The sequence below is a fragment of the Delftia tsuruhatensis genome, assembly GCF_903815225.1.
Lineage (GTDB): Bacteria > Pseudomonadota > Gammaproteobacteria > Burkholderiales > Burkholderiaceae_C > Comamonas > Comamonas tsuruhatensis_A.
This window is the reverse complement of sequence record NZ_LR813084.1, coordinates 2869849-2926941: the sequence shown is the minus strand read 5'-3', so window position 1 is coordinate 2926941 and position 57093 is coordinate 2869849. Positions and strand designations below refer to the sequence as shown.

General features: G+C 65.2%; 47 protein-coding genes and 4 tRNA genes (2 of these 51 cut by a window edge). 14 read left to right on the top strand and 37 right to left on the bottom strand.

The annotated features are described in order from the left end of the window. On the bottom strand, nt 1-195 hold the 5' end (the start) of the coding sequence (locus L1Z78_RS13290; RefSeq protein ID WP_234641947.1) for a DUF3440 domain-containing protein. The gene continues 1032 nt to the left of window position 1, outside the view; the window shows 195 of its 1227 coding nt (coding positions 1-195); the start codon lies at nt 193-195; the stop codon falls past the left edge of the window. A gap of 277 nt (nt 196-472) precedes the next feature. Here L1Z78_RS13290 and L1Z78_RS13285 point away from each other — a divergent pair, with 277 nt between their 5' ends. Next, nucleotides 473-1465, top strand: a complete 993-nt coding sequence (locus tag L1Z78_RS13285) for a Bug family tripartite tricarboxylate transporter substrate binding protein (protein WP_234641946.1) — start codon at nt 473-475, stop codon at nt 1463-1465. Between the two features lie 90 nt (nt 1466-1555). Here the strand turns inward: L1Z78_RS13285 and L1Z78_RS13280 are convergent, their stop codons facing one another. The 8 genes from L1Z78_RS13280 to tssJ form a co-directional block, all read right to left on the bottom strand. Beyond that, nucleotides 1556-2659, bottom strand: a complete 1104-nt coding sequence (locus L1Z78_RS13280) for an MBL fold metallo-hydrolase (protein WP_234641945.1) — start codon at nt 2657-2659, stop codon at nt 1556-1558. A gap of 124 nt (nt 2660-2783) precedes the next feature. Then, on the bottom strand, nt 2784-3290 hold the full coding sequence (locus tag L1Z78_RS13275) for a TssQ family T6SS-associated lipoprotein (RefSeq protein ID WP_234641944.1): 507 nt from the start codon (nt 3288-3290) through the stop codon (nt 2784-2786). 151 nt (nt 3291-3441) lie between these two features. Then, entirely contained in the window at nt 3442-5523 is a 2082-nt protein-coding gene (locus L1Z78_RS13270) for a serine/threonine-protein kinase (RefSeq protein WP_234641943.1), read from the bottom strand. Between the two features lie 40 nt (nt 5524-5563). Then, on the bottom strand, nt 5564-6328 hold the full coding sequence (tagF, locus tag L1Z78_RS13265; protein ID WP_234641942.1) for a type VI secretion system-associated protein TagF: 765 nt from the start codon (nt 6326-6328) through the stop codon (nt 5564-5566). 18 nt (nt 6329-6346) lie between these two features. Then, on the bottom strand, nt 6347-9955 hold the full coding sequence (gene tssM, locus L1Z78_RS13260) for a type VI secretion system membrane subunit TssM (protein ID WP_234641941.1): 3609 nt from the start codon (nt 9953-9955) through the stop codon (nt 6347-6349). Further along, entirely contained in the window at nt 9952-11238 is a 1287-nt protein-coding gene (locus L1Z78_RS13255) for a DotU family type VI secretion system protein (protein WP_234641940.1), read from the bottom strand. Before L1Z78_RS13255 ends, tssM begins: the two co-directional genes overlap by 4 nt. Nucleotides 11239-11278: 40 nt before the next feature. After that, complete coding sequence (tssK, locus tag L1Z78_RS13250) at nt 11279-12607, bottom strand: type VI secretion system baseplate subunit TssK (protein ID WP_267967008.1); 1329 nt, start codon at nt 12605-12607, stop codon at nt 11279-11281. Nucleotides 12608-12625: 18 nt separating this feature from the next. After that, nucleotides 12626-13198: a type VI secretion system lipoprotein TssJ gene (tssJ, locus tag L1Z78_RS13245; RefSeq protein WP_234641938.1), complete on the bottom strand. Its 573-nt coding sequence runs from the start codon at nt 13196-13198 to the stop codon at nt 12626-12628. On the opposite strand from tssJ, the gene L1Z78_RS13240 reads away from it, so the two are divergent. Beyond that, entirely contained in the window at nt 13128-13685 is a 558-nt protein-coding gene (locus L1Z78_RS13240) for a hypothetical protein (RefSeq protein WP_234642313.1), read from the top strand. The genes tssJ and L1Z78_RS13240 overlap by 71 nt on opposite strands. Before the next feature lie 213 nt (nt 13686-13898). On the opposite strand, the gene lpdA is transcribed toward L1Z78_RS13240, so the two are convergent. The 3 genes from lpdA to aceE are packed head-to-tail and all read right to left on the bottom strand — an operon-like array spanning nt 13899 to nt 20175. Next, nucleotides 13899-15737 carry a dihydrolipoyl dehydrogenase gene (gene lpdA, locus L1Z78_RS13235; RefSeq protein WP_234641937.1) on the bottom strand — a complete coding sequence of 613 codons (1839 nt, stop codon included), beginning with the start codon at nt 15735-15737 and terminating at the stop codon, nt 13899-13901. A 15-nt stretch (nt 15738-15752) separates the two neighbouring features. After that, nucleotides 15753-17438 carry a dihydrolipoyllysine-residue acetyltransferase gene (gene aceF / locus L1Z78_RS13230; protein WP_234641936.1) on the bottom strand — a complete coding sequence of 562 codons (1686 nt, stop codon included), beginning with the start codon at nt 17436-17438 and terminating at the stop codon, nt 15753-15755. A gap of 19 nt (nt 17439-17457) precedes the next feature. Then, nucleotides 17458-20175, bottom strand: a complete 2718-nt coding sequence (gene aceE / locus L1Z78_RS13225; protein ID WP_234641935.1) for a pyruvate dehydrogenase (acetyl-transferring), homodimeric type — start codon at nt 20173-20175, stop codon at nt 17458-17460. Between the two features lie 310 nt (nt 20176-20485). Between aceE and L1Z78_RS13220 the strand changes: the two genes are divergently transcribed. From L1Z78_RS13220 to L1Z78_RS13195, 6 genes are all read left to right on the top strand, one after another. Beyond that, on the top strand, nt 20486-23059 hold the full coding sequence (locus L1Z78_RS13220) for a PAS domain-containing sensor histidine kinase (RefSeq protein WP_234641934.1): 2574 nt from the start codon (nt 20486-20488) through the stop codon (nt 23057-23059). Beyond that, a complete protein-coding gene (locus tag L1Z78_RS13215) occupies nt 23056-23706 on the top strand; it encodes a response regulator transcription factor (RefSeq protein ID WP_012205807.1) in 651 nt (216 codons plus the stop codon). Before L1Z78_RS13220 ends, L1Z78_RS13215 begins: the two co-directional genes overlap by 4 nt. A gap of 87 nt (nt 23707-23793) precedes the next feature. After that, a complete protein-coding gene (folD, locus tag L1Z78_RS13210; RefSeq protein WP_234641933.1) occupies nt 23794-24648 on the top strand; it encodes a bifunctional methylenetetrahydrofolate dehydrogenase/methenyltetrahydrofolate cyclohydrolase FolD in 855 nt (284 codons plus the stop codon). Between the two features lie 76 nt (nt 24649-24724). After that, nucleotides 24725-26773, top strand: a complete 2049-nt coding sequence (locus L1Z78_RS13205; protein WP_234641932.1) for a M3 family metallopeptidase — start codon at nt 24725-24727, stop codon at nt 26771-26773. Between the two features lie 193 nt (nt 26774-26966). Continuing rightward, nucleotides 26967-27692, top strand: a complete 726-nt coding sequence (locus L1Z78_RS13200) for a glutaredoxin domain-containing protein (RefSeq protein ID WP_326491978.1) — start codon at nt 26967-26969, stop codon at nt 27690-27692. Beyond that, nucleotides 27689-28063: a hypothetical protein gene (locus L1Z78_RS13195; RefSeq protein WP_234641931.1), complete on the top strand. Its 375-nt coding sequence runs from the start codon at nt 27689-27691 to the stop codon at nt 28061-28063. Before L1Z78_RS13200 ends, L1Z78_RS13195 begins: the two co-directional genes overlap by 4 nt. A 47-nt stretch (nt 28064-28110) precedes the next feature. On the opposite strand, the gene rpiA is transcribed toward L1Z78_RS13195, so the two are convergent. Beyond that, a complete protein-coding gene (rpiA, locus tag L1Z78_RS13190) occupies nt 28111-28803 on the bottom strand; it encodes a ribose-5-phosphate isomerase RpiA (protein ID WP_234641930.1) in 693 nt (230 codons plus the stop codon). A gap of 34 nt (nt 28804-28837) precedes the next feature. Between rpiA and L1Z78_RS13185 the strand changes: the two genes are divergently transcribed. Further along, entirely contained in the window at nt 28838-29884 is a 1047-nt protein-coding gene (locus tag L1Z78_RS13185; RefSeq protein ID WP_234641929.1) for a quinone-dependent dihydroorotate dehydrogenase, read from the top strand. Nucleotides 29885-29956: 72 nt separating this feature from the next. On the opposite strand, the gene L1Z78_RS13180 is transcribed toward L1Z78_RS13185, so the two are convergent. The 17 genes from L1Z78_RS13180 to uvrB form a co-directional block, all read right to left on the bottom strand. Further along, entirely contained in the window at nt 29957-30331 is a 375-nt protein-coding gene (locus tag L1Z78_RS13180; RefSeq protein ID WP_234641928.1) for a hypothetical protein, read from the bottom strand. 2 nt (nt 30332-30333) lie between these two features. Continuing rightward, nucleotides 30334-30735: a phage holin family protein gene (locus tag L1Z78_RS13175; RefSeq protein WP_234641927.1), complete on the bottom strand. Its 402-nt coding sequence runs from the start codon at nt 30733-30735 to the stop codon at nt 30334-30336. A 25-nt stretch (nt 30736-30760) separates the two neighbouring features. Continuing rightward, nucleotides 30761-31072, bottom strand: coding sequence for a DUF883 domain-containing protein (locus L1Z78_RS13170; RefSeq protein ID WP_234641926.1), 312 nt, complete (start codon nt 31070-31072; stop codon nt 30761-30763). A 184-nt stretch (nt 31073-31256) separates the two neighbouring features. Then, nucleotides 31257-32357 (bottom strand): NAD(P)/FAD-dependent oxidoreductase, encoded by a 1101-nt coding sequence (locus L1Z78_RS13165; protein ID WP_234641925.1) that lies wholly within the window; start codon nt 32355-32357, stop codon nt 31257-31259. Between the two features lie 162 nt (nt 32358-32519). Then, nucleotides 32520-32594 (bottom strand) — tRNA-Val (locus tag L1Z78_RS13160). 36 nt (nt 32595-32630) lie between these two features. Further along, a tRNA-Val gene (locus L1Z78_RS13155) sits at nt 32631-32705 on the bottom strand. Nucleotides 32706-32741: 36 nt separating this feature from the next. Next, nucleotides 32742-32816: transfer RNA gene (locus tag L1Z78_RS13150), tRNA-Val, on the bottom strand. A gap of 37 nt (nt 32817-32853) precedes the next feature. After that, nucleotides 32854-32928, bottom strand: a tRNA-Val gene (locus L1Z78_RS13145). A 33-nt stretch (nt 32929-32961) separates the two neighbouring features. Beyond that, nucleotides 32962-33687, bottom strand: a complete 726-nt coding sequence (gene dnaQ / locus L1Z78_RS13140; RefSeq protein WP_234641924.1) for a DNA polymerase III subunit epsilon — start codon at nt 33685-33687, stop codon at nt 32962-32964. Between the two features lie 10 nt (nt 33688-33697). Further along, the gene (gene fdx, locus L1Z78_RS13135) at nt 33698-34036 is read right to left on the bottom strand and encodes an ISC system 2Fe-2S type ferredoxin (RefSeq protein ID WP_013802212.1); all 339 of its coding nucleotides are present in this window, start codon (nt 34034-34036) and stop codon (nt 33698-33700) included. 25 nt (nt 34037-34061) lie between these two features. Next, nucleotides 34062-35930: a Fe-S protein assembly chaperone HscA gene (gene hscA, locus L1Z78_RS13130; protein ID WP_234641923.1), complete on the bottom strand. Its 1869-nt coding sequence runs from the start codon at nt 35928-35930 to the stop codon at nt 34062-34064. 83 nt (nt 35931-36013) lie between these two features. Then, on the bottom strand, nt 36014-36532 hold the full coding sequence (gene hscB, locus L1Z78_RS13125) for a Fe-S protein assembly co-chaperone HscB (protein WP_234641922.1): 519 nt from the start codon (nt 36530-36532) through the stop codon (nt 36014-36016). A 119-nt stretch (nt 36533-36651) separates the two neighbouring features. Continuing rightward, entirely contained in the window at nt 36652-36975 is a 324-nt protein-coding gene (gene iscA, locus L1Z78_RS13120; protein ID WP_234641921.1) for an iron-sulfur cluster assembly protein IscA, read from the bottom strand. Nucleotide 36976: 1 nt separating this feature from the next. Continuing rightward, nucleotides 36977-37375, bottom strand: a complete 399-nt coding sequence (gene iscU / locus L1Z78_RS13115) for a Fe-S cluster assembly scaffold IscU (RefSeq protein WP_234641920.1) — start codon at nt 37373-37375, stop codon at nt 36977-36979. Between the two features lie 36 nt (nt 37376-37411). Beyond that, a complete protein-coding gene (locus L1Z78_RS13110) occupies nt 37412-38632 on the bottom strand; it encodes an IscS subfamily cysteine desulfurase (protein ID WP_234641919.1) in 1221 nt (406 codons plus the stop codon). A 132-nt stretch (nt 38633-38764) separates the two neighbouring features. Then, nucleotides 38765-39301, bottom strand: coding sequence for a Fe-S cluster assembly transcriptional regulator IscR (gene iscR, locus L1Z78_RS13105; protein WP_012205825.1), 537 nt, complete (start codon nt 39299-39301; stop codon nt 38765-38767). Between the two features lie 222 nt (nt 39302-39523). After that, entirely contained in the window at nt 39524-41611 is a 2088-nt protein-coding gene (uvrB, locus tag L1Z78_RS13100; RefSeq protein WP_234641918.1) for an excinuclease ABC subunit UvrB, read from the bottom strand. A gap of 128 nt (nt 41612-41739) precedes the next feature. On the opposite strand from uvrB, the gene L1Z78_RS13095 reads away from it, so the two are divergent. The 3 genes from L1Z78_RS13095 (at nt 41740) to L1Z78_RS13085 (ending at nt 46848) form a co-directional block, all read left to right on the top strand. Further along, nucleotides 41740-42936 carry an amino acid aminotransferase gene (locus L1Z78_RS13095; protein WP_234641917.1) on the top strand — a complete coding sequence of 399 codons (1197 nt, stop codon included), beginning with the start codon at nt 41740-41742 and terminating at the stop codon, nt 42934-42936. Nucleotides 42937-43122: 186 nt separating this feature from the next. After that, nucleotides 43123-44067 carry a CoA transferase gene (locus L1Z78_RS13090; RefSeq protein WP_234641916.1) on the top strand — a complete coding sequence of 315 codons (945 nt, stop codon included), beginning with the start codon at nt 43123-43125 and terminating at the stop codon, nt 44065-44067. Nucleotides 44068-44388: 321 nt separating this feature from the next. Then, nucleotides 44389-46848, top strand: coding sequence for an EAL domain-containing protein (locus L1Z78_RS13085; RefSeq protein WP_234641915.1), 2460 nt, complete (start codon nt 44389-44391; stop codon nt 46846-46848). Nucleotides 46849-46866: 18 nt separating this feature from the next. On the opposite strand, the gene L1Z78_RS13080 is transcribed toward L1Z78_RS13085, so the two are convergent. From L1Z78_RS13080 to L1Z78_RS13060, 5 genes are all read right to left on the bottom strand, one after another. After that, entirely contained in the window at nt 46867-49359 is a 2493-nt protein-coding gene (locus tag L1Z78_RS13080) for a YgiQ family radical SAM protein (RefSeq protein ID WP_234641914.1), read from the bottom strand. A 112-nt stretch (nt 49360-49471) separates the two neighbouring features. Beyond that, a complete protein-coding gene (locus L1Z78_RS13075; protein ID WP_234641913.1) occupies nt 49472-49684 on the bottom strand; it encodes a DUF2783 domain-containing protein in 213 nt (70 codons plus the stop codon). Further along, a complete protein-coding gene (locus tag L1Z78_RS13070) occupies nt 49681-51417 on the bottom strand; it encodes an FAD-dependent oxidoreductase (RefSeq protein WP_234641912.1) in 1737 nt (578 codons plus the stop codon). The genes L1Z78_RS13075 and L1Z78_RS13070 overlap by 4 nt, the downstream gene beginning before the upstream one ends. An 89-nt stretch (nt 51418-51506) precedes the next feature. Continuing rightward, nucleotides 51507-52382: a helix-turn-helix transcriptional regulator gene (locus L1Z78_RS13065; RefSeq protein WP_234641911.1), complete on the bottom strand. Its 876-nt coding sequence runs from the start codon at nt 52380-52382 to the stop codon at nt 51507-51509. Between the two features lie 181 nt (nt 52383-52563). Next, nucleotides 52564-52734, bottom strand: a complete 171-nt coding sequence (locus L1Z78_RS13060) for a hypothetical protein (protein ID WP_234641910.1) — start codon at nt 52732-52734, stop codon at nt 52564-52566. 194 nt (nt 52735-52928) lie between these two features. On the opposite strand from L1Z78_RS13060, the gene L1Z78_RS13055 reads away from it, so the two are divergent. After that, entirely contained in the window at nt 52929-53540 is a 612-nt protein-coding gene (locus tag L1Z78_RS13055; RefSeq protein WP_234641909.1) for an IMPACT family protein, read from the top strand. Between the two features lie 93 nt (nt 53541-53633). Here the strand turns inward: L1Z78_RS13055 and L1Z78_RS13050 are convergent, their stop codons facing one another. Beyond that, entirely contained in the window at nt 53634-55211 is a 1578-nt protein-coding gene (locus L1Z78_RS13050) for an EAL domain-containing protein (RefSeq protein ID WP_234641908.1), read from the bottom strand. On the opposite strand from L1Z78_RS13050, the gene L1Z78_RS13045 reads away from it, so the two are divergent. Further along, a complete protein-coding gene (locus L1Z78_RS13045) occupies nt 55174-56598 on the top strand; it encodes a dihydrolipoyl dehydrogenase (RefSeq protein WP_234641907.1) in 1425 nt (474 codons plus the stop codon). The genes L1Z78_RS13050 and L1Z78_RS13045 overlap by 38 nt on opposite strands. 31 nt (nt 56599-56629) lie before the next feature. Here L1Z78_RS13045 and L1Z78_RS13040 read toward each other — a convergent pair whose 3' ends face one another. Further along, nucleotides 56630-57093: the end of an ABC transporter ATP-binding protein/permease gene (locus L1Z78_RS13040; RefSeq protein ID WP_234641906.1), read on the bottom strand. 1342 nt of this gene lie beyond the right edge of the window; 464 of the gene's 1806 nt are visible here — the last part of the coding sequence; its start codon lies off the right edge, out of view — the gene reads right to left on this strand; its stop codon occupies nt 56630-56632.

Sequence of the window (57093 nt, the reverse complement as noted above, 5' to 3'; positions counted from 1 at the left end):
CAGGTCGATGAACAGCGCATGCACCGGCCCTCGCCCCAATTCAGCGGCCACCTCCAATGCCAGATGCAGCAGCACCGTGCTGTCCTTGCCTCCGGAAAACGCCACGCAGACCTGGTCGAAGTGCGCAAACACCAGCCGGATGCGGGCCCTGGCGGCCTCCAGCACCGACCTGTCGGAATACAGTTTTTTCGTCACGGCTTCATTTCATGCCGACGCCCACACCACCGTCCCGCACAGTCCACGGGATCCCGCGGGACCGTCTTTGCGCCGCATCATAGGCCGCACAAACGAGAACCATTCTCAGAAAATTCTGATAATGCGACCGCCGTCGCCCCAGGTCATTCACGCATCGAATGAAGTCCTGACAAAACATTGATTGACGTCAATGTCACCACCCCACAGCATGGGGCCGCCTGAAAAGCGCCTGCCACCGTCATGGCGCACGGCCAGAACATCGACAAGGAGACGACCCATGCCATACCCTCTTTCGCGCAAGCGATTCCTGTGCACCGCCGCATTGATCGGCGCCGCACTGGCCCCCCTGCCCCAGGCCTGGGCACAGGCCTATCCCACGCGACCCGTCAGGCTGGTCGTCCCCTTCGCTCCCGGGGGCAATACCGACGTGCTGGCCCGCATGGTGGCCCAAGGCCTGTCGGAATCGCTGGGCCAGCCCGTGGTGGTGGAGAACATCTCGGGGGCCAATGGCTCCATCGGCGCCAGCCGCGTGGCCTCGGCCGCCAATGACGGCTATACGCTGCTCTTCGGCACGGCAGGTACACAGGCCATCAACCAGAGTCTCTACAAGAACCTCAGCGAGAAGAACCTGGGCGACTTCGAATACATCGCCCTAGTGACCATGATCCCCAATGTGCTGGTCATCAACGAGGCGCGCACGCCCGTGAAGTCGGTCAGGGAACTGGTGGCGCATGCCGGCGCGCAGAAGACGGGCATGAGCTATGGCTCGCCGGGCAGCGGCTCCACGGTCCACCTGTCGGGCGAACTGTTCAAGACCGCCACCCGGCTGGACATGGTCCACGTGCCCTACAAGGGCAGCGCACCGGCCCTGACCGACCTGCTGGGCGGCCAGATCGACTTCATCTTCGAGAACGTCACGCCGGCCCTGCCCTTCGTGCAATCGGGCAAGCTCAAGGCCCTGGCCGTGACCTCGGAGCAGCGCCTTGCAGCCCTGCCCGACGTGCCGACCATGAAGGAAAGCGGCTACCCCGGCTTCGTGACGGGGACCTGGAACGGCGTGCTCGCACCCAAGGGCACACCGGCGGCCATCGTCAAGCGCGTGGAAGAGGCCACGCTCAAGATTGCGGGCAGCGCCGACTTCAAGACCAAGGTGACCGCGCTGGGCGGCGAAGTCCGGCCGCTGGATGCCAAGGCCTTCCGCGAATTCACGCGCACCGAATACCAGCGCTGGAATGGCATCGTGCTGGCAGCGAAACTGGAGAAGCAGTAGTCGCCCTGCACAGGCGGCAGCATCTCCGGCATGTCGATGTCCCCATGAAAAACCGGCAGGGCTGGCCCTGCCGGTCATGGTGCGCAGGCCTTACTTGCCCGCGGCCTTGGCCGTGCCCGGCTGGCGGGCCGATGCGTCGGACAGTGCCTGCGAATAGTCCAGCGGCAGCCAGCGGTAGGCCTTGCCGTTGGTCAGGACGCGCCCGATGCCGGGGAACGGCAGGTGGGCACCAGCCACCCAGGTGCCCGAACGCGCGGCGTCCTGCATGACCTTGGCGCGCGTGGCACGCGCCTGTTTCTGGTTGACATCGAATTCCAGCGCCACGGCCGGGTCCGCGAACTGCACGGTGTGGCTGTGGATCACATCGCCCCACAGCAGCAGCGTCTCGCCACCGGACTTCACGACAAAGCCGCTGTGGCCGGGCGTATGTCCGTTCAACGCCATGGCGCTGAAGCCGTCGAGCAGTTGATCGCCTGCCACGAAGGTGTGGAAGCGGTTGGACTGCTGATAAGGCGCCACGGCCTTGCGGGCCCCCGCGAAATAAGGTTGCATGGCTTCGGGGGCGGCCTTGGCGCCGGCCTCGGACAGCCAGAAATCCGCCTCTGCCTTGGCCACATGCACGGCCGCGCGGGGGAACGCTGCTTCACCCTGGTGCAGCAGGCCTCCTGCATGGTCGGGATGCAGATGGGTCAGCAGCACGGCCGTCACCTCCTCGGCGCCATAGCCCGCCGCAGCCAGGCTTTCCAGCAGCAGGCCGGTGTCGGCACCCATGGTGTCCGCGGCCCCCGTGTCCACCAGCACCACGTTCTTGCCATCGTCCAGCAGGAAGGCGTTGACCGCCGTCTGCACGCCCTGCTCCGACGGCTGGCGGCCCTGGCGCAGCAACTGGGCAATGGTCCCCGCCGGGCGCCCCTTGAGCAGCTGGCTGTCGATCTGCACCCTGCCGTCGTACAGCGCGGTCACGGTGTACTGGCCCAGCTTCATGCGCATGAAGCCCGGCGCCTGGTCGGTCTTGCTGACAGGCGCTTCGGCCGGCGCGGCCGCCTTGCCTTCAACACGGCCAGCCGTGGGCGTGCCGGAGCCGCCGGCCTGATCGCCAGCGCCGGGGCCCGTGCTGGCGCAGCCGGCAAGGAAGGCGGCCAGCAATACGGTGGCCGTGGAGGCGCGGATCGCGCCTTGGATTTTCTGGGACATTGGAATGCTCCTCATCGAGGAATGGGATGGAAAGTCTTTGGAAAGCGAGAGACACGCTCCGAGCCCATGCACGGCATGGCCTGGCACTGCGGCCACCATGTCGTGATGGAGGGCCTGTAACAGGCTATTTGGCGGGGCGTGCCTTGGTCTTGGCCTGCTGGAAGGCAGGGCCCCAGATAGGATGGCCACGTTCGGCTGCACTCAATACGAAGTCCGGCGACACCGCCAGAAGCCTCGTGAAAGTGCTCCTGCACGCTTCGAGATTGTTGCTGACGCAATAACTGAAGGCCAGATACTTCAATGCCCTGACTTTCAGCTCAGGCCATGCCCGGTCGAAGACCGGCTCCCTGAATATGCGGATGGCATTCGCATATTGCCCTTCGTTGTATTGCTCCAGCCCTGCGGAGAACCTGCGTTCCACCTCGGTCAGCCCCTGATCCGCCGGAGTTTCCTCGTTCACCCTCTCCGCACGCAACTCTATCGGAGGCGGGCTGGGCGGCTCCTTGCTCCTGTCCTCCGCCACGGCCTCTGCAGGCGTCGGCGCAGGTTCCGGCGAAGTGGCGCAGCCTCCAAGCGCCCCGACAACGATGGCACCCAGGCCGAGCACGTACAGATGTTTGAGTTTTTGCATTTTCTACCCTCTGATTCGCATGATTGGGGAAGCAATATCAATATGGCTTGCGCGAGAGGGAACAAAACGGCATATGCCATGGGGCGCAGCACGTTCTCGCACTCTTCTTGCGCAAGTCCTGATCAACTGTCATTGAGGTGGCCATACTAGCCTAGCGTGCATCGAACCGATGACTGATGGATACATTCTTTTTGTCGCCAATCGTGACTTCCCGATCATATTTGGAGAATTCATCATTCTCGACAACGACATGGTGCACTCCACTCGGCAGCCATACCCTGGTCAGCGGAGGAGAAACACCCAGGTCCTTGCCGTCGACAATCACGCGGCCCCAGGGCCTGATGGAGAGCTGCAGGAATGCGCCCGGCCCCTGGCCTTCTACCGATTTGGTCCGGGTGTCCTTGGGGGCCCCTGCGGACTCCTGGGCCGCGGGCTGCACGGTCGCATCCGGCGAATGGGCCGCACCGCCAGGTACCAAGGCGGGATTGGCACTGGCGACACCGGATTCCTGCAAGGCCTTCTTCTCCGCCCTGGCCTTTTCTTCCTGCTTGGCTTTTTCCTCGGCCCTGGCTTTTTCCTCGGCCTTGAGCCGCTCGTCCTCCAAGGCCCGGACCCGGGCTTCGGCCAAGGAGGCATCGGGCACCGCTGCGCCCCCCGGATCCGGCATCGCGGGTGGGGGCTCCTGGAGGACAGGTGCCTCGGGCATGGGTACGGGAGCCGGTGCGGCCGCGACCGCCGGCGGCACGGGCGACTGGGTGCCGGCCGGTGGCGCGGCCGGCGCGCGGTCGCCAGCCCCCATGGCCACCCAGGCCATGGCCGCTCCCAGGGCCAGCACGGTCAGGCCGCCCACCCCATAGACCCAGGCCTGCACGCCCCGGCCGGACGGGTTCGCGCCAGTGGCGGGCTGTGCCGGCGCCGGAGGCTGGGCCGGTGGAGGAACAGTCAGGACAGGGGCAGGCGAAGGCGAAGGCGCAGTTTGGGCAAAGCTCGGCTGCTGCGCGGAAACATTCGGCAATGGCGTGGCTGAAGGCTCTGCCGGTACCACCATCGGCCCGGTACCGGGCAGGGCCTGCGCCGACAGATCGGCGGTTTCCGCCACGGTGGGCAGGTCTTCGAGCAGCGAGAGACTCGCCTGCGGAGGCCGGGGCGCCAGCGGAGCAGCTCCCTCCCGGGCTGGGGCTACGGCCTCGGGCACCACTGTGTCGGGCACCGCGATGCCAGGTGCCGGTGCGTCGGGCGCCGGTGCGTCGGGCGCCGGTGCGTCGGGCACGGGTGCAGGCTGGCTGGGGGCCGGCTGGACCGGCGCCCGCGCTTCGGTTTCGGCCTTTCCATGGAGTTCGGCCACCAGGGCGGCGACGGAGGCAGGCCGTGCATCGGGGAACACCGCCAGGGCATGATCCACCGCCTGCGCGAAGGTCGGCGAGATCGCCAGCTCCGACATGGAGGACAGCTGCCTGAGCGGGTCCTTGACCAGCCTTGCCACGGAGGCCACGGGAGGTTTGCCCGTCAGGGCGAAATAAAGTACCGCGCCTACACCGTAGATATCGGTCCATGGTCCCTGGCGCATGGACTCGTCGTCCGCATACTGTTCGATGGGGGCGAAGCCAGGCTTGAGGATCACGGTCAGGGCCTGGGTCATGTCACCGATCACCTGCCTTGCCGCACCGAAGTCCAGCAGCATGGGCGCCCCCGAATCCAGCATCAGGATGTTGTCCGGCGACAGGTCGCGGTGGTAGCAGTTGCGCGAATGCAGCAGGCTCAACGCATCCAGCACGGGCGCCATGGTCTGCATCAGCCAGGATTCGTCCATGAGCAGCAGGGGCTCGTCCTGCCGCAGTTGCCGCAGGGTACGGCCCTTGCAGTACTGCATGACCATATAGGCCGTGCCATTCTGTTCCCAGAATCGGTGGATGCGGATCAGGGCCGGATGCTCGAACTGCGCCAGTATCCTCGCCTCGTTCAGAAAGCTGTTCAGGCCTGTCTTGAAAGTGCCCTCGTATTTGGGAAACCGCGGCTGCACCACACCTTCCGCATTGCGGTAGGCGATCGCCCCGGGCAGATACTCCTTGATGGCCACCGTGCGGCGCAGCGAATGATCGTGCGCGAGATAGACGATGGAGAAGCCGCCCTCGCCAATCACCTCCAGGATCTCGAACTCGCCCAGCCGCGTCTGCAGAGGAAGGCTCATGGGCGCGGGTGCGGCAGCCGCGTTCTCTTCAGGTTGTTGCACCATCTTCGTTTTTGCTCCACTTTGGGTTCCGCAGGTTCATCACTCAACCGTTTGCCCGGCCGAAAAGCCAGGTCATGAGGGGGCCGTCCAGTCCGGACTCATAGGAAAACGCCTTCAGCGGCGCGCCCGCGGCGCCATTGGTCCACCAGAGACTGGGGCAGTCCGGCCTTTGCACGATGCTGGCGACATCGGGCCAGGGATAGGACGAGGAGCGCGACATGGGCCGGGTATGCAGCTCGGAATCTCCGCCTTCGGCAGCCCATCCCGTGCCCAGCACATCCAGGATGTCCGAGGCCTGGCCGGGCTGCAGCGCTCGCAGGGTTTCCAGCGACAGCTCAGAACGCCAGGCCGAGAACACGGAGCGGATGGCGCTATCCATGGCATCGCGCGGCCAGACCCTTTGCAGGCCGGCATGCATTTGCGCCCCCAGCTGGCTCATGAGCAAGGGCAACTCCAGCAGCACGGCCGTGGCCTGCATGAGCACTTTCTCCGGAAAGGCATAGACAGCCACCAGGGGATAGCGCCGCCCCACCCGGTCACGGCTGGGTGCGATGCAGCCGACCACGATGGATCCCTTCACGATGTAGCGGGCCGGAATGAGGAAATTCCAGACCGCTCCCCGGTCGAGGCAATGGTTCCAGGCATCGCCGTGCAGCGAGCGCCCCTGGTACATGCCCACCTGCAGCCACTCCTCCAGCCGGACCCTCAGATCGCTGCGCGGCGTACTCCACAGAAAATCGCCGTTGCTGGGGAGCTTGCCTCCCCAGGCGAGTTCCACATCAAGGCTTTGGACAACTGGCTGGCTCATGCAGGGAAGGAACGAAGGTCAGAATTGGCTCGGGCAGCTGAACGTCTGCAACTGGGTCAGGCGAAACGGGTTCTGCACGCTGCCGGCGGTCACCTCGAACACGACGCGCTTGCCATTGACGTTGGCGGTGGCCGTGAAGGACTCGGGCCGGCTGCCGGCAGCGATCGTGAGTTTGTCGAAGAAGCGGTGCAGGGCCCAGGGACCGTCCGCGCTCAGCGCGCTTTGCCCACCGCCCTGCTCGCTCACCTGCAGCGATACCTGCTGGCGACCACGAGGGCCGGGCCAGGCGATGGACTGGTTGATCTGCGGTCCATGGGCGTAGCGCACCACGGTCCCATCCACGTCCAGCGCCATGCTGGCGATGGAGGCATCCATTTCGATGATCTTGATGTCCAGGCGCAGCTTGGGCATGGCGTCGCCCGCGGCAAAGAACACGCTGCGGATCGCGCTGGCCTTCTGGAAGGCGGTCAAGGAGCCATCGCCGCCGGAGCTGCTGCCGTCGATGTTCTTCTTGAAGGTCCATGTGGCCGTATCCACGATGGAGGCCAGGTTCTTGTTGAAGAAATCATCCATCAGCCCGCCCGCCGCGAAAAGCCGGGCGAAATCCTGCGGCGTGACGTCGCTGCTGGCGGCCCGATTGAGCGGATAGCGCCCCGCCACGGCCTTGCGGCAGAACTCGCCCACCGCCGTGTTCAGGCTTGCTCCGATCTGGCTACGCACCAGGCTGGTGGTCTGCTGGCTGCTGGTGGCCGCGATGGAGCCGATCATCTGGCCCAGTGGCGCCGGCAGGCGTGAAGCCTCGGTCTTCAGGCGGATGGCGGCATCCGGCGGAGGCGGCGTGGCCCCGGAGCGCACGGCGGCATCGGCCGCCACCAGCGTGCCGTAGTACTCGTCCAGCGTCTTCATGATGGCGTCTATGGGCATGGATCCCGGGTTTTGTGCTCCCGGCACTCCCACGAGGCGGCGCAGCGGCTCGAAATAGTCGTCGACGATGCGCTCCAGCTTCTGCTCGCCCGCGCCATGGGCCGCCGCCACCGGACCGATCACGCGCTCGATGTCGTCCCGGGTGTTCTTGATGTTCTGCCGGACCTTGTCCACCACGGTCTGCTGGCCCTTGTCGGCCTGCCGCAGCAAGGTCGTTTCCTTGACCACGCCCCGCAGGAACAGCGGCAGCGGCGAATCGGGGGCGGACAGAACGCTAAGCCGCTGGATGGACGCCTGCAGCGAGCCGCTGGGAATCAGTTGCATGTCCTGGATGTACTGGGCCCACACCTGCTGGTATTCGCGCAGGTACAGCATGCGGACCTCGCGCACCAGCTTGCCCTGTGCTGCATCGCCCAGCTGGGTCTTGATGCTCTGCGCGGGCAGACCCAGTACCCAGCCTTCGTCATCACTGATTTCCGTGACCACGCCGCCTACGGCCTTGTCGAAGAGATCCCAGTACCCCTGGTACGTGAACAGGCCTGGCACCCCGCGGTTCAGAGGCTGGCCGCTCTTGCGCGTGAACACGTTGGCGGCCTGCGGCCCCGACACATCCAGCAGATTGAACTCCCGCAGTTCATTGCGCTGCAGGCGGCTGCGCAGCCTGTAGTAGGCGCGCTGCGCCGTCGACAGCGTTGCCAGCTTGGTGCGCACCTGGGCCACCAGCGCGTCGTTGGCCGGATAGGGAGAGCTCACAACCCGGTCCGGAGAAAGCAGCGCCGCCAGATGCCGATCGATGCGCTCGAAGGTCCGGGTATCACCATCGGGCAGCAGGAAGCGCTTGAAGTCGGCCCCCACCCATTGCCGCAGGAAGTCCGCCGAATAGCGGTCTGCCTGTTGCAGCATGAGGTAGGCCTTCAAGCCCTCATACAGGTATTCGAGGTTCTCCACAGGGGGATTCCTCAGTTGCGCCTCCAGGCGCTTGGCCACCAGGGGCAGCAGGCCGTTTTGCAGCATCCGGTCGTAGGCGAGGTCCGCGGCCACGCCCACCTTCTCCCCCTGGTAGAGACCGTACTGGTAGGAAAGCGGGGGGGCGTTGCGCACGAAATCCGGCGTGTCGCCGACCTGCTCCACCCGGGTCAGCAGCCCCAGCAGGTCCGCCAGGTCATCGGCATTGCTGTTGTACTTGCCCGCCAGCTGCGACACGGCGCTGACGTTCTCCCCCACCTGGTCCAGATACTCCGTGTTGTGCCGGTAGCTCACGGTCCACACGCCGATGGCGGAGGCCAGCAGCAGGACCGACAGGGCGTACCCCAGGTAGGTCATTGCCCTGGTGCGCCGTTCCCACCGGAGATTGCGCCCGGCCAGATGGGCCTCCGTGAAGATCAGCTTGACCAGAAGATCATGCAGGAAGTAACTCTTGCCCCCGCCTTGCGGGCGCGTGACGGGGACCTTGCCGGCGGTATCGAAACGGCGGCGCAGCCCGCCCAGGATCCGGTCGAACACCGTACCTTCCTGCGTGCCGCTGCAAAAATACACGCCCCTGAGCAACGCCTGCCTGGCAATGCGCGAATCCGCGAATATGAACTCCACGGCCTTTCCGACACGCTCGCGCAGGCCGGAGAACTGCTGGGGAAATCCGTAGATGTAATTGCGCCGGCGCAGCTCCATCTCCTGCGCCAGATGCGCATCCTGCACGCTGTAGAGCGACTTCTCCAGGACCTGCCACTCCTGCTCGAAGGCCGCCAGCGTGGGCCGGTTGTTCTGGGCCTTCTCCGAATAGGGGAAGGTGAAGCCCCACACCTGGTTGCGCAACTCCTTGCCATAGGCGCCGAAGAACTCGTTGAAGCCGGCCAGCAGGTCGACCTTCGTGACCCACAGGTAGACGGGCAACTCGATGGCGAACGCCTGTTGCAGCTCCTGGAGGCGCTCGCGCAGCGCGTTGAAGTGCGCGATCAGATCGGGCTCCTTGAAGGTCAGCAGGTCCGAGGCACTGAGCGTCAGGATGATCCCGTTGACCGGCTGGCGCGGACGGTACTTCTTGAGCAGACCCAGGAAACCGCTCCACTCCGATTTGTCGACCTCCGTGTTGCTGTCCTGGGTGGCGTAGCGCCCCGCCGTATCGATGATCACCGCCTGGTCCGTGAACCACCAGTCGCAATTGCGCGTTCCCCCCACGCCCTGGAGCGCCGCCTTGCCGAACTGCCCGGCAAGCGGGAAGTCCAGGCCTGCGTTGATGAGTGCGGTCGTCTTGCCCGAGCCCGGGGCACCCACGATCACATACCAGGGCAGCTCATAGATGAAGCGCCGCCCCCAGGAACCCCGCCCCGATGCGCCGTCCACCCGCACGGACTTGAGCGTCTTGGCGGCTTCGGCAAAGCGCTGCTGAAGCGCCACGACCTCTTCGCTGGGCCCGTCCTTTCCGGTGGATCCGGCGGACTCCTTCATGCGGCTCATGTGTTCGAACAGGCGGCCGCTGATCTTCATCCGCCGCCAAAAGGACACCAGCAGCGTCAGCACATAGGCGGCAAGGATCAGCCCGATCACCCACCAGCGGACCCGCTCGGACTCCAGGGGGCGCAGCTCCGCGAATGCGAACAGGGGGCCGGCAAACCAGACGAAGAGCATGAGCGCGATGACACCCACGAGCACCCAGAAGGCCCGGCTCACAAAGAACCCGAAGAAACGTCGCAACCAGTTCATCATTTTCTATCCGAGCCAACCGGCACTGCGAACAGCACCACCTCCACACGGCGGTTGCGTGCCCGCCCCTCAGCCGAGCCATTGTCCGCAACCGGGCTTGCATCCCCCAGGCCCTGGGCCCGGACCCGGGCCGCAGCCACGCCACGGCTGCGCAGGATGGCAGCGACATGGTCTGCGCGGTCCTGGGACAGCTCGAAGTTCGAGGGGTAGCGCGCGGTGCGGATGGGAACGTTGTCGGTGTAGCCGCTGACCACCACATCGCCCTGCTGGGACGCAAGGGCATCGGCCACCCGTGCCAGCACGGGCAGGTAGGGTCCCAGAACCGTCGAGGCGCCGGAGGCGAAGAGCCCATCGCCCCTGAGCACGATGATGCTGCGGTCGGCCTCGTCCCGGACGGTGACCAGGCCTTCGCGGATCTCCGGTTCGAGAAAACCGCTCAACCTGATCGGTCCCGCCCGGGGAGCAGAGACGACAGGGGCATTCATCTGCAAGGCACTGATCCTGGCGAACACCGCATCCGAGCGGCCGGCCAGCGAGAACGAAAACCACAGATAGCAGACCACGCCCAGAAGACCCGCGACGCAGGCGACGACCCATACCGGAAGCAGGCGCCATCCCGAATGGCCGGCACCAGCGGCCCCCTTCCAATGTGGCGACAGACTGTCATCGGAGCCCACGCCCAGATCACGCAGGATGGACCACAGGCGCTGGCGCAGCGTCTCCAGTTGCGCACGGCCGTTGTCGGCCACGCGAAAGCGCCCTTCCAGGCCCAGCGAAATGCAGTAGTACATCAATTCCAGCAGGTCGCGGTACTGCTGGGGGTTCTGCGCGAGCTTGGACAGCAGCTGGAAGAACTTCTCGCCGCCCCAGGTCTCGTTGTGGAACGTCACGAGCAGGCTGTGGCGCGACCAGATGCCGGACCCGCCCCAGGGCGTGATGGCGGCGGACTCGTCGAGCAGGGTGCACAGGCAGTAGCGTGCGCCGATGATGGTTTCGGGAGCGATATTCAGCTCCCGTGCCCTGCGCTCGAACCCATGGATCTTGTCCACGAGGAAGTCGCGCAGCCCGGTGATATCCGCCAGCTGAGGCGTGCTGCGGATCTGCGGCACCAGGTTGAGCACGGGATTGGCGGCGATCACCAGCGGATTGGAGCCGCTGACCACATCCGGAGAGTCCAGCCAGGTGATCTCCTCCGCGCCATTGACGCCCTCCTCCGGGCCTGCGCCCTGCGGCCGCACGCCGGCAGGCCCCTCGCCCTCTGCAACTTGTTCTATTGGTCTGGACACGGCTGTGAGTATTTCAAAAGACTAGGAGAGTCGACGGGCCTCAGGGCTTGATGGCCCAGAATTCCAGGCGCAACCCGGGGAAATCCCCCGCCACATGCATTGCAACGCCGCTGGAGCGCTGCAATTGATCCCACAACTCGTTGGTGGTGTCGAGCTGGAAGTAGTTGTAGTTTGCGTGATAGGGCAGTTCGCGCGGTGCGATGGGCATGGGGTTGAGCTTCACACCAGGCAGGTGCAGATTGACCAGGTCCCGTATCTTCTCGACCGGCCCGATCTTGACCTGCGTGGGAAAGCGCGTGCGCACCACATCCGTGGGCAGGTCGGCAAATACCGCCAGCACGAAACTGGCCTGCTTGACCAGATTGAGGTCCGGGATCACGCCGACACGCACACCGTACTGGCGCTCGTGCAATTCGATGGGGATGGCGTTCTGCTCCAGCACCATCGACAGGGAGCGGCGGATATCGTTGACCACCGCTTCGAAACAGGCACTGGGCTCATCGTGGTCATAGACCGGATAGGCAATGGGCCGCCGGCTTTCCCGGGTGAAGGTGGACAGCTCCCCCGCCAATTCCAAGAGGTGCCCATAGATCCGTTCCGGATGCAGGATCTGGTGGTCGCGCAAATGCGCGATCTTGGGCTGCCAACGATTGATGATGTTGAGCATCATGAAATCGCCGACCTCGGAAATCCCGCCGCGCCCGGGCTGCATCACGCGGGCGGCAAGTGCCTCCCCACGCTGCAGCAGCAGGCCGGCGATATCGTCCACCATGGAATGCAGCAGCTTGCTCTGTCCATAGGTGATCGATGGGGCAATGAAACGATGGTCCAGCACCACCGTGCCATCATTGCGACGCTCCAGTACATGCACAACGCCCAATCTCAGCCATGCGTCGGTGATCCGGGACTCGGGAATCAATTGCGCCCGCATGTGCGCCACCTGGGCCAGCGCGGCCTCGCCTCCATAGGCGTTCGAGTCCGTCAGTTCCGCATCCTCGGCGATGTATCGGGCCAGCGGCTCGCTGTCGTCGAAGCTCAGTTCCGTGGCCAGCACCCTTCGCATGGGAAATGCGAGAAAGACGCGCTCGTTCTTGCAGGTCTGCGCCACTTCCAGCGGTTCGACCATGGAGTCCTGTCCCGGCAGGCTGAACGGCGTGCCATCGGGGAAGACGCCGGACGCACGGTTCAGCACGATCTTGCCCAGCGCCAGCGCCTCCTGGTTCACCTCCAGCTCGCGGAACCCCCAGTAATAAGGCTCGGCCGCCAGCGAGCGCGCATGCGTGAAAAACTCCAGATACCTTTCCTGCTGCTGGAAATGCTGGGGACGCAGGAACATTCCTTCAGACCAAACCACCTTGCGTGAATACATGTGCTCAAGCCTTGACTGTCAAAACCGGATCGGCAGATTCAGCGGCAATCCACCGCCTCCCGGCAGTCCCCCGCCAGTGGGCACGGGCACATCGGTGATGTTGGAGGTGACCTCCACCTTGTTGGCGCCCAGCTTGACCGTCACATAGGAGGCTTCGAACGACGGCGAAAACACGGAAAAGCGACCCAGCTCCTTGGGTGCCGGCAACGGCGCCAGACCGCGCCAGACGCTTTTCTCGATGTCCCGGTAGGCGACGAAAACACCCAGGAGCCGCTCCTCGGGTCCTGCCTTGCCAAGAATCGTCTTGGTCTCGCCCGGCTGCAGCGTCACGACCTCCTTGGATACCAATTCCGAACCGAGAATCTGCTCTTCCTTCTCATAGAGCGTGAAGAAGTCGCCGCCATTGAAAGCGGCTGCATTCTTCAGACGAAACAACTTGACCTGCACGGGCGTGGCTTTTCCACTACGGTCGGGATTGAGGTCCTTGTCCGCCACGATCACCACCGTGAAGGGAGCGGGCATGGAAGGCCTGGGACCGGCGCATCCGGAAAGCAACAGCAATGCCGCTGCAAACGCAACAAATTTATACATTTCTAAACCAATGTTTCAAATGAGAATGGCAAATGGTTTGCATGCAGCCCCACCAACCATCGGCAAGCAATGCACCAGCCGCCTGAATCTCGGAAAGTGTAGCAGCCGATGCTTTCTGAAAAGAAAACAGCAGCCTCACCATGGCTGCAACAGCCGAGAATACATGGTTTCCCTCATTGCCTATGGTATTTGCTGCCGGTGTCAAAAAAATGAAACCTCCGAGGCAGCAACGATTGTTGTATGCGGCATATGGTATCCGAACCTGGGCAGTGAGTGCCGCAATGAAGACGTTCACCAACGCCTCACACATACCGGCCTGCCATCCGCCGAACCCCTGCGCACCCGTGCTCTGCGCCAAGTCAATGCCTGCCCGTATTGCAGGCACGGCCATGGTGAGCCCGTCTTTACCACACGGGATTTCTCTGGCGGCATCGCCGACAACGGCGCGAGGCTTTCGCTTTCATTGCAGCCCTTGACAGCGACATGAATCTCAAGATGTAGCCGTTCACGGCATTTGATCCCGGCGAATCGGGAGACGTCCTGTCTTGACAACTGATTCGGCTATCGCGGACCCACTCCGTCAGCGCAATTGCCATCCTCACGGGACCCGGGCACGCACGGGAGCACCGGCCTCCTGGTGCAGCAACGAAAAAGGCAGCCGAAGCTGCCTTTCCCAGGGTTGAGGATATCTTCCAGGTAACTATTTGCGTTGGGGCGGCACATCCGTGCAGGAGCCGTGTGCCACCTCGGCCGCCATGCCGAGGCTTTCGCCCAGCGTGGGATGGGGATGGATGGTCTTGCCGATGTCCACGGCATCAGCACCCATTTCGATGGCCAGCGCGATCTCGCCGATCATGTCGCCCGCATGCGTGCCCACGATGCCACCGCCCAGGATGCGGCCATGGCCGTGCGCCTCGGGGCTGTCATCGAACAGCAGCTTGGTGAAGCCTTCATCGCGGCCATTGGCGATGGCGCGGCCGGAGGCAGCCCATGGGAACAGGCCCTTCTTGACCTTGATGCCCTGCGCCTTGGCCTGGTCTTCGGTCAGACCCACCCACGCCACCTCGGGATCGGTATAGGCCACGCTGGGAATCACGCGGGCGTTGAAGGCGCTGGCGGCCAGTTCCTTGTTGCCTTGCAGTTCCCCGGCGATGACTTCGGCGGCCACGTGGGCCTCGTGCACGGCCTTGTGCGCCAGCATGGGCTGGCCCACCACGTCACCGATGGCGAAGATGTGGGGCACGTTGGTGCGCATCTGGATGTCGACCTCGATGAAGCCGCGGTCCGTGACGGCCACGCCGGCCTTCTCGGCGGCGATCTTCTTGCCGTTGGGCATGCGGCCCACGGCCTGCAACACCAGGTCGTAGACCTGGGGCTCGGGCACGGTGACGCCATCCTTGGCGGGCGCGAAGCTGACCTTGATGCCTTCGGGCGTGGCTTCGGCGCCTACGGTCTTGGTGTTGACCATGATGTTGTCGAAGCGCGGCGCGTTCATCTTCTGCCAGACCTTGACCAGGTCGCGGTCGGCGCCCTGCATGAGGCCGTCCATCATTTCCACCACGTCCAGGCGCGCGCCCAGCGTGGAGTAGACGGTGCCCATTTCCAGGCCGATGATGCCGCCACCCAGGATCAGCATGCGCTTGGGCACGCTGGAGAGGTCCAGCGCACCGGTGGAGTCCACCACGCGCGGATCCTTTGGCATGAAGGGCAGATGCACGGCCTGGCTGCCGGCGGCAATGATGGCGCGCTTGAACTGCACGATCTTCTTGCTGCCGGTCTTTTCCTGGCCGTCGCCCGTGGTTTCTTCCACTTCGAGGTGGTTGGCACCGACGAAATTGCCGTAGCCGCGCACCACGGTGACCTTGCGCATCTTGGCCATCTGGCCCAGGCCGCCGGTCAGCTTGGCTATGACCTTGTCCTTGTGGCCGCGCAACTGGTCGATGTTGACCTCGGGCGCGCCGAACTTGACGCCGGCGACTTCCAGGTGCTTGACCTCATCCACGACGGCAGCCACGTGCAGCAGCGCCTTGGAAGGAATGCAGCCCACGTTCAGGCAGACGCCACCCAGGGTCTTGTAGCGCTCGACGATGACGACGTTCAGGCCGAGGTCGGCCGCGCGGAAGGCTGCCGAATAGCCGCCAGGGCCGCCGCCGAGCACGACCACGTCGCAGTCGTAGTCGGCAGCACCGCCGGCATAGCTGGCCGCCACGGGCGCGGGAGCCGGTGCCGCGTCGGCCGCAGTTGCCGCGGGCGTGGCTGCAGCGGAAGCCGCTGCCGCAGGCGCCGGAGCCGCGGCTTCGCCTGCCACCTCCAGGGTCAGGATCACGGAGCCCTCGGCGACCTTGTCGCCGATACCGACCTTGAGTTCCTTGACCACGCCGGCATGGCTGGAGGGAATCTCCATGGAGGCCTTGTCGGACTCCACGGTGATCAGGGACTGGTCCTTGGCCACGGTGTCACCGGGCTTGACCAGCAGTTCGATCACGCCCACTTCGGCGAAGTCGCCGATGTCCGGCACCTTGATGTCGATGATTGCCATGTATGCAGCCTCCGTTTACAGCAGGATGCGGCGGTAGTCCGCCAGCACCTGGCCCAGATAGGCGTTGAAGCGCGCGGCCGAGGCGCCATCGATGACACGGTGGTCATAGGACAGCGACAGTGGCAGCGTCAGGCGCGGCACGAACTGCTTGCCATCCCACACCGGCTTCATCTGGCCCTTGGACAGGCCCAGGATGGCCACTTCGGGGGCGTTGATGATGGGGGTGAAGTGCGTGCCACCGATACCACCCAGCGACGAGATCGAGAAGCATCCGCCCTGCATGTCGGCCGCGCCAAGCTTGCCGTCGCGGGCCTTCTTGGCCAGCTCGCCCATTTCCTGGCTGATCTGCAGGATGCCCTTCTTGTCGGCATCGCGCAGCACGGGTACCACCAGGCCATTGGGCGTGTCCGCCGCGAAGCCGATATGGAAGTACTGCTTGTAGACCAGGGTGTCGCCGTCCAGCGAGGCGTTGAACTCGGGGAACTTCTTGAGCGCCGCGACCACCGCCTTGATGACAAAGGCCAGCATGGTCACCTTGACGCCGCTCTTCTCGTTCTCCTTGTTGGTGGAGACCCGGAAGGCTTCCAGGTCGGTGATGTCGGCCTCGTCGTTGTTGGTGACGTGGGGAATCATGACCCAGTTGCGCGACAGGTTGGCGCCACTGATCTTCTTGATGCGCGACAGGTCCTTGCGCTCGACCGGGCCGAACTTGGCGAAGTCCACCTTGGGCCAGGGCAGCAGGTCCAGGCCTGTGCCCCCACCCGAGCCACCCTTGGGGGCCGTGGCAGCCTGGGCCCTGGTCTGCACGGCACCCGCCATGACGGACTTGGTGAAGGACTGGATGTCCTCGGCCGTGATACGGCCCTTGTTGCCCGAGCCCTTGACCTCGTCCAGCGGAACGCCGAGTTCGCGGGCGAACTTGCGCACCGAGGGCGACGCATGGGGCAGCTTGCCCGTGGGCGCCACCGTGGGGTTGTGGGCAGGTGCAGCAGCGGGAGCCGACGCGGCAGCAGCCGGAGCCGCAGCGGCCGGGGCAGCAGTTGCCGGTGCAGGGGCTGCTGCAGCGGCAGGTGCCGGCGCCGCAGCCTGGGATGCAGGCGCGGCAGCGCCCTGCACGCTCATCTGGCCCACCACATCGCCCACGTTGACCGTGTCACCGATCTTGAGCGTCAGCGCCGTGACGGTGCCCGCCGCGGGCGACGGGATTTCCATCGAGGCCTTGTCGGACTCGACGGTGAACAGCGATTGCTCGGCCGTCACGGTGTCGCCGACTTTGACCAGCATCTCGATCACGGCCACGTCCTTGAAGTCGCCAATGTCGGGGATCTTGATGTCGATCTGCGCAGCGGCACCCGAGGCTGCGGGCGCGGCAGCGGGGGCGGCGGCCACCGCTGGTGCCGCCACCGGGGCAGCGGCCGGAGCAGGTGCTGCGGTGGCAGGCGCGGACGCGGGCACCGCCGCGTCGGCGGACTCGACCACGGCGATGATGCTGCCTTGCTTGACCTTGTCACCCAGGGCCACGCGCAGCTCCTTGAGCACGCCGGCGTGGCTGGACGGGATCTCCATCGAAGCCTTGTCCGACTCGACGGTGATCAGCGACTGCTCGGCCTTGATCTGATCGCCGGCCTTGACCAGCACTTCGATCACGGCGACTTCATCGAAATCACCGATATCGGGAACTTGAATTTCTACCAATGCCATAGGTGTCTCCCGTTCGTTCTCAGGCGTGCAGCGGGTTGATCTTGTCGGCCTTGATGCCGTACTTGGAGATCGCTTCGGCCACGGTGGTGGCGTTGATCTTGCCTTCTTCGGCCAACGCGCGCAGCGCGGCGACCACGATGTAGTGGCGATCCACCTCGAAGTGTTCGCGCAGCTTGCGGCGGAAGTCCGAGCGACCGAAGCCGTCGGTGCCCAGCACCTTGTAGGTACGGCCCTTGGGCATGAAGGGACGGATCTGCTCGGCGTAGGCCTTCATGTAGTCGGTCGAGGCGATCACCGGACCATTGTGCGACTGCAGCTGCTGCGTGACGAAGGGCACCTTCTGGGTTTCCAGCGGATGCAGCAGGTTCCAGCGGTCGGCTTCCTGGCCGTCACGCGTAAGCTCGTTGAAGCTCGGGCAGCTCCATACGTCGGCGGCAATGCCCCAGTCGGCCAGCAGCAGCTCCTGGGCGAAGAAGGATTCGCGCAGGATGGTGCCAGAACCCAGCAGTTGCACGCGCAGGCCGCTCTCGGGCACCTTCTGGCCGGGCTTGCACAGGTACATGCCCTTGATGATCTGCTGCTCGGTGCCGGGCGTCAGGCCGGGCATGGCGTAGTTCTCGTTGAGCAGGGTGATGTAGTAGAAGACGTTTTCCTGCTCCTGCACCATGCGGCGCAGGCCGTCCTGCATGATCACGGCGACTTCGTGGGCGAAGGTCGGGTCGTAGCTGACGCAGTTGGGGATGGTGTTGGCCAGGATGTGGCTGTGACCGTCCTCATGCTGCAGGCCTTCTCCATTGAGCGTGGTGCGGCCCGAGGTGCCGCCCAGCAGGAAACCGCGAGCCTGCATGTCGCCGGCCGCCCAGGCCAGGTCACCGATGCGCTGGAAGCCGAACATCGAGTAGTACACGTAGAACGGGATCATGATCCGGTTGCTCGTGCTGTAGCTCGTGGCCGCCGCGATCCAGCTGCTCATGCCGCCGGCTTCGTTGATGCCCTCCTGCAGGATCTGGCCGGCCTTGTCCTCGCGGTAGTACATGACCTGGTCCTTGTCGACCGGGGTGTACTGCTGGCCAGCGGGGTTGTAGATGCCGATCTGGCGGAACAGGCCTTCCATGCCGAAGGTACGGGCCTCGTCCACCAGGATGGGGACGACGCGGGGGCCGATTTCCTTGTCGCGCAGCAGCTGCGTCAGGAAGCGCACATAGGCCTGCGTGGTCGAGATCTCGCGTCCTTCGGGCGTGGGATCGAGGATGGCCTTGAAGGTATCCAGCGCGGGCGCGGTGAACTGCTCGCTGGCCTTGACGCGGCGGTGCGGCAGATAGCCGCCAAGGGCCTTGCGGCGCTCGTGCAGATAGCGCATCTCGGGCGTGTCGTCGGCCGGCTTGTAGAACGGCAGGTCGGCGATCTGGCTGTCGGGGATCGGGATGTTGAAACGGTCGCGGAAGGCCTTGATGTCCTCGTCGCCCAGCTTCTTGGTCTGGTGCACGGTGTTCTTGCCCTCGCCGATCTTGCCCATGCCGAAGCCCTTGACGGTCTTGACCAGCAGCACGGTGGGCTGACCCTTGTGCTCGTTGGCCGCATGGAAGGCCGCGTAGACCTTCTGCGAATCGTGGCCACCGCGGCGCAGGTTCCAGATCTCGTCGTCGCTCATGTGCTCGACCATCTTCAGCGCGCGCGGATCGCGGCCGAAGAAGTGCTGGCGGACGTAGGCGCCGTCATTGGCCTTGAACGACTGGTAGTCGCCGTCGTTGCACTCCATCATGATCTTCTTGAGCACGCCGTCCTTGTCCTTGGCCAGCAGCTCGTCCCAGCCCTTGCCCCACAGCAGCTTGATCACGTTCCAGCCCGAGCCGCGGAATTCGCCTTCGAGTTCCTGGATGATCTTGCCGTTGCCGCGCACCGGGCCATCCAGGCGCTGCAGGTTGCAGTTGATCACGAAGATCAGGTTGTCCAGCTTCTCGCGGGCGGCCAGCGAGATCGCGCCCAGCGATTCCACCTCGTCCATTTCACCGTCGCCGCAGAACACCCAGACCTTGCGGTTCTCGGTGTTGGCGATGCCACGGGCATGCAGGTACTTCAGGAAACGTGCCTGGTAGATGGCCATCAGCGGGCCCAGGCCCATGGATACCGTGGGGAACTGCCAGAACTCGGGCATGAGCTTGGGGTGCGGATAGCTGGACAGGCCCTTGCCATCCACCTCCTGCCGGAAGTTCAGCAGTTGCTCCTCGGAGATGCGGCCTTCCAGGTAGGCACGTGCATAGATGCCGGGCGAGACATGGCCCTGGATGTACAGGCAATCGCCGCCATGGTTTTCATTCTCGGCATGCCAGAAATGGTTGAAGCCGGCCGCGAACATGTTGGCCAGCGAGGCGAAGGAGCCGATGTGGCCGCCCAGGTCGCCACCTTCGGGCGGGTGCAGGCGGTTGGCCTTGACCACCATGGCCATGGCGTTCCAGCGCATGTAGGCACGCAGGCGACCTTCGATCTCCAGGTTGCCGGGACAACGCGCCTCCTGCTCGGACTCGATGGTGTTCACATAGCCGGTATTGGCCGAGAACGGCATGTCCACGCTGTTCTGGCGTGCGTGCTCCAGCAGGCCTTCGATCAGTTGGTGGGCGTATTCGGCGCCTTCACGGTCGATGACGGCCGACAGGGCGTCCATCCATTCGCGCGATTCTTGTTGGTCCAGGCCGGCGGGAACGCCTGCATTGCCTTGCGGGTCAGTCTGAGCTGTCATGGGAATGTCTCCTTGCAGAAGGTAGCGTCTTAGGGTCGAACCAGTGAGCGGCCGAGCGCGCCATCGCAGGCGGGTTGCTCACCACGCCTTGCGCGGCACAGACCCTGTCTGGCGAACTTGAAAATACCGATTCACTGCCTCAATGCTCGGCGAGTGTCGCATACTTTTTTTGAATTTCAAATGGTGCTTTTTGATTTCATGATTTGAAATTTTGCTGCAAACGCACATACAGTGAAGCACCCGGAAAACGTCGCCAGGACGACGGCAATAATCCCCTGAAAACAGTCAGACTCTCCCCTACACTGAACGCATGCAAACCTCCCCTTCCGAGCACGGCACGCACAGCCCCTCCTCCCTGGCTGGCGTGGCCGCACCTGTGCGCTGGTGGCGCAGTTGGTGGCGCAGTCTCTCGCCTACCCGGCAGGACCGTTTCGCGGCGCTGGCGCCGCTGGCCGCCGTGCTGATGTTCATGGCGGCCATCGTGGCGTCGTTCTGGTATCTGCGCATGGAGGAGATAGACCGCGAAAAGGAGGCGCTGCACCGCGACGTGGAATACGCCCAGCAGCGCGTGCGCCTGCGCCTGCTGGAACGCCAGGAGCAGCTGATGCGCATGGCGCGCGACATCGGCAACCATGAACTGACCGAGTCGGACTTCGCCAGCCGCGCGGAAGCGCTGATCAGCCAGTACCCCGAGCTGCAGTCCGTCACCTGGATAGATGCCCAGCGGCGCATCCTGGCCAGCCAGTCGGCCCCCACGGTCAGCAGCGAGCAGTTGCGCATACCGCGCGAAGTCCTGCGCGCCGGCGACGCGCTGGAGGCCTACCAGCTCGCACGCGAGATGCAGCAGCCCATCTATGTGCAGGGCCTGGCACACAAGGGAGAGGCGGCGCCGCTGCTGCAGCTGCATGTCCCACTGGCCCAGGACGGCCGCTACATCGGCGAACTGCTGGGCGAGTACTCCATCGACAGCCTGCTGCGCTATGGCACACCCACCGAGATCATGGCCCGCTACGCCATGACCATGCTGGACAGCCGAGGCCAGGTGCTGGCAGGTACGCCGCTGACACCGCGCAAGCAGAGCGCCACCGACCTGCTGCGCTGGCGCACCGTCGCCAACGAGGATGAGGCCCCCGTCGCACCTGTGGGCAACAGTCTGGTGCTGCGTGCCCAGGCCTACCGCACGTCGCTGGGCGTGGTCGGCAGCGGCCTGTTCTGGCTGGTGGGCACACTCAGTGCGATGACGGCCTGGCTGCTGCTGGCCACCTGGCGCCACACACGCCGCCGCCAGCGGGCCCAGGAAGCGCTGGTCGCCGAGACCAACTTCCGCCGTGCGATGGAAAACTCCGTGCTTACCGGCATGCGCGCCCTCGACCTGCAGGGCCGCATCACCTATGTGAACGCGGCCTTCTGCCAGATGACGGGCTGGAGCGAATCAGAGCTGGTCGGCCAGATGCCCCCCTACTCCTACTGGCCGGACAACGACTACGACAACCTCCACTCCAAGCTGCGCGAGGAGTTGTCGGGCAAGACCATCGTCGGAGGTTTCCAGGTGCGCGTGCAGCGCAAGAACGGCACGCAGTTCGATGCCCGCCTGTACGTATCTCCGCTGATTGACGCCCATGGGCAGCACACGGGCTGGATGTCGTCCATGACCGACATCACCGAACCCAACCGCATCCGCGAACAACTGTCGGCCTCCTACGAGCGCTTCACCATTGTGCTGGAGGCGCTGGACGCCTCGGTGTCGGTGGCGCCGCTGGGCAGCGCCGAGCTGCTGTTCGCCAACAAGCTGTACCGCCAGTGGTTCGGTTCGCAGACCGATGGCCATCTGCAACTGGTGGCGCAGGCAGGCGTGCTGCCCGTGCGCTCACAGCCCCAGGGCATGGACGACGAGGACGGACTCATGGGCCTGCCCACCGATTCGCTGACCAGCGCGCGCAGCGAAAACGCCGAGATCTACCTGCCCGAGCTGGGCAAGTGGCTGGAAGTGCGCTCGCGCTACCTGAGCTGGGTGGACGGCCGCCTGGCGCAGATGGTGATCGCCACCGACATCACGCCGCGCCGCCTGGCCGAGGAACAGGCCGCGCGTCAGGCAGAGCACGCCCAGTCCGTCAGCCGCCTGATCACCATGGGAGAGATGGCCTCCAGCGTGGCCCATGAACTGAACCAGCCGCTGACCGCCATCAGCAACTATTGCAGCGGCATGCTCACGCGCCTGGAAAAGGGCTCGCTGACCGAGGAGCAGATGAAGTTCGCTTTGGAGAAGACCGCCCACCAGGCGCAGCGCGCCGGCCAAATCATTTTGCGCATACGCTCCTTCGTCAAGCGCAGCGAGCCCAACCGCACGCTGGCCCAGGTCACCGACATGGTCAGCGAGGCCGTTGAGCTGGCCGGCATCGAGCTGCGCAGGCGCAACGTCCAGCTGACCTACCACGTGGCCGAGCGCATGCCGCCGGTCATGGCCGACACCATCCTCATCGAGCAGGTGCTGGTCAACCTCATGAAGAACGGCGCCGAGTCCATCGAGCAGTCGGGCCGGCCCAGCCACCAGCGCAACGTGGAACTGCGCGTCGTGCCGCGCACCATCGAGGACCAGCGCGTCATCGAGTTCAACGTGCAGGACACCGGCAAGGGGCTGCCACCCGAAGTGCTGGAGCGCCTGTTCGAGGCCTTCTTCACCACCAAGAGCGAAGGCATGGGCATGGGCCTGAACCTGTGCCGCAGCATTGTCGAGTCCCACCAGGGCCGTATGCGTGCCGAGAACCTCTACAATGGTTCCGAGGTTGTCGGTTGCCGGTTCTCATTCTGGCTACCGCTGGCCCCGCCGGGCGACGCGACAACGCCGGCAGCGACCATTGAACCCACAACGAGGACGATTGCATGAGCTTGATCCCCAAAAAAGGCACTGTGTACGTAGTTGATGACGATGAAGCGGTTCGTGATTCGTTGCAGTGGTTGCTGGAGGGCAAGGACTATCGGGTTCGCTGCTTCGACTCCGCCGAGACCTTTCTGTCCCGGTACGACCCCCGCGAGATCGCCTGCCTGATCGTCGACATCCGCATGGGCGGCATGACCGGCCTGGAGTTGCAGGACCGCCTGATCGAGCGCAAGTCACCTCTGCCCATCGTCTTCATCACCGGACACGGCGACGTGCCCATGGCCGTGAACACCATGAAGAAGGGCGCGCTGGACTTCATCCAGAAGCCCTTCAACGAAGAAGAACTGCTGAACCTGGTCGAGCGCATGCTGGACCATGCCCGCGAGGCCTTCGCCGGCCACCAGCAGGCCGCCAGCCGCGACGCGCTGCTGGCCAAGCTCACCAGCCGCGAAGCGCAGGTGCTGGAGCGCATTGTCGCTGGCCGCCTGAACAAGCAGATCGCCGACGATCTGGGCATCAGCATCAAGACCGTGGAGGCACACCGCGCCAACATCATGGAAAAGCTCAACGCCAACACCGTGGCCGATCTGCTCAAGATCGCCCTCGGCCAGGGCCAGACCGCTGCAGCAGCCAAGGCTGCGGTCGCCGGATAAACCGACACTGCTCCACGCTTTTTCACAAAGAGCTGCTAGTGCTTGATCAGCAAGCCCTAGCAGCATTTTTTATTGGTATCTACTGCAATGACAGCCCAACTCATCGACGGCAACGCCCTCTCCCGCCAACTGCGAGCCGAAGTGGCCCAGCGCGCCAGCGCCCTCAAGGCCCGCGGCACCACGCCCGGCCTGGCCGTGGTCCTGGTCGGCGACAATCCGGCCTCCCAGGTCTATGTGCGCAACAAGGTCAAGGCCTGCGAGGATGCGGGCTTTCACTCGGTGCTGGAGAAATACGATGCCTCGATGACCGAGGCCGAGCTGCTGGCACGCGTCGAGGCGCTGAACAACGACCCGTCCATCCACGGCATTCTGGTCCAGTTGCCCTTGCCCGGCCATATCGACGATCACAAGGTGATCGAGACCATCTCGCCGCTCAAGGATGTGGACGGCTTCCACGTGGCCAGCGCCGGTGCGCTGATGGTGGGCGAGGTCGGCTTCAAGGCCTGCACCCCCTATGGCTGCATGAAGATGCTGGAGTCCATCGGCATGAAGGACCTGCGCGGCAAGCATGCCGTGGTCATCGGCCGCTCCAACATCGTCGGCAAGCCCATGGCCATGATGCTGCTGGCCGCCAATGCCACCGTCACCATCTGCCACAGCGGCACGGCCGATCTCGCGGCCATGACGCGCCAGGCCGACATCGTGGTGGCGGCCGTGGGAAAGCGCAACGTGCTGACAGCAGACATGTGCAAGAGTGGCGCCGTGGTCATCGACGTGGGCATGAATCGCAACGACGACGGCAAGCTCTGCGGCGACGTGGACTTCGACGGCGTCAAGGAAGTGGCCGGCTTCATCACCCCCGTGCCCGGCGGTGTCGGCCCCATGACGATTACCATGCTGCTGGTCAACACCATGGAGGCGGCCGAGCGCGCCGCCGGCTGACCAGGAGCTGACAAGCATCGGGCGGATCCCTGGGGGAGCCGCTTGATTTCAATGCACTCGCCGGCATCTAACACGCATGAGCAATCCCCTCCTCGAATCCTCCGACCTGCCCCTCTTCGATCGCATCCGCCCCGCGGACGTCGGCCCCGCCATCGAGACCCTGCTGAACGAGGCCTCCGAGGCCCTGGAGACCGTCACGGCCGCAAGCTTCCCCGCGCGCTGGGATGCGATCTCTGCCGTGCTCGACGTCGCCACCGAAAAACTGGGAACGGCCTGGGGAGCGGTCAGTCATCTCAACAGCGTGGCCGACACGCCGGAGCTGCGCGCCGCCTACAACGACTCGCTGCCAAAGGTCACCGAGTTCTGGACCCGCCTGGGCGCGGACGAGAGGCTGTACGCAAAATACAAGGCCATCGATCCCTCAACGCTCAATATCGAGCAGCGCGCGGCCTGGGACCACGCCATGCGCAACTTCGTGCTGTCGGGCGCGGAGTTGCAGGGCGAGGCCAAGCTGCGCTTTGCCCGGATCCAGGAGCGTTCGGCCGAGCTCGCGCAGAAATTCAGCGAGAACGCACTGGATGCCACCGACGCATTCGCCTACTACGCCACGGCCGACGAACTCCAAGGCGTGCCTCAGGATGTGCAACAGGCAGCCCGAGCCGCCGCCGAGGCCGAGGGCAGACAAGGGTTCAAGCTCACGCTGAAGATGCCTTGCTACCTGCCCGTGATGCAGTTCGCCACGAGCAGCACGCTGCGCGAGACGCTCTACCGCGCTTATGTGACGCGCGCCTCCGACCAGGCCGAGGGTGACGCACGCCGTTTCGACAACACGGCCAACATCTCCGAGATCCTCGCCCTGCGCAAGGAAGAGGCACAACTGCTCGGCTATCGCAACTTCGGCGAAATCTCCCTGGTGCCCAAGATGGCGCATTCACCGCAGCAGGTCATCGACTTCCTGCGTGACCTGGCCCACCGCGCCCGCCCCTACGCAGAAAAGGACGTGGCCGACCTGCGCGCCTTCGCGCGCGACGAGCTGGGCCTGTCCGAACCCCAGCCCTGGGACTGGCCCTACATTTCCGAGAAGCTCAAGGAAGCGCGCTATGCCTTCAGCGAACAGGAGGTCAAGCAGTACTTCCCGGCCCCCAAGGTCCTGGCGGGGCTGTTCAAGATCGTCGAGACGCTGTTCGACGTGGCCATCCGTCGTGACGTGGCTCCCGTCTGGAATCCAGCCGTCGAGTTCTACCGCATCGAGCGCAGCACACCCCGGGGCCCGCAGCTGGTAGGCCAGTTCTACCTGGACCAGCCCGCACGCACGGGCAAGCGCGGTGGTGCCTGGATGGATGATGTACGCACACGCTGGCTGCGCCCCGACAACCATAAGCTGCAGACACCGGTCGCGCACCTGGTCTGCAACTTCGCCGCGGGGGTCGACGGCAAGCCCGCCCTGCTCACGCATGACGACGTGATCACGCTGTTCCACGAGACCGGCCACGGCCTGCACCACATGCTTACCCAGGTCAACGAGCGCGATGTGTCCGGCATCGCGGGCGTGGAATGGGATGCGGTGGAACTGCCCAGCCAGTTCATGGAAAACTTCTGCTGGGAGTGGGAAGTGCTCAGGCACATGACGGCCCATGTGGACACGGGCGAGCCACTGCCACGCGTGCTCTACGACAAGATGATCGCGGCCAAGAACTTCCAGTCGGGCATGCAGACGCTGCGCCAGATCGAGTTCGCGCTGTTCGACATGCTGCTGCACACCGAACACGACCCCCAGGCCGACATCATGCCGCTGCTGGCCCGGGTGCGCGCCGAGGTGGCCGTGCTTCCCTCGCCCGCCTACAGCCGCACGGCACACACCTTCAGCCACATCTTTGCCGGAGGCTATGCCGCCGGCTACTATAGCTACAAGTGGGCCGAGGTGCTCTCCGCAGATGCCTACGCAGCCTTCGAGGAAACCATGCTGGCCGACGGCACGCCCAACCCGGAAACCGGCCGCCGCTACCGCGAGGCCATCCTGGAGGCCGGTGGCGCCCGTCCGGCGATGGAATCGTTCAAGGCCTTTCGCGGACGCGAGCCCCAGCTCGATGCCCTGCTGCGCCACCAGGGCATGGCCCAGGCCTGATCTCCGCTCCATCGGACCTTGCAAGCGCCCCGCCGGGGCGCTTTTTCCTGGAGCGCGCCTTTACCTCGGGCCTGCAAGGTGCCGTACCGACGTCATCGCAGTTCACGGGCACGCTATGCTTGCACCCACACAAGGCCCAGCCTGCGTTTGCGCAGCCCTGCACGAAACCCTTTTTCCGAAGCCGAGATCGCCCATGCAGTCTTCCTCCAGCCCTCGCCACGGTGTCCTGCGCCCACTGATGCCGTGCATTGCCCTTGCCCTGATCGCCACCGCCCTGCCTGCAGGCGCGCAGCAGGTCTACCGCATCGTCGGGCCGGATGGGAAGGTCACCTTCTCGGACCGTCCGGCGCAAAGCGCCCAGCAACAGGCGGCACCAGCCGTCCAGGCAGCCGGAGCTGCCGACGGCAATGCCAGCCTGCCCTATTCGCTGCGTCAGATCACCGCCCGTTTTCCCGTGACGCTCTACACCTCCTCCGACTGCGCACCGTGCGACAGCGCCCGCCAGTTGCTGCAATCCCGGGGCATTCCTTTTTCCGAGCGCCTGGTGCAGACCGAAGCGGATGCCACGGCCCTGCAAAAGATCAGCGGCAAGAACAGCCTGCCGTTCGGCACCATCGGCAAGCAGTTCATCGATGGGTTCTCAGCCAGCGAATGGACGCAATACCTCGATGCCGCCGGCTATCCGCAAAGCTCCCAACTGCCCCCTCGGTACAAAAGGCCGCCAGCCCAGCCGCTGACCACGCCCCCTCCTGCGCAAGCCGCAGCAGCCAAGCCCGTGCCCCCCCGCCGTGGACGAAGAGCCGCCCCGCTACAGGCCCCCGGCAGCCCCCACGTCCACGCCTGCACCGGGTTCGCGCACCAGCGACAACCCTGCGGGGCTGACCTTCTAGTCGGACGGCTACCAGGCCATCGCCCATGATTTCCGATCTGGCCTGGACGGTGGCAAGGCTGGCCGTCCTGCTGGGACTGCCCACCCTGGTCGCATGGCAGTTGATCGCCAGGCCATCCTGGCGGGAGCCTTTCAGGCTCTCGCTCCTGGCCGTGGTGCCCTGCCTGGCCACGCTGTGGTTCATGCACGATGGTGGCCTGGGCAATGGCCTCAACCGTCTGGCGTTCTACATGGTCAACGGCGCATTCTTTGCAGGATATGCGGGCCTGGCCGCCCTCGTGCTACTGGTTCAGCGCATCCGGCGACGGCCTGTGCAGGCCCATCTTCGGGCCCTGTACTGCGGCGGCCTGGCCCTGCTGGCCTGGACCTTGGGCGCCATGGCATTCGAGAGCCTGGACTGACTCGGCCTTGCGGGCTTGCGCAGGCCGGCGCGGCGGATGCCGTGGCCTCAGTAGGTCAGCGTCTGCACACCTTCAGGTGTGCCCAGCAGGCAGACCGCGGCCTTCTGGTGTGCGAACACCCCCACGGTGACCACGCCAGGCCACTGGTTGACCTCGGATTCGAAGGCCAGCGGCTCGGCAATCTTCAGACCGTGCACGTCGAGGATGTGCTGGCCGTTGTCCGTGACCAGGGGCGCACCGTCCTTCATCCGGATCTCGGCACGACCGCCCAGTGCCTCGAAGCGGCGGGCGATCTGGCCCGCGGCCATGGGAATCACCTCCACGGGCAAGGGAAAGGCCCCCAGCACCTCGACGCGCTTGGAGGCATCGGCAATGCAGACGAAGCGCTCGGCCAGTGCCGCCACGATCTTCTCGCGCGTCAGCGCCGCGCCACCGCCCTTGACCATGTGGCCACGGCCGTCGATCTCGTCGGCGCCGTCGATGTACACCGACAGGCGGGAGACCTCGTTGGCATCCAGCACCTTGATGCCCAACGCTTTCAGGCGCTGCGTGCTGGCCACGGAACTGGAGACGGCACCGGGGATACTGTCCTTGATCGTGGCCAGCGCATCGATGAACTTGTTGACGGTCGAACCCGTGCCGACACCGACGATTTCGCCGGGCACCACATAGGCCAGGGCGGCCTGCCCGACCAGGGCTTTGAGTTCATCTTGGGAAAAAGAGGCAGCAGAGGTCGTCATGAGGGAAAATCCAGGTAATCCTTCGATTATCCCCATGTCTCTGATCCCCTACGCCCTGACCCGTCCCTTTCTCTTCGGCATGGACCCCGAATCCGCCCACGACTTCACGATGAACCTGATGGCCAGGGGGCAGAACACGCTCTTGCAGCAGGCCTGGGCCCAGCCCCTGGTGAACGACCCCATCGAGCTCGCCGGCCTCCGTTTCCCCAACCGCGTGGGTATGGCTGCGGGTCTGGACAAGAATGCCCGCTGCATCGACGCACTGGCCGCCATGGGTTTCGGCTTCGTGGAAGTGGGCACCGTGACACCGCGCGCCCAACCTGGCAATCCCAAGCCACGCATGTTCCGCATTCCCGAGCGCAATGCACTGATCAACCGCCTGGGGTTCAACAACGAAGGGCTGGACGCGTTTCTGAGCAACGTCAAGCGCTCGCAGGCGCGCACCCAGGGCAAGCCCCTGCTGCTGGGCCTGAACATCGGCAAGAACGCCACCACACCCATCGAGGAAGCCACCAGCGACTACCTCAAGGCACTGGACGGCGTCTACCCGCATGCCGACTATGTGACGGTGAACATCAGCTCGCCCAACACCAAGAACCTGCGCGCCCTGCAAAGCGATGAAGCACTGGATGCCCTGCTGGGCGCTATCGCCCAGCGGCGCGAACAACTGGCCTCGCAACATGGCAGGCGCGTTCCCGTGTTCGTGAAGATCGCACCCGACCTGGACGAGGAGCAGGTCGGCGTCATCGCCGCCACCTTGCAGCGCCATGGCATGGACGGCGTGATCGCCACCAACACCACCATCAGCCGCGCAGCCGTCAAGGGCCTGGCCCATGGGGAGGAAACCGGCGGCCTGTCCGGTGCTCCGGTGCTCGAAGCCAGCAACCAGGTCATACGGCAGCTGAGGGCCGCGCTGGGTAGCCGCTACCCCATCATCGGCGTCGGAGGCATCCTCAGCGGCGAGGATGCCGTCAGCAAGATCCGCGCCGGAGCCGACGTGGTCCAGATCTACAGCGGCCTGATCTACCGCGGCCCGGCCCTGGTTCCCGAAGCCGCACGAGCCATCGCGCAACTGCGCTGACCAGCGCATCAAGCAAGAAAAAGCCCGGCAAGCCGGGCTTTTCCTGTACGAAGTGGCGCTGCGGACGGGCCGTCAGCTCCTTCGTTGTTGCCAGCGCAGAATCACGGGCAGGACCGTCGAGCCAATACGCATCAGCTTGCGCGGCCCCACGACCATGGCTGCGGCCGCGGCCAGGGCGACGGCCACGGGATGCAGCCGCGCAAACGTCGAGATGCGCTCCAGCAAAGGCGCATCAGGCCGCACCTGGGTTGCAGACCGGCTCAACGCCCGGGCCTGGGCCACGGCCGCAGAGCGCGCCTTGATACGCTCGCGCTGCTGGGCGATGCGCTGCATCACCCGTTGCTGCTCGATGGAAGATGTGGACCACAACTCGGCATTCGGGCCCACGGGCCTTGGCTCGGTGACGGCACCATTGCGGGACAGGGAGACGTTGGAAGCATCGACCATGGTCACAGCCTGTTCTTCAACGCCTGCCAGTCCTGGCTCAGCTCGTTGCGGGTGAGGATGAAGGGTCGGGACAGCCCGCGCACGCTGGCGATCAGCCGCCACAGGGCAAAGGCCCAGATGGCAAGCCAGCCACCGCCCAGCAGCCAGGCCACGAGCACACGGTGCTCCGTATCCCAGAACTGCACCAGCAGCGCCACGGAGAGCGTGAGCATGACCACGACGCTGAGACCGCCGAGAGCGATCAGCAGCACCACCACGTTCTGGATGCTGCGCCGGTGCTGCGCCCATTCCAGACGTGCAAGGTCCGTGCGGTCCTCCGCGGCAATCGCCAACTCGATCACGGCCGCCCGCCAGCGTGCAACCCAGGCATCCAAACCCAGAAGGGAAATCCAGTTCACAGGCATCCTTTCCGGTCAGGCCTGCCGGCGATCAGCGACGGCCCAGCATGAAGCCCAGCAGAGCGCCCACGGCCAGCGCGGCGCCGGCGACACGCCACGGTTCATCATGGGCATAACGGTCCGCGGCGTAGGCGGCGTCCTTGGCCTGGCGAGCGGCCTCCTGCGCGGCGCGTACGGCAGAGTCGCGCACGTTCGACATACCGTCATCGATGCGCTGGCGCAGCAGATGGATTTCCGGCACGGCGTCCAGCTCCTTGGCGGACAGCAGGCCACGCAGATCGCTGACCAGCTTTTCAAGATCGGCTTGGGCGGTGGAGACGGTGTCAGTGATCGATTTCGTCATGATGGGCCTTTCTATTGAGGGAAAAACAAATAGGGCGGGAACAGGCAATCATGTCGCCCGATACCTGTCACGCAACATGGGCATGGCCCTTGCCACATGCAAGCATCTTATCCAATTGTTCCCAGGGTTCCAGGAAGCGCAGGGGCCACGGCCGTGTCAGACGAGACCGGCCATGCGCCGCGAGTCAACGCAACAGGTTCACGACATGCGCACCGATCGCGAGACAGCTGGTGAGTCCCGGCGACTCGATGCCCAGCAGTTGCACCAGGCCGGCAACGCCGTGCACCTGCGGCCCCTGGATGACGAAATCCGCAGCCACCTCGCCAGGGCCGCTGATCTTGGGCCGGATTCCCGCGTAGCCAGGCTCCAGGGCGGCGTCGGGCAGCGCAGGCCAGTAGCGTCGAATCTCCGCATAGAAGGCTTTTGCACGCGCCGGATCCACCCGCAGATCGTCCGCGCCATCGACCCACTGCACATCAGGGCCGAACTTCGCCTGCCCCCCCATGTCCAGGGTCAGGTGCACGCCCAGACCCGCCGCCTCGGGAACCGGGTAGATCAGTCGCGAGAATGGCGCACGCCCCGTCAGCGTGAAATAGTTGCCCTTGGCGTAGTAGGCACGGGGCACGTACTGCGGCGGCAAGCCCCGGATGCGCGATGCCAGCGCCGGCGCCTGGAGCCCGGCGGCATTGACCAGCGTGCGGGCCGTCAATTCCGTGCCGTCTTCCGTGCGCAGCCAGATACCTTCCGGCATGGCGGCCGCCTCCTGCACCTGGGCATGACAGACCACCATGCCACCCGCGTGCTCCAGATCGCCTTGCAGGGCCAGCATCAACCCATGGCTGTCGATGATGCCGGTACTCGGTGAAGACAGGGCCGCCACGCATTGCAGCGCGGGCTCCAGGCTCCGGGCCCCATCACGCTCCAGCCAGCGCAGATCATGGACGCCATTGGCCTCGGCCTTGCGTGCAATGGCCTGCAGCTGCCCACGCTGTGCCTCATCCGTCGCGACGATGAGCTTGCCGCAACGCCGGTACTCGACGCCGCGCTCGTCGCAGTAGGCATACAGCCGCTGCCGGCCTTCGACGCACAGACGCGCCTTCAGGGAATTCTGCGGATAGTAGATCCCCGCATGGATGACCTCGCTGTTGCGCGAGCTGGTACCTGCACCTGTGGCCTCGGCCGCCTCCAGCACCATCACCTCCCTGCCGTGCAAGGCCAGCGCCCTGGCCACCGCAAGTCCCACGACGCCCGCCCCCACCACCACGCAATCGACCTGTTCGCTCATGTTGTCCGCCTGTTGCTCACTGTGGCAGCGATTATCGGCTTGCACCTCAGTGTCGATGCGAGCCGGCATCCTCAAGGAGAGCGCCCATGCATCCCGCCTCGGGGAAGCGGGCAATTGCCAAAACACAAAGCCCTCCAGCACTTTCATGCTGGAGGGCTTGATTGGTGGGTGATACATGGATCGAACATGTGACCCCTGCCGTGTGAAGGCAGTGCTCTACCGCTGAGCTAATCACCCGAGAAAACCGGCCGCAAAGCCAGCTTCCTGGAAAACTGGTGGGTGATACATGGATCGAACATGTGACCCCTGCCGTGTGAAGGCAGTGCTCTACCGCTGAGCTAATCACCCGAGAAAACCGACCGCAAGGCCAGTTTCCTGGAAAACTGGTGGGTGATACATGGATCGAACATGTGACCCCTGCCGTGTGAAGGCAGTGCTCTACCGCTGAGCTAATCACCCGAGAAAACCGGCCGCAAAGCCAGCTTCCTGGAAAAACTGGTGGGTGATACATGGATCGAACATGTGACCCCTGCCGTGTGAAGGCAGTGCTCTACCGCTGAGCTAATCACCCGTATGTCGTTACTGCGACAAGACTTAGATTATGTCATAAGTTCTGGGACTGATTTTCAAAGCCGCGCCAAATTGTCTTGCCACCGCTGGATTTGTCCATTTGCACCAGCACGTCCTCATGTGCGGCCAGTTCCTGCGCGTTGGCCTGCACCACACGCAGCCGCAAGGTGCTCAGATCCATTTGCGCAACGACCAGCCCCCCATCGGACTCGGCCGGCTCATCCGCCATGAGCAAGGCTTCCTGACCACGCGTGAGGTTGATGTAGACGTCGGCCAGCAATTCCGCGTCCAGCAAGGCGCCATGCAGCGTGCGCCCGGAGTTGTCCACCTCCAGGCGATCGCACAGCGCATCCAGCGAATTGCGCTTGCCGGGGAACATCTCCTTGGCCATGGCCAGGGTGTCCAGTACGCCCGAGACGCACTGCCGGATCGGCGGGCGATTGGCCAGCTCCAGCTCCTTGTTCAGGAAGCCCAGGTCGAACGGCGCATTGTGGATGATGAGCTCGGCGCCCTGAAGGTAGGTCCAGATCTCCTCGACCTTCTGCTCGAAGCGTGGCTTGTCCTTGAGGAACTCGGTGGTGATTCCGTGCACGCGCAGCGCATCCGGATGGCTGTCGCGTCCCGCATTGAAATACAGATGCAGGTTGTTGCCGGTGAGCTTGCGGTTGACCATCTCCACGCAGCCCAGCTCGATGAGCCGGTCACCGTTCTCGGGCGACAGGCCGGTGGTTTCAGTGTCGAGGATGATTTGACGCGACATGTCCGGGCCTTCAGTGGTTTTCCTTGGCGTGGTTGAGCGAGTACTTGGGGATCTCGATGGTCACGTCCTCGCGCGCGAGGATGGCCTGGCAGGACAGGCGCGACTGCGGTTGCAGGCCCCAGGCACGGTCCAGCAGGTCCTCCTCCTCCTCCTCGGCCTCGTTCAGGGAGTTGTAGCCTGCCTTGACGACGACGTGGCAGGTCGTGCACGCGCAACTCATGTCGCAGGCGTGTTCGATCTTGATGTTGTTGTCCAACAGGGCCTCGCAGATCGAGGTTCCGGCTGGCGCCTCGATTTCGGCACCCTGGGGACAGTATTCGGCGTGGGGAAGTATTTTGATAACGGGCATGACGGATCTGCGGTCGGATCGGAAATCAGGAAAGGGATTGCACGCTCTTGCCGGCCAGGGCCTGCTGGATGCTGCGGTTCATGCGCTCGGCGGCAAAAGCCTCCGTGCCCTTGGCAAGCGCCTGGGTGGCTGACTCGATCACGCCGGCATCCTGGGAACCCAGGCTCGTGCGCAAGGCATCGACCAGGGCATCGATGGCGAGACGCTGCTCGCCCGTCAGCACATCGCCGTCGGCCTGCAGCGCACTGTGCGTGGCCATGAGCATGCGATCAGCATCGACACGCGCCTCCACCAGTGCGCGGGCCTGCATGTCCTGCTGGGCCGTGGCAAACCCGTCTTGCAGCATGCGGGCGACTTCGTCGTCCGACAGTCCGTAGGAGGGTTTGACGTGGATATGGGCCTCGACACCACTGGTCTGCTCCTTGGCTCCCACCGACAGCAGGCCGTCGGCATCGACGGTGAAGGTCACGCGGATGCGCGCGGCTCCTGCGGCCATGGGCGGGATGCCGCGCAGCTCGAAACGTGCCAGGCTGCGGCAGTCGGCCACAAGGTCGCGCTCGCCCTGCACCACATGGATGGCGAGTGCCGTCTGCCCATCCTTGTAAGTGGTGAAGTCCTGGGCACGGGCCGTGGGGATGGTCTCGTTGCGGCTGATGATGCGCTCCACCAGCCCGCCCATGGTCTCCACGCCCAGCGACAGCGGGATCACGTCGAGCAGCAGCATGTCGCCTCCGGAACTGTTGCCGGCGAGCTGGTTGGCCTGAATGGCAGCACCCAGCGCCACGACTTCATCGGGATTGAGATTGACGAGCGGATCGCGGCCGAAGAACTGAGCCACGGCCTCGCGCACCTGGGGCATGCGGGTGGATCCGCCCACCAGCACCACGCCCTGCACCTCGTCTCGTGTCAGGCCCGCATCCTTGAGTGCCCGCCGCACGGCCGACAGCGAGCGTGCCGTCAGATGGGCAGTGCAGGCATCGAAGTCGCTGCGCTTGACATCAAAATGCACAGCGCCAGTGGACAGTTCGGCAACCAGTTCTGCCGTCTGGGCATCGGTCAAGGCCTGCTTGCACAGGCGTGCCGCCATGCGCCAACGCGCCTTGTCCTGCGCTGTCTGCGGCACGATTCCAATCTGCTGCGCCACCCATTCGGCCAACGCGGCGTCGTAGTCATCGCCGCCCAGGGCCGAATCGCCGCCAGTGGAGACCACCTCGAACACCCCCTGTGCCAGCCTGAGGATGGAGATGTCGAATGTCCCCCCTCCCAGGTCATAGACGGCATAGACGCCTTCGGAGGCATTGTCAAGGCCGTAGGCGATGGCGGCCGCCGTGGGCTCGTTGATCAGGCGCAGCAGATGAATGCCGGCCAGCTTGGCAGCATCCTTGGTTGCCTGGCGCTGGGCATCGTCGAAATAGGCGGGCACGGTGATGACGGCACCATGGATGTCATCATTGAAGGTGTCTTCGGCGCGGTAGCGCAGTGTGGCCAGGATCTCGGCGCTGACCTCCACGGCCGTCTTGGTGCCGTCGACCGTCTCGATGCCGATCACGCCACGGCCCGCTTGTGGGTCCGCGAAGCGGTAGGGCAGCTTTTCCGGGGCTTCGATGTCAGCCAGCGTGCGGCCCATGAAGCGCTTGACCGAAGCGATGGTGTTGGCGGCATCGGTGGACAGGGCCGCCTGCGCGGCGCGCCCGATCTCACGCCGCCCCTGGGGCAGATAGCGCACCACGGATGGCAGCAGCACCTGGCCATCGTCGTCCGGCAGGCATTCGGCCACGCCATTGCGCACCGACGCAACCAGCGAATGGGTTGTCCCCAGGTCGATGCCCACGGCAATACGCCGCTGGTGGGGATCGGGAGATTGACCGGGTTCGGAAATCTGCAAAAGCGCCATGGAAATACTCGGGAAGTCGCAGGTCCGTGCCGGCCGGCCTGCCTTGTGAATGATGGGAACTCGTGGGGGCTACGGGTCGCGGACTATTGTCCCAGTTGCTCTCGGCGGCGTTCGAGTTCCTGCGCAAATCGCGCAACGAACATGAGGGCTCTGACCTGCTGCACGGCCGCCTGCGCATCATGCAGCTCGTCCAGCTGGCGACCGCATTCGGCCAGCATGCGCCTGCTGGCCTGGAGCACTTCATCGTCCAGCGCATCCAGGGCCGCCTCGTCGCCAGCCTCTTCCAGCGCCTCGCGCCATTCCATCTGCTGCATCAGAAAGGCCGTGGGCATGGCCGTGTTGTCCTCGGCCCGCACAGGTGCGCCCAGCAACTCGCACAGATAAGCGGCGCGCCTGAGCGGTTCCTTGAGGCGCTGGTAGGCTTCGTTGATGCGCACCGACCATTGCATGGCCACGCGTTGCGCAGCCGCCCCCTGGGAGGCGAAACGGTCGGGATGGGCTTCGCGCTGCAGTTCCTTCCAACGCGCGTCAATGGTGCTGCGCTCCTGCCCGAACTGGCGGGGCAGCGCAAACAGCTCGAAATCGTCCGATTGCAGATTCATGTCGATAAAAAGCCGCCAGCACCGAAGCGATGGCGGCCTCTTGGGAGAAAGAAGAAGTCGGGGCCGGCCGGGTGAGCAGCCCTGCCCCTTTTGGGGGCGGGCCCTCAGGCAGATGCCGGTCAGATGCGAAAGCTCTCGCCGCAACCGCAGCGATCACGCTCGTTGGGGTTGTGGAACTTGAAGCCTTCGTTCAGGCCCTCGCGCACGAAGTCCAGCTCGGTACCATCGATATAGGCCAGGCTCTTGGGATCGACCAGCACCTTGATGCCATGGTCCTCGAAGACCACGTCCTCGGGCGACTGCTCGTCCACGTACTCCAGCTTGTAGGCCAGGCCGGAGCAACCCGTGGTCTTGACGCCCAGGCGCACGCCGATACCCTTGCCGCGGCGCGACAGGTAACGGCTCACATGGCGGGCCGCGGAATCGGTCAGCGAGATCGCCATATCAGGCGGCCACCACCGCAGTGTGCTTGGCACGGTAATCGTCCACGGCCGCCTTGATGGCATCTTCGGCCAGAATGGAGCAGTGCACCTTCACTGGCGGCAAAGCCAGTTCTTCGGCGATCTGGCTGTTCTTCAGCGCAGCCGCCTCATCCAGCGTCTTGCCCTTGACCCACTCCGTCACCAGCGACGAGGAAGCGATTGCGGAACCGCAGCCGTAGGTCTTGAACCGCGCGTCCTCGATGACGCCGGTTTCGGGGTTGACCTTGATCTGCAGCTTCATCACGTCGCCGCAGGCAGGAGCGCCGACCATGCCGGTGCCCACGGATTCGTCATTCTTGTCGAACGAACCCACGTTGCGGGGGTTTTCGTAGTGGTCTACCACTTTGTCGGAATAAGCCATGATGTCTACCTCTTCGATTCCTGATGCATGCAAACGTTAGTGTGCCGCCCATTGAATAGTGCTGAGATCGATGCCGTCTTTGTACATCTCCCACAGCGGGCTGAGCTCGCGCAGCTTGACCACATTGGCGCGGATCGTGCTGATCGCGTAGTCGATCTCTTCCTCGGTCGTGAAGCGGCCGATGGTCATGCGCAGGCTGCTGTGCGCCAGCTCGTCGCTGCGGCCCAGGGCGCGCAGCACATAGCTGGGCTCCAGACTGGCTGACGTGCAGGCCGAGCCCGACGACACCGCCAGGCCCTTGATCCCCATGATCAGCGACTCGCCTTCCACGAAGTTGAAGCTCATGTTCAGATTCTGCGGCACACGGTGCTCCATGCTGCCGTTGATGAACACCTGCTCCAGATCCTTGAGGCCGTTGAGCAGACGCTGCTGCAAGGCATGGGCCTTGGCATTGCTCTCGGCCATCTCTTCCTTGGCGATGCGGAACGCCTCGCCCATGCCTACGATCTGGTGCGTTGGCAGGGTGCCGGAGCGCATGCCGCGCTCGTGACCACCACCGTGGATCTGCGCTTCCAGGCGCACGCGCGGCTTGCGGCGCACATACAGCGCACCCACGCCCTTGGGACCATAGGTCTTGTGCGCGGTCATGCTCATGAGATCGATGGGCATCTTGGCCATGTCGATCTCGACGCGGCCGGTGGCCTGCGCCGCATCCACATGGAACAGGATGCCTTTCTCGCGGCACAGCGCACCGATGGTCGGGATGTCCTGGATCACGCCGATCTCGTTGTTCACGAACAGCACGCTGACCAGGATGGTGTCTGGACGAAGCGCGACCTTGAAAGCCTCGATGTCGAGCAGGCCGTCGGGCTGCACATCCATGTAGGTCACCTCGAAGCCCTGGCGCTCCAGCTCACGCATGGTGTCGAGCACGGCCTTGTGCTCGGTCTTGAGCGTGATCAGGTGCTTGCCCTTGCCTTGATAGAAATGCGCCGCACCCTTGATGGCCAGATTGATCGATTCGGTGGCACCACTGGTCCAGACAATCTCACGCGGGTCCGCACCGATCAGGTCCGCCACCTGCCCCCGGGCCTTCTCGATAGCCTCTTCGGCTTCCCAGCCCCAGGCATGACTGCGCGATGCCGCATTGCCGAAATGCTCTCGCAACCAGGGAATCATGGCGTCCACCACGCGTGGATCCACGGGGGTGGTTGCACCATAGTCGAGATAGATGGGGAAATGCGGGGTCATGTCCATGACTGGCTCTTATGAAGGTTCCGGCTGGAAAAAATCGGGAAGGCGATGAACTCCATGAATCCATCCGGGCGGGCTGCGCCGCGCCACACAGCCATGCGCAGCGGCGCCCAGTCCCAGGGTGTCAGCGGTCGATCAGGATTTGGCGAAAGCGTTGCCCAGCGCGAACACCGAGTTCGGAGCGTTCACGCGGATGGGCTTGACCACGGGGGCCGTGGAGATCGCACGGCGCACCACGGGCTTGTCCTCGATCTGGATGCCCTTGGCCAGTTGCTCGTCGACGAGCTTTTGCAACGTCACGGAGTCCAGGAATTCGACCATGCGCTGGTTCAGCGCGGCCCACAGTTCGTGGGTCATGCAGCGACCGGCCTCGCCCAGACAGTTTTCCTTGCCACCGCACTGGGTGGCGTCGATGGGCTCGTCCACGGAGACGATGATATCGGCCACGGTGATGTCGCCGGCCTTGCGGGCCAACGTGTAGCCTCCGCCGGGGCCACGGGTGGACTCGACCAGTTCATGGCGGCGCAGCTTGCCGAACAGCTGCTCCAGATACGACAGCGAAATCTGTTGCCGCTGGCTGATGGCAGCCAGCGTGACGGGGCCGTTGTTCTGGCGCAGGGCCAGGTCGATCATTGCAGTGACCGCAAAACGGCCTTTGGTGGTGAGACGCATTACGAGCTCCTTCAGTCAGGCTTGTACGTTACAGAAACACCCGCTCCAGCGATTGACTGGAGCCGGGCACAGTCTCCGCCCTTACTCCGTCCTGTTCAAAAGGTTCAGAGCCCTTCTTTTCATCGAAGTTTGTTGTTGTTGAGTGTTTAACCCGAGTATACCACATTCCCCATCAAATTTGTCGGGTAACAGAAGCTAACGGGCCTCAGACAGGGCGCCGCCTCAGGAAACCTGTGCGGATGAGCCTCCGAACAGTTGCTCCTTGAGCAGCGCCAGCTGGTCGCGCACCCGCGCCGCCTGTTCGAACTCCAGGCTGCGCGCATGTTCGAGCATCTGCTTTTCCAGACGCTTGATTTCCTTGGCCACATCCTTCTCGGACATGTCCTCGACACGCGCTCGTTCGAGTTGCCTGGCCTCCAGACGTTCCGCTTCCTTGCCACTTTTTTCGCTATAGACACCATCAATCAGGTCTTTCACCCGCTTGACAATCTGCTTTGGCTCTATCCCGTTTTCTGCGTTGAAGGCCATCTGCTTCGCACGGCGGCGCTCGGTCTCGCCGATGGCCTTCTTCATCGAATCCGTGACACGGTCCGCGTAAAGGATGGCCTTGCCGTGCAGGTTGCGCGCCGCACGCCCTATGGTCTGGATCAGACTGCGCTCGGCGCGCAGAAAGCCTTCCTTGTCCGCATCGAGGATGGCGACCAGGGAGACTTCGGGGATGTCCAGCCCCTCGCGCAGCAGGTTGATGCCCACCAGCACATCGAAGGCTCCCAGGCGCAGGTCCCGGATGATCTCCACCCGCTCCACCGTGTCCACATCGGAGTGCAGGTAGCGCACCTTGACGCCGTTGTCGCCCAAGTATTCGGTGAGCTGCTCGGCCATGCGCTTGGTCAGCGTGGTGATGAGCACGCGCTCGCCGCGCTCGACACGCAGGCGGATCTCCTGCAGCACATCGTCTACCTGATGGGTGGCGGGGCGCACCTCGATCTCGGGATCGATCAGACCCGTCGGACGCACGACCTGGTCCACGACCTGGCCCGAATGGGTCTTCTCATAATCGGCCGGCGTGGCGGAGACGAAGATGACCTGGCGCATGCGGCGCTCGAACTCCTCGAACTTGAGCGGACGGTTGTCCAGCGCCGAAGGAAGCCGAAAGCCATACTCCACCAGCGTGGTCTTGCGCGAGCGGTCGCCGCTGTACATGGCGTTGAGCTGGCCGATCATCTGGTGGCTTTCATCCAGAAACATGATGGCATCACGCGGCAGGTAGTCGGTCAGCGTGCTGGGGGGCTCGCCAGGGGCCGCGCCCGAAAGGTGGCGCGTGTAGTTCTCGATGCCCTTGCAGTGACCGACCTCGGTGAGCATCTCCAGATCGAAGCGTGTGCGCTGCTCCAGGCGCTGGGCCTCGACCAGCTTGCCGCCATCCACCAGTTGCTTGAGCCGCTCGGCCAGTTCCAGCTTGATGGTCTCGACGGCGGCCAGGACCTTGTCGCGCGGAGTGACGTAGTGGCTGCTCGGATAGACGGTGAAGCGAGGAATGCTCTGGCGCACGCGGCCGGTGAGCGGATCGAACAGTTGCAGGCTTTCGACCTCGTCATCGAACAGCTCGATGCGGATGGCCAGCTCGGAGTGCTCGGCCGGAAACACGTCGATGGTGTCCCCTCGCACACGGAACTTGCCCCGGCTGAAGTCCTGGTCGTTGCGCTGGTACTGCATGCGGATCAGCTGCGCGATGACGTCGCGCTGGTTGATGCGATCGCCCGTGCGCAGCGTCATGATCATGCGGTGGTAGCTCTCGGGCTCGCCGATGCCGTAGATGGCCGAGACCGTGGCCACGATGACCACGTCGCGGCGCTCCATGAGGCTCTTGGTGCAGGACAGCCGCATCTGTTCGATGTGCTCGTTGATGGCGCTGTCCTTTTCGATGAACAGGTCGCGCTGCGGCACATACGCCTCGGGCTGGTAGTAGTCGTAGTAGCTGACGAAATACTCGACGGAGTTCTTCGGAAAGAACTCCCGGAATTCGCTGTACAGCTGGGCGGCCAGGGTCTTGTTGGGCGCGAAGACGATGGCCGGGCGACCCAGCCGGGCGATCACGTTGGCCATGGTGAAGGTCTTGCCCGAGCCTGTCACGCCCAGCAGGGTCTGGAAGGCTTCTCCGTCCTCGACGCCTTCCACCAGCTTCTCGATGGCCGCCGGCTGGTCGCCGGCGGGCGGATATGGCTGGAACAGCTGGAACGGGGAGCCCTCGAAGTGCACGAACTGGCCGGAGGCCGCAGGTGCCGGGGAGGAATCAGAGACTTCGTGCATGACGTGGGTTCGCAAAAGTGGGTGGAGGCCAGCGAGATCGCTAGAATTCATGGGTTAACCCGAAAGCCTACCGTAGCTTGGGGCTAGCCGAAGTTTTTCCACCTCCCAAGATCTCCCAAGGACGTTTCATGTCTCTGTTTACCGCCGTCGAAATGGCCCCCCGCGACCCCATCCTGGGTCTGAACGAGCAGTTCGCTGCCGACACCAATCCCAGCAAGGTGAATCTGGGCGTGGGCGTGTACTTCGACGACAACGGCAAGCTGCCCTTGCTCGAGTGCGTGCAGGCCGCCGAGAAGGCCATGATGGACAAGCCAACGGCACGCGGCTACCTGCCCATCGACGGCATTGCCGCCTACGACGCGGCGGTCAAGAGCCTGGTGTTCGGCGCCGAATCCGATGTGGTCAAGTCCGGCCGCGTTTCCACCGTGCAGGCCATCGGCGGCACTGGCGGCCTGAAGATCGGCGCCGACTTCCTCAAGCGGATCAGCCCCGCCGCCAAGGTGCTGATCTCCGACCCGAGCTGGGAGAACCACAAGGCCATCTTCACCAACGCCGGCTTCGAGGTGGGCACCTATGCCTACTACGACGCTGCCAACCGCAAGGTGAACTTCGAAGGCATGCTGGCCGACCTGAACGCCGCCGCCGCCGGCACCATCGTGGTGCTGCACGCCTGCTGCCACAACCCCACCGGCTACGACATCACGCCCGCCCAGTGGGATCAGGTGATCACTGCCGTCAAGGCCAAGGGCCTGGTGGCCTTCCTTGACATGGCCTACCAGGGCTTCGGCCATGGCATCGCCGAGGACGGCGCCGTGATCGGCAAGTTCGTGGCCGCCGGCCTGAACATCTTCGTGTCGACCTCGTTCTCCAAGAGCTTCAGCCTCTATGGCGAGCGTGTGGGCGCCCTGTCGGTGGTGGCCAACGACAAGGAAGAAGCGGCCCGTGTGCTGAGCCAGCTCAAGATCGTCATCCGCACCAACTACTCTAACCCGCCCACGCACGGCGGCGCCGTGGTGGCCGCCGTGCTGAACAACCCCGAGCTGCGTGCGCTGTGGGAGAAGGAACTGGGCGAGATGCGCGTGCGCATCAAGGCCATGCGCCAGAAGCTGGTCGATGGCCTGAAGGCCGCCGGCGTGCAGCAGGACATGGGCTTCATCACCACGCAGATCGGCATGTTCAGCTACTCGGGCCTGAGCAAGGACCAGATGGTGCGCCTGCGCACCGAGTTCGGCGTCTACGGCACGGACACGGGCCGCATGTGCGTGGCCGCGCTCAACAGCAAGAACATCGACTACGTCTGCCAGGCCATCGCCAAGGTGGTCTGATCCTTCGCAGGTGCCCGGCCTGGCCGGGCATGCGGCCATGCCGCCGGCGCTCCCATGCCCTGGCGGCATTTTCATTTCCGGCGGCCTTGCACCGGGCGGCTTTTGCACCCTCGCCGTCCCGTCGGCGCCAGCCACACCAGGGCGGCAGTGCGATCATGGAGCGTCCAAGCGTCCGACACCCTGCCCATGCACGATCCCGCTCCCGCCACCTCATCGCCTGAAGAAGACCTTCCTCTCTCCGGTGTACGCATCCTGAGCCTGGCGCTGAATCTGCCCGGCCCCGCCGCCCTGATGCGCTGCGCCGCCATGGGCGCGCGATGCAGCAAGCTGGAGCAGCCCTCACGGCCACCCGGGCCGGCCGGCGCCGACCCCATGGCGCTCTACAGTCCCAAGGCCTATGCCGACATGCACCAGGGCATCGACGTCTGGCAGGCCCAACTCAAGACCGAGGAGGGCCAGGCCGCGCTGCATCATGCGCTGGAGGCCACCGACATGCTGCTGACCTCGTTCCGCCCTGCCGCGCTGGCCAAACTCGGGCTGGACTGGGAGGCTTTGCACGCGCGCCATCCGCAACTGTCGCTGGTGCGTATCGTGGGCAGCGCCGGTGCGCTGGCGGATATCCCGGGCCATGACCTGACCTACCAGGCCGAGGCCGGCCTGGTGCAGGGCGGCGCCATGCCACCCAGCCTGTTCGCCGACATGGCCGGCGCGCTGATGGCCAGCGAAGCCGTGCTCAAGGCGTGGCTGTTGCGCCAGCGCCTGGGCCATGGCCATCTCCAGGAGGTGGGCCTGGCCCAGGCCGCGCAATGGCTGGCCCTGCCCTGGCATTGGGGACTGACCCAGCCCGATGGCGATGTGGGCGGCGCGCACGCAGGCTACCGCGTCTATCCCTGCGCGGATGGCTCCGTGGCCGTGGCGGCGCTGGAGCCGCACTTCGCGGCACGGCTGTGCGCGGCCGCGTCGCTGCCGGGCGACGGCAGCGTGGCCAGCATGCGCAGCCCCGCCATGCACTCGGCCCTGGCCGCCTTCCTCGCCCCTTTAACCTGCGCCGAGCTGGCCGACCTGGCCGAGCGTGAGGACCTGCCGCTCCACCCGCTTCCTGCACGCCCTGCACCGCAGCACGGCTTGTAGGCGGACACCGAAAAGCATAGCCTGCGCGCAGCCTACAAGCCGCGCAGAGCGCGCCTGCCCGCTGGATCCAGGCAGTCAACCGGCCTCTGCCCTCTTTACCGCGATAGCCTGCTCCTCTTAAATCGTGCTTGCACATACAACCGGACAACCTGATCACATCTGGAAACACCCATAATCGGCATATCTGGAGGCAGCCCCATGGTCCGAAAGCACCCATTTCCCGTCCACACCCCTGCGACGGGCCAGCCACCGTCCCGGTCCGCGCCAGCCCGCAAGTGCGCCATCGCCTGAGACGCGGCAGGCAAGCCCCTTTCCCCGCCCATGCAAAGCCAGCCCCCAGCCCGCGTACCTGCCATGCAGCTGGTGCAGCGCATCTGGCCGCTGGTGCTGGTGGTCGTGGTGCTGGTGGTCACGGCCAGCGGCAGCCTGTACCTGGTCTCGGCGGTGCGCGCGTTCGTGGCCGGCGAAAGCCTGTGGTCCAAGGCGCAAAAGGATGCCATCTATGCGCTGACCCGTTATGTGGACAGTGGCTCGGCGCGCGATCTCGCGCGCTTCGAGCAAGCCATGAGCATCCCCGCGGGCGACTGGCAGGCGCGCGTGGCCCTGGACGACGTGCCAGCACGCGTCAAGGATGCCCGGGCAGGCATCCTGCAGGGCGGTAACCATCCCGATGATGCCGATGCGCTGATCTGGTTGATGCAGACCTTCCGCCATGTGGAACTGCTGCAGGAGCCCTACCGCTATTGGGCACAGGGTGACCAGTACCTCCAGCAGCTCGACAGACTGGCCAGGGAGATCGCCCAGCGCCATGCCGTAGGCAGTGTCAGCGCCGAAGACGCCGCCACCTGGAAGCGCGAGATCGAGCAGATCAATGCAGGCGTCACGCCGGCCACGCAGCAGTTCAGCGCTTCACTGGGCCGCAGCTCACGGCAGATGGTGATGTGGCTGCAAGGCATACATCTGGCACTGGGGCTTGCATTGATCCTGGTGGCGGCTTGGCATACCCGCCACATGCTGCTGCAGCGCCAGCAGGTACAAAACGATCTGCTGACCGAAAAGGAACGTGCGCAGACCACGCTGGCCTCTCTGGGTGACGCGGTGATCACGACGGACGCACAGGGCGTGGTGGACTACGCCAACCCCGCCGCCCTGGGCCTGCTCGGCTGCAGCGAGCAGCAGCTCAGAGGCCAGCACCTGGCCAAGGGCCTGCATTTCAACAGCATCGACACCACGCAGACGGCGGAAAGTCTGCTCACCCATCTCCTGTCGGGCCAGCAATTGCGCGAGGAGCACACGCGCTGGCTGCGGCGCCATGACCGCAGCATCGTGCCCGTCAAGCTCATGGGCTCGGCGATCAGTGGCGGCGGGGAACGCCCCGCCGGCGCGGTGATCGTGCTCAGGGATGTCTCGCGCGAGCAGCAGTACCTGGACCAGTTGTCCTGGCATGCCAGCCACGATGGCCTCACCGGGCTGGAAAACCGCGTGGAGTTCGAACGGCGTCTGCAGCGCCTGCTCAATCAGGGCCAGCACCGGCTGCGCCCCGCCGCCCTGCTCTACATGGATCTGGACCAGTTCAAGCTCATCAACGAGACCTGCGGCCATCCGGCGGGTGACGAGATGCTCTGCGAAGTCAGCCGCCTGCTGCTGCACAACCTGCGCGAGACCGATACTCTGGCGCGGCTGGGCGGTGACGAGTTCGGCATCCTGCTGGAAAACTGCCCGCCCGAGCCCGCGCTGCGCATCGCGGAGAAGCTGCGCCAGGCTGCGGAGGCCCTGCATGTGCACTGGGGCAAGCAGGTGCTGCGCACCGGCCTGAGCATCGGCCTGGTCCACATCGGGGGCGAGGTCCAGTCCGCCCAGGATCTGCTGCGCATGGCCGACATGGCCTGCTACCGAGCCAAGGAGCGCGGCCGCAACCGCATCTATGTCTACCGCAGCGATGACGGCGAGTACACGCGCCATGTCAGCGAGATGGAATGGGTCACGCGCATACGCGCGGCACTGGACCAGGAGCGCTTTTGCCTGTATGCGCAAAGCATTGCACCACTGCAGCCCGACGGCCACCGCGGCCTGCATTTCGAGGTGCTGCTGCGACTGCGCGACGAGCAGGGGCAGATCATCTCGCCGGCCAGCTTCATTCCCGCCGCCGAACGCTACGGCATCATGCCCTCCGTGGACCGCTGGGTGGTCGCCAAGACGCTCGCCACACTGGCCGCCCACCCCGCGGCACTGCGCCACATAGAGACCTGTGCCATCAATCTGTCGGGTCCCAGCCTGGATGACGATGGACTGCTGGACTTCGTGCAGACCCAGTTGAGCACGCACGGCATTGCTCCGCAACTGCTGTGCTTCGAGATCACCGAGACCAGCGCCATCGCCAGCCTGTCCAGCGCCACACGGCTGATCCAGGCCCTGCGCACGCTGGGCTGCCGCTTCGCGCTGGACGACTTCGGCGTGGGCATGTCCTCGCTGACCTACCTCAAGCAGTTGCCCGTGGACTATCTGAAGATCGATGGCGGCTTCGTGCTCGACATGCTCAAGGACCCCAGCAACCATGCCATGGTCGAGATGATCAACCGCATAGGTCACATCCTCGGCAAGCGGACCGTGGCCGAATATGTGGAAACCCGCGAGATCGCCCAGGCCCTGCAGGCCATGGGCGTGGACTATGCCCAGGGCTACGCGCTGGCACGGCCCGTGCCCCTGGATACCCAGTACTTCGAGGGCGGAGCCCAGGCCGTGACCCGCCAATGGCAGGGCACGCTGGCCCCGGTCAACTGAGGGCGGCGCCGCCGCGCTTCAGCGTGGCTTGCGCCCGCCGGGTGCCGCCTTGCGGCCGCCACCGGCCTGGCCTCCCACGCCGGCACGCGGGGGCAGCCCCGTGTGCTGGGTCAGCATGCGGCCCGGCTTGGGCTGGCTGGAGCGAAAGCGCACGTCCTCCCTGGGCTCCAGCGACTCCTCCTGCACCTTGCCGGGTCTGGCCCCCTTGCCTGCCGCCTTGTTGAGCGCGTAGGCCTTGCCCTGCTGGGAGACCACGGCGCGGCCGGCCGTGCCCGTGCCCTGCGTGCTGTTCTTGCGCCGTGCACTCTGGTAGCCACCGTCGACCAGCGGCTGGTAGGTCGGGATCAGGTGCTGCTTGCCGTTGCCGATCAGGTCGGCGCGGCCCATGGCCTTGAGCGCATCGCGCAGCAGCGGCCAGTTGTTGGGATCGTGGTAGCGCAGGAACGCCTTGTGCAGGCGGCGGCGCTTTTCGCCACGCACGATGTCCACCGACTCCTCGCCCGCATCACGCATCTGGCGGCGCACCTTGGTGAGCGTGTTGCGGCCCGAGTGGTACATGGCCGTGGCCGTGGCCATGGGGCTGGGATAGAAGGTCTGCACCTGGTCGGCACGGAAGCCGTTCTTCTTGAGCCAGATGGCCAGGTTCATCATGTCCTCGTCGCTGGTGCCCGGGTGGGCCGCGATGAAGTACGGGATCAGGTACTGCTTCTTGCCGGCTTCCTCGCTGAACTGCTCGAACATCTGCCTGAAGCGGTCGTAGCTGCCGATACCGGGCTTCATCATCTTGGACAGCGGCCCGGATTCGGTGTGCTCGGGCGCGATCTTCAGGTAGCCGCCCACATGGTGCTGGACCAGCTCCTTGACATACTCGGGCGACTTCACGGCCAGGTCGTAGCGCAGGCCCGAGCCGATCAGGATCTTCTTGATGCCGGGCAGGTTGCGCGCGCGGCGGTAGATCTTGATCAAGGGACCATGGTCGGTGTGCAGGTTCTGGCAGATGCCCGGGAAGACGCAGCTGGGCTTGCGGCAGGCGGCCTCGATCTCGGGACTCTTGCAGCCCAGGCGGTACATGTTGGCCGTGGGGCCGCCCAGGTCGGAGATGGTGCCGGTGAAGCCCTTGACCTTGTCGCGGATCTCCTCGACCTCCTGGATGATGGAATCCTCGGAGCGGCTCTGGATGATGCGGCCCTCGTGCTCGGTGATGGAGCAGAAGGTGCAGCCACCGAAGCAGCCGCGCATGATGTTGACCGAAGTGCGGATCATCTCCCAGGCCGGGATCTTGGTCTCGCCTTCGTGGCTGCCCTTGTCGTCCGCGTAGCTGGGGTGCGGGCTGCGCGCATAGGGCAGACCGAAAACCCAGTCCATCTCGGCCGTGGTCAGCGGGATCGGGGGCGGGTTGAGCCAGACATCGCGTGCGGTCACGCCTTCGCCATGGGCCTGGACCAGGGCGCGCGCATTGCCGGGATTGGTCTCCAGATGCAGCACGCGGTTGGCGTGGGCGTAGAGGATGGGGTCGGCCTTGACCTGTTCATAGCTGGGCAGGCGCAGTACGGTCCTGTCGCGCGGGGGCTGCCGGCCCTTGCCGCGCAGCGCGGGGTTGGGCACGAACTGGATGGTCTGGGCCGCAACAGGCTGCACGGCGGCGACCGAGGCACCGCCAGGCTTTGCGACGGCCTCGCCGTCTTCCTTGGAGCAGGTCTGGCCCTGGGCCTCGGCCTGCTCGCTGGTGGTCATGTAGGGATTGATGTGGGGCTCGACGATGCCGGGCTCGTCCACGACGGTGGAGTCCAGCTCGAACCAGCCGTCTTCCGAGGCGCGGCGGAAGAAGGCCGTGCCGCGCACGTCGGTGATCTCTTCCACTGGCTCGCGCGCGGCCAGGCGGTGGGCCACCTCGACCAGGGCGCGTTCGGCGTTGCCGTACAGCAGGATGTCGCACTTGCTGTCCACCACGATGGAGCGGCGCACCTTGTCGCTCCAGTAATCGTAGTGGGCGATCCGGCGCAGGCTGCCCTCGATGCCACCCAGCACGATGGGCACATCCTTGTAGGCCTCGCGGCAGCGCTGGCTGTAGACGATGGCCGCGCGGTCCGGGCGCTTGCCGCCGACATCGCCTGGCGTGTAGGCGTCGTCGGAGCGGATCTTGCGATCGGCCGTGTAGCGGTTGATCATCGAATCCATGTTGCCCGCCGTCACGCCCCAGAACAGGTTGGGACGGCCCAGGGCCTTGAAGGCATCGGCGCTTTGCCAGTCGGGCTGGGCGATGATGCCCACTCGAAAGCCCTGCGCCTCCAGCACCCGGCCGATCACCGACATGCCGAAGCTGGGGTGATCCACATAGGCGTCGCCCGTCACCAGGATCACGTCGCAGCTGTCCCAGCCGAGCTGGTCCATCTCGGCCCGGCTCATCGGCAGGAACGGCGCCGTGCCGAAGCGCTTGGCCCAGTACGGACGGTAGCTGGTCAGCGGCTTGGCGGCGCGATGGAAGAAGGAAACGTCGACGGGGGCGTTCATGATGGGCGGTTCGGCTTCTGGGAGCCTGTGCGGGAGGAACCGGCCAGTGTACGTTTCGGCACTCAACCCTGCTGGCACAGGGTCTTGACCAAGAACCCCTGCCGGCTGCGCGTCAGGTGCCTTGCAGGTCCTGCCGCGCCACCCGCACCAGCTCGGCGAACACCAAGTCGCTGCCCAGCCGATCGGCGGCCAGCAGCGCCAGCTTGACCAGGAACAGCTCGGATTTCTCAGGCCCCACGGCATCCATGGCCGTCGCCAGCTGGTCGTACACGGCCTCCAGGCCGGCGATGTCCAGGGACCGGGGGGAAGAATGGGACGGGTTCATGCCTGTGCTCCTTGCTGGCCGGTAGCCATATCGATGGCCGATTGCAACTGCTGCGCCTCCAGCGCCAGCCAGCGTGCGCAGACATGCTGGTCCGGGCGCAACAGGCAGGCGGCCCCATGGGGGTGATCGGAAGGCACGCCATAGCGCGTGCGGCTGCGGCCCTGGGGATCGGCCAGGGTCAGGTCTGCGCCCTGCACATGACTGCAATGGGTCTGGCTGGAAATGGCGATGATGCGCAGCGCCACGCCACGTTCGCGCACGGCCCGGGCGACTTCACTCAGGGATGGCGCCACGGGCGATCCGTCCGTGAAATACAGGAGGTCGAAGCCACCGCCCAGGTAGTCCAGAAGATAGTCGTCGCTCCCCAGGCGCACGTTCTGCGGCGGTGCGCCATGGCCGGGCCCGCCGGCGAACAGCGGGCTGTCGTCGGACAGGCAATTGAGCGGCGAATCCGCATACGCATGCGGACGCGAGGTGCGCCAGTGGTACAGCGGCCTCACGAAGGGCTGGGTCAGGGACAGCGACAGCACCGCATCGCGAACGAGGCGAAAGCCCCGCGAGGGCGGCGCCATGAAGCGCGTGCTCTTGCCCGCCTCCTCGATGATCTCCCTGGCTGCGCCCACGCGCTCGCTGCTGTAGCTGTCCAGCAATGTCGGCGCGGCCACGCCGCGCGCCACCAGGGCCAGCCGCCACGCCAGCGCCTGCGCATCCTGCAATCCGGTATTGGCTCCGCGCACACCGAAGATGGGCAGCAGGTGCGCCGCATCGCCCGTGAAGACCACCCGGCCATGCACATAGTCGGCCAGGGTCAGCGCGCGTGCCGAATAGACCGAACTCCAGTCCAGCTCCCAGGGCGTGCCACCGAAGCCGATCATCTCCAGTTGGGCATCGATGCGCTGCTTGAGCGACTGCGGCTGCAGCGCCTGCTGCGGATCCTCCGCGCGAGGCAACTGGTAGTCCACGCGCCAGATGCCGTGGGGCTCCCGGTGCATGAGAATGGTGTTGCCCGGATTCCAGACCGGGTCGAAGAAGGCCAGGCGCTCCGTGGGCAGCGGCAGGTCGATGCGGATGTCGGCAATCACGAAACGGCCCTCATAGGAGGCGCCCTCCATGACCAGGCCCATGGCCGTGCGTATGCCCGATCGCGCGCCGTCGGCCGCGACCAGCCAGTCGGCCTCCAGCACGTACATGCCTTCGGGCGTGTCCACATCCAGCCGGACCCGCGCATCCGCGCCGCCGCCGACCTGCCGCACCTGCTGCACACGGTTGCCCCAGCGCATCTCGATCAGCGGATGGGCAAGTGCGGCATCGACCAGGAACTCCTCCAGATACTGCTGCTGGAGATTGATCATGGGAGAGAAGCGATCGTCCTCGTCGTGCGGTGCCTCCATGCGGAATACGCGCTGGCCCCGGTAGATGGAGTTGCCGAAGCGCCAGGGCAGGCCGCTTTCGCTCACGCGACCGGCCACCCCCACCTGCTGGAGTATCTCCATGGAACGGCGCGTGAACACAATGGCGCGGCTGCCTTCGGACACCTGCTGCTCGGACTCGAGCAGTACGCAGCGCTGGCCGTGGCGCGCCAGCTCCAGCGCCGTGGTCAGGCCTACAGGGCCGCCGCCCACGATGACCACGGAATGGCGCTGCGCCCCCGGGTGCTGCGATGCAAGCCAGGGCTGGTGCACCTGGTAGCGGTAGTAGATGGAATGCCTGGGCTGGGCATGGGGCTGGTGCATGGATGTCTCCGTCTTTGTCCGGCCGCAGTGTAGGCGGCAGGCATGCCACGGATGTCCCCATATGGCGACAACCCCGGCGAGCGCCCCACTCAGTCCAGAGACTGGGGCTCCATCAGCAGGGCGAACAGTTCCCGCCGGCCCTGCACGCCCAGCTTGGCGCAGACTCGCTTGAGGTAGGTCCGCGCGCTGGCCAGCGTGATGCCCAGCCGCTGCGCGGTGCGGCCTGCATCCAGCCCCTCGACCACGCAGCGCACCACATCGAGGTCGCGCTGGGTGAGCCCGGGAAAGCGCCGCGCCAGGCGCGCAAGTACCAGCCCCGCCAGATCGTCCTGCAGTGCCTGGCCGGCATAGTGCAGGCGCATGGCCTGCATGACCAGGGGTGCAAAGGTCTCGATGCGCGCAATGGATAACGCATCGAAGCAGCCATGCTCTTCGCCCCGATACAGGTTCACCGCCAGCCAGCGCCCCCCGGGCTGCAACGCCAGAAGAGACAGCCGTTCCACCAGGCGAGGCAGGACGTAGCAGACATGGCGATACTCGGGATGGCTGACGTCCGAAGGCCGCTGGCGATGCAGCCAGACACGCGCAGCGGCATGGGGCTGTCGCTGCTGACGTGCCAGTTCGGCCTGCATGATGCGCCGGGCACCATCCAGCGGATAGAAGCGCTCGCTGTAGTCCTGCGAGATCATGGGCAGCGCCCCAGTCCGTGCGCGATCGCCCAGGCCCACGATGCGTGGACGCGCACGCCCCTGGAACGAAAAAATGGTGCACTGCGCCAGCGGCACATGCCGACCCAGCAGGCGCAACAGCTGCTCGGCCACCTCGTCGCTGCCGCTGCTGCGCCCCAACTGCTCCAGCAACGCCACCATGTCGGCCAACGCCACCGGCAGGCTGGACTCGCCTGCGGTGGCAGGCGTCAGCAGCCATTGGCCACGCCGGCCTGGCTCCTCTGCATCAGTGTTCATGGCGGATACGGCAAGCCTGGCGGGATGGACCCGCGACGCGAACATGAAAAAAGCCGGCGCTTGCGCCGCCGGCCTGTGGTTGGAAGACGAATGATAGATGTGTGGCAATGCCGGACCGAAGAGGCCAGCCTCTGGACGGCAGCACCGTGGCTGCGCAAGGCCGGGCCTGCGCCCGGCCGACCTACCATTCGCCCACGTTGCGAATGCGCTGGTCCAGGTCTGCCGGGATGGCGCTGGCTGCGCCCTCGTGGGCCTGGCCTGCGTGCTCCAGGGCCATGGGCGGCGGAGTGAAATGATCGCGGCCGAAGGTGTGTTCGGCGAGAACGGGATCGTGGGAAGGTGGGGTGTTCATGATGGCGCCTCCTTGACAGAAAGCTTACTGCGAATTGCTCGCTATTTCTGTAGGACAAACATGTATGTACTACCTTGCAGCTGAAATGCGACAAGGTACGCATGCTCACAAATAAGGAGCAATCTGTAATAAAGGCGTAATGAAGCAATGCATCCGTCCCACTGCAGGGGGATCGGGTAAGCTTGCCGCCCTCCATGCCACAGACACTACGCGCCCCGGCGCACAGCGAACTCCTCATCAAGAAAAGCCGTTTCATCGGCTGCGTGCAGCCCATGGCCGATCGCGCCAGCGCCCAGGCCGTGGTCGAGGCACTCAGGCGCCAGCATCCCGGGGCTGCCCACGTCTGCTGGGCGCTGCTGGCGGGCGGGCAATCGGCAGCCGTCGATGATGGCGAGCCTGGCGGCACGGCGGGCCGGCCCATGCTGGATGTGCTGCGCCACCAGGATCTCGAAGGTGTCCTGGCCACCGTGGTGCGCTATTTCGGAGGCGTCAAGCTGGGCGCGGGCGGCCTGGTACGCGCCTACACCGATGCCGTGGCCCAGGCCTTGCTGACGGCCGAGAAAATGCCCCTGCAACGCATGCAGCCGCTGCGCTGTGCCGTGCCATATGCCCTGGAAGGCCTGGTACGCCGCGAGGTCGAGGCCGCAGGTGCCGAACTGCTGCAGGTCGAGCATGGCTCACTGGTCCGGTTCGATCTGCGGCTGCCCCAGGACCAGGTGCCGGTTTTCGTGGCACGGCTCAACGATGCAGGCCAGGGCCGCGTGGGATGGCTGGAGTTGCACGACGTCGGCCTCCTGCCCGGCTGAGGACGCAACCGGGCAACGACCTGCCTCACCCGGCCAGCGGCACAGACCCGGCCCGGGACTCAAAGGTGCACGGCGGAAATGGGCACAGGCACGCTACGCCCTGGCAAGGGCCATCGTCTGCACCTGTTCCAGCCGCATCGGCCTGGCAAGGAAATAGCCCTGCGCCAGATCCACGCCCAGGCTGGCCAGGGCCTCGAATTCCTGGGAGGTCTCCACGCCTTCGGCCACCACCACACTGCCGATTTCATGCGCGAAACTGGTGAGTCCCTTGGCCAGTGCACGGCGGCTGCGGTCGGCATGGACGTTGTGCGTGATGCTCATGTCCAGCTTGATCATGTCGGGCTGCAGGCACAGGATGTGGCGCATGCTGGAATAGCCTGCGCCGGCATCGTCGACGGCCAGCGTCGCGCCACGGCGCCGCAGCGGCGCCAAGGCCTCGGCCAGGGCATCGTAGTCGTCGACCGCCGCGTGCTCGGTGATTTCCAGCGTCACGCGCGAGATGTCGTACTCCACCCCGAGCCGCCGAGGCAACTGGCCCGACAGGATGAGCTGGGGCGAGCAGTTGACCGAGAGATGCCAATGCGCGGGCAGGCGCAACAGGGCACCCAGCGCGATGTCGATCGCGTGGCGCTCCAGATCCAGGCCCATGCCGACTTCATGGGCCGCCTTGAACCATTGGTCCGGCGGACGCAACGGCTCCAGATCGAAGCGAGACAGGCATTCGAATCCATGCAGCTCGCCGGTGGCAATCGTGTAGACCGGCTGGAATACGGGGCGCGGCATACCGCCATCCATGGCGCTGCGGATTTCATCGGCCACCCTGTCGAACGTCTGCTGGGCTGCGGCAGCCGCTCCGAAATGCATGCCCAGCAACTCAGAGAATGCACGCAGCATCAGCATGTCAGGCCAACCCAGCCGGTCGTTGGGCTGATGGCTGAAACAGCACAGCGTGCCATACAGGCGATCGCCGTCCAGGCGAATGGGAGTGCTCAGATGCGAACCAATGGGAATGGCATGCGTTTCAGGGATCTGCAGTGCAGCGGCGACCTTGGAGGTATCGGGAATGAATTCGGGCAATTGCCCATTGACCACTTTCTGGCAATAGCCCTCGTTGAGCGGAATCTTCTGGCCCTTGAACACGGTGCCGGGGGAGTTCTCGTCCACATGCTCCAGCACCCGATCCACGCCGAGAAACCGTGCCACAAAGGCCACATCCATGCCCAGATGCCGCCGCACGACCGACAGCACGCGGTCGACCCCATCCAGCTCGAGGCCGTATGCCAAAAGTTTGCCAAGAGGTGCGGTGGAGCTTCTTTCAGGCATGATTTCGAAGACCCACTCTAGCAGGGCATTTTGCTCATTCAAATTCCCTTTGACTATGGAGCAGGCATTCTCAAAAGCAAAAAACCACAAGAATCCAGGATGACATGAATGGCCCGCGCCATGGAATTTCAAGAAGGCATTCCACCGCCTCTTGATTCCATCGGGCCGACCCGCTGCGATGTCCACCGCGTCGGCTTCCTGGCAGCCCGCGTTTTCGGCACTTGGCCTACGCCTGCCACCGCCGCACGCATGCAGACTGGCCGGCATGCAAACGGCGCCCGCCGGGGCGCCGCGATCAAAGGATGCCCGCATGAAGAACCCGCCCACCACCGCATCGGACGTGATCATCGTTGGTGCCGGCTCCGCCGGACTGTCGGCGCTGCGCGAAGTGCGCAAGCACACCGAGCATTTCGCCATCGTCAATGACGGGCCATGGGGTTCGACCTGCGCACGGGTGGGCTGCATGCCCTCCAAGCTGTTGATCGAGGCAGCCAATGCATTCCACGCACGCCAGCACCTGGAGGCCTTCGGCATTCGGGGCGCGGACCAGTTGCGGCCGGACCTGCCTGCCGTGTTCCGGCGCGTGCGCAAGCTGCGTGATGAATTCGTGGCCAGCACGCTGAAGTCCACCGAGGGACTTGCCGAGCGGGCGGTGCAGGGCCGCGCTCGCCTGCTGGCGGCCAACCGCATCGAGGTCAATGGCAAGGTGCTGGCAGCGCGCAAGCTCATCCTGGCGCCGGGGTCCAGCCCCGTGGTGCCCGAGGACTGGAAGCGCTTCGGCAAGCGCATCCTGACCACGGACACGCTGTTCGAGCGCAAGACGCTGGGCCCGCGCGTGGCCGTGGTCGGCCTTGGCCCCATCGGGGTGGAGATGGCGCAGGCCCTGGCACGGCTGGGGCTGGAAGTCACGGCGTTCGGACATGGCCCCAGGATGGCAGGGCTGACCGACCCGAACGTCACCGACGCGCTGCGCCATCTGCTCGAACGCGAGATGGCGGTGATCACCGACCATGAGGCAGAACTGAGCAAGGGACCGGATGCCAGCATCGTCGTGCACGCCGGCGACACCCGTGTCGTGGTGGACCATGTGGTGGCCGCCATGGGCCGCCGCCCGCAGTTGCAAGGCCTGGGCCTGGAGACGCTGGGCCTGCCGCTGGACGAGCATGGACTGCCCCCCCTGGACCCGCAGACGCTGCAGGTGGGCGACCTGCCGCTGTTCCTGGCAGGTGACGCCAACGGCGAGCGCGCGCTGCTGCACGAAGCCGTTGACGAAGGCCATATCGCCGGTGTCAATGCCATGGCTGAAACACCGGCATGCTTTGAGCGCCGCACCAGCCTGTCCATCGTCTTTTGCGCTCCCAATGCCGCCGTGGCGGGCCAGCCGATGAAGGCCTTGCTGGGACAGGCCTTCGTGGTCGGCCGGGCGGACTTCACCCATCAGGGCCGCGCCCGGGCCGCGCAGTGCAATGCAGGCCTTCTGCACGTGTTCGTGGACAGCGCGAGCGCCAGGCTGCTGGGCGCCGAGATGTGTGCCCCGGCGGGCGAGCATCTGGCCCACCTTCTGGCGCTGGCCGTGCAGCAGCGGATGACGGTGCATGAGCTGCTGCGCATGCCCTTCTACCACCCCGTGCTGGAGGAGGGCCTGCGCACAGCCCTGCAGGATGCTGCACGCCAGTTGCATGGACAGTCGCCGGGCGACCTGGGTGCTTGCGAGCCGCTTGCCATGGACGATTGATACGGGTCGGCACGCGCCGCGCACGGCCCGCTCAGGCCTGGGGCTGCCCCTGCGACAGCGTCCACCCACCCCTGCCATCGACCTCCAGCCAGTCGGTGTGAAAGCCCGCCAGCGTGCTGCGGTGGCCCACGCTGACCAGCATGGTCTCGCGCATTTCCTCGCGCAGCAGCGTGTAGACGGCATGTTCGAGCCCCTCGTCCATGGCCGAGGTCGACTCATCGAGGAAGACGATGGCCGGCCGGTTGAAGAGCACGCGCGCAAAGGCCAGGCGCTGCTGCTCCCCGATGGACAGGATGCGCGACCAGTCCTGCTGGACATCGAGCCTGTCGGCCAGGTGCGCCAGGCTGACCTGGCGCAGCACCCGTGCCAGGAGCGCATCGTCCCGCGGCGAGGCCTCGCCCGGATAGGCGATGGCCGTGCGCAGATCGCCCAGCGGCAGATAGGGGCGCTGCGAAAGGAACAGGGCCTGGTGGCCGCCCGGGCGGCCCACCGTGC

What these genes read in the sequence shown, in the direction of transcription:
- hscB (WP_234641922.1), bottom strand. Translation starts at nt 36,532, where the DNA reads ATGAATCTGCAATCGGACGATTTCGAGCTGTTTGCGCTGCCCCGCCAG.
- L1Z78_RS13285 (WP_234641946.1), top strand. Translation starts at nt 473, where the DNA reads ATGCCATACCCTCTTTCGCGCAAGCGATTCCTGTGCACCGCCGCATTG.
- lpdA (WP_234641937.1), bottom strand. Translation starts at nt 15,737, where the DNA reads ATGGCAATCATCGACATCAAGGTGCCGGACATCGGCGACTTCGCCGAA.
- folD (WP_234641933.1), top strand. Translation starts at nt 23,794, where the DNA reads ATGACAGCCCAACTCATCGACGGCAACGCCCTCTCCCGCCAACTGCGA.
- L1Z78_RS13200 (WP_326491978.1), top strand. Translation starts at nt 26,967, where the DNA reads ATGCAGTCTTCCTCCAGCCCTCGCCACGGTGTCCTGCGCCCACTGATG.
- L1Z78_RS13175 (WP_234641927.1), bottom strand. Translation starts at nt 30,735, where the DNA reads ATGCCTGTGAACTGGATTTCCCTTCTGGGTTTGGATGCCTGGGTTGCA.
- tssJ (WP_234641938.1), bottom strand. Translation starts at nt 13,198, where the DNA reads ATGTATAAATTTGTTGCGTTTGCAGCGGCATTGCTGTTGCTTTCCGGA.
- L1Z78_RS13065 (WP_234641911.1), bottom strand. Translation starts at nt 52,382, where the DNA reads ATGAACACTGATGCAGAGGAGCCAGGCCGGCGTGGCCAATGGCTGCTG.
- L1Z78_RS13215 (WP_012205807.1), top strand. Translation starts at nt 23,056, where the DNA reads ATGAGCTTGATCCCCAAAAAAGGCACTGTGTACGTAGTTGATGACGAT.
- L1Z78_RS13045 (WP_234641907.1), top strand. Translation starts at nt 55,174, where the DNA reads ATGAAGAACCCGCCCACCACCGCATCGGACGTGATCATCGTTGGTGCC.
- iscU (WP_234641920.1), bottom strand. Translation starts at nt 37,375, where the DNA reads ATGGCTTATTCCGACAAAGTGGTAGACCACTACGAAAACCCCCGCAAC.
- L1Z78_RS13095 (WP_234641917.1), top strand. Translation starts at nt 41,740, where the DNA reads ATGTCTCTGTTTACCGCCGTCGAAATGGCCCCCCGCGACCCCATCCTG.
- tssK (WP_267967008.1), bottom strand. Translation starts at nt 12,607, where the DNA reads ATGTATTCACGCAAGGTGGTTTGGTCTGAAGGAATGTTCCTGCGTCCC.
- L1Z78_RS13280 (WP_234641945.1), bottom strand. Translation starts at nt 2,659, where the DNA reads ATGTCCCAGAAAATCCAAGGCGCGATCCGCGCCTCCACGGCCACCGTA.
- iscR (WP_012205825.1), bottom strand. Translation starts at nt 39,301, where the DNA reads ATGCGTCTCACCACCAAAGGCCGTTTTGCGGTCACTGCAATGATCGAC.
- aceE (WP_234641935.1), bottom strand. Translation starts at nt 20,175, where the DNA reads ATGACAGCTCAGACTGACCCGCAAGGCAATGCAGGCGTTCCCGCCGGC.
- aceF (WP_234641936.1), bottom strand. Translation starts at nt 17,438, where the DNA reads ATGGCATTGGTAGAAATTCAAGTTCCCGATATCGGTGATTTCGATGAA.
- L1Z78_RS13220 (WP_234641934.1), top strand. Translation starts at nt 20,486, where the DNA reads ATGCAAACCTCCCCTTCCGAGCACGGCACGCACAGCCCCTCCTCCCTG.
- L1Z78_RS13085 (WP_234641915.1), top strand. Translation starts at nt 44,389, where the DNA reads ATGCAAAGCCAGCCCCCAGCCCGCGTACCTGCCATGCAGCTGGTGCAG.
- uvrB (WP_234641918.1), bottom strand. Translation starts at nt 41,611, where the DNA reads ATGCACGAAGTCTCTGATTCCTCCCCGGCACCTGCGGCCTCCGGCCAG.
- L1Z78_RS13055 (WP_234641909.1), top strand. Translation starts at nt 52,929, where the DNA reads ATGCCACAGACACTACGCGCCCCGGCGCACAGCGAACTCCTCATCAAG.
- L1Z78_RS13080 (WP_234641914.1), bottom strand. Translation starts at nt 49,359, where the DNA reads ATGAACGCCCCCGTCGACGTTTCCTTCTTCCATCGCGCCGCCAAGCCG.
- L1Z78_RS13195 (WP_234641931.1), top strand. Translation starts at nt 27,689, where the DNA reads ATGATTTCCGATCTGGCCTGGACGGTGGCAAGGCTGGCCGTCCTGCTG.
- L1Z78_RS13185 (WP_234641929.1), top strand. Translation starts at nt 28,838, where the DNA reads ATGTCTCTGATCCCCTACGCCCTGACCCGTCCCTTTCTCTTCGGCATG.
- tagF (WP_234641942.1), bottom strand. Translation starts at nt 6,328, where the DNA reads ATGAGCCAGCCAGTTGTCCAAAGCCTTGATGTGGAACTCGCCTGGGGA.
- L1Z78_RS13180 (WP_234641928.1), bottom strand. Translation starts at nt 30,331, where the DNA reads ATGGTCGATGCTTCCAACGTCTCCCTGTCCCGCAATGGTGCCGTCACC.
- rpiA (WP_234641930.1), bottom strand. Translation starts at nt 28,803, where the DNA reads ATGACGACCTCTGCTGCCTCTTTTTCCCAAGATGAACTCAAAGCCCTG.
- fdx (WP_013802212.1), bottom strand. Translation starts at nt 34,036, where the DNA reads ATGCCCGTTATCAAAATACTTCCCCACGCCGAATACTGTCCCCAGGGT.
- L1Z78_RS13090 (WP_234641916.1), top strand. Translation starts at nt 43,123, where the DNA reads ATGCACGATCCCGCTCCCGCCACCTCATCGCCTGAAGAAGACCTTCCT.
- dnaQ (WP_234641924.1), bottom strand. Translation starts at nt 33,687, where the DNA reads ATGTCGCGTCAAATCATCCTCGACACTGAAACCACCGGCCTGTCGCCC.
- L1Z78_RS13170 (WP_234641926.1), bottom strand. Translation starts at nt 31,072, where the DNA reads ATGACGAAATCGATCACTGACACCGTCTCCACCGCCCAAGCCGATCTT.
- L1Z78_RS13165 (WP_234641925.1), bottom strand. Translation starts at nt 32,357, where the DNA reads ATGAGCGAACAGGTCGATTGCGTGGTGGTGGGGGCGGGCGTCGTGGGA.
- tssM (WP_234641941.1), bottom strand. Translation starts at nt 9,955, where the DNA reads ATGATGAACTGGTTGCGACGTTTCTTCGGGTTCTTTGTGAGCCGGGCC.
- L1Z78_RS13110 (WP_234641919.1), bottom strand. Translation starts at nt 38,632, where the DNA reads ATGGACATGACCCCGCATTTCCCCATCTATCTCGACTATGGTGCAACC.
- iscA (WP_234641921.1), bottom strand. Translation starts at nt 36,975, where the DNA reads ATGGCGATCTCGCTGACCGATTCCGCGGCCCGCCATGTGAGCCGTTAC.
- L1Z78_RS13075 (WP_234641913.1), bottom strand. Translation starts at nt 49,684, where the DNA reads ATGAACCCGTCCCATTCTTCCCCCCGGTCCCTGGACATCGCCGGCCTG.
- L1Z78_RS13070 (WP_234641912.1), bottom strand. Translation starts at nt 51,417, where the DNA reads ATGCACCAGCCCCATGCCCAGCCCAGGCATTCCATCTACTACCGCTAC.
- L1Z78_RS13060 (WP_234641910.1), bottom strand. Translation starts at nt 52,734, where the DNA reads ATGAACACCCCACCTTCCCACGATCCCGTTCTCGCCGAACACACCTTC.
- L1Z78_RS13240 (WP_234642313.1), top strand. Translation starts at nt 13,128, where the DNA reads ATGGAAGGCCTGGGACCGGCGCATCCGGAAAGCAACAGCAATGCCGCT.
- L1Z78_RS13275 (WP_234641944.1), bottom strand. Translation starts at nt 3,290, where the DNA reads ATGCAAAAACTCAAACATCTGTACGTGCTCGGCCTGGGTGCCATCGTT.
- hscA (WP_234641923.1), bottom strand. Translation starts at nt 35,930, where the DNA reads ATGGCGCTTTTGCAGATTTCCGAACCCGGTCAATCTCCCGATCCCCAC.
- L1Z78_RS13270 (WP_234641943.1), bottom strand. Translation starts at nt 5,523, where the DNA reads ATGGTGCAACAACCTGAAGAGAACGCGGCTGCCGCACCCGCGCCCATG.
- L1Z78_RS13205 (WP_234641932.1), top strand. Translation starts at nt 24,725, where the DNA reads ATGAGCAATCCCCTCCTCGAATCCTCCGACCTGCCCCTCTTCGATCGC.
- L1Z78_RS13050 (WP_234641908.1), bottom strand. Translation starts at nt 55,211, where the DNA reads ATGATCACGTCCGATGCGGTGGTGGGCGGGTTCTTCATGCGGGCATCC.